Origin of the sequence: Enterococcus sp. BWR-S5, from assembly GCF_016745255.1 — a bacterium.
Classification (GTDB): Bacteria; Bacillota; Bacilli; order Lactobacillales; family Enterococcaceae; genus Enterococcus_L.
Genome location: NZ_JADOEQ010000011.1, coordinates 1 through 57,671 on the forward strand (window position 1 = coordinate 1; position 57,671 = coordinate 57,671).

The following is a 57,671-nucleotide window of genomic DNA, read 5'->3' on the forward strand; positions in this document are numbered from 1 at the left end:
CTCCGGTTCAGAGCTGGGTTCCGGCTCGCTGGAGCTTGGAACGGTCTCCTCATAAAACTCAATGATACCGTTGGTCTGAACACCTTTCCCATTTTCAGCACCGTGAGCAGGCATGGCAAAGCCCAGCAGAAGTCCTGCCACCAAAGAGAGGCGAAGAACGGTTGTAACAAATTGCTTCATGTGTGTGTGTCCTCTCTTTCGTTAAGGTGTCGGCGTATCGCCTAGAATCCAGGTGATTTCTGCCTTGTATTTCCCAAGCTTTGGTACACCACCTGCAGGAACTTCCAGCTTCAGCCCCGCACCACCAACACTCCAGTCATCACTAACGACATAATCTACTGGAGCTGTATGTGTATGGGTTTTAATTGTAAGTTCTGTATTAAGTGATAGCGATTCTTCCGTCGTTCCATTGTTAAACTTGATGGCATCCGCCAGAATCTTCGTGCTGTCATCGGTGTTCGCCATCACATCGGTCAGCTTCGCTGTCAGTGTCCAGCTCGTACGATTGCCGCGATTATCGGAAACCGTCAGAGGTGCACTTAAATCAGGCTCTTCCACACGCGTATCATTCACAGTCAACGCATGTTTCTCAAAGTTGATGACATCTGGAGCAGAACTTAGTTCCAGAATCCCAAGAAGTTCTCCACCCGGTAAACCAGCAGGTTTACTCACAGATACGTTGATCGGCTTGAATGGTCCATCTGGATCGATTGGTCCTGGTACAAACGGATTTTTATCCTCTTGTGGAGAAAATCCTTTTGCCTCAGCTGTGTTAAGAATATCTTGACCAATTTTTTCTCGATTCACTGTAGCCTCGAAAGTCACGATAAAGCCATTTAGTGCGGGTACATTTCCAACTTTAATCTTCAATAGACGTGTTGTTGGGTTGTACTCAAAAGAATCTGCTTCAAGCGGAACATCTGTTTCATTTCCTAAAGCATCGACTGTTTTGATCGTAATGCCATGGTTAGCTGTGTCAAAATCAAGACCTTCAGGTAATGTATCTTCCAATACAACATTGGCCCAATCTTCTGAATCTGCTTTGCCATTTTTACCTGTCAATGTATACGTTAACGTATCACCAACAGAGGTTGTCGCACCACCGCTGGAAGCAGCGACTTTTTCTAAACTTGGATTGTCTGGAATCACATCTTTAGCAGTGTATTTATTTACGCCTTTGAAAACAGCATCATGATAAGCATAATCATTGTATGGATTAATATTTCCTGTACTGATATTCGTAGCAGGAGGTTTAATCAAACCAACTTGATCGTACAATTCAGTCGTTGCCCCAGTCCCAGAAACTACTTGAGCAGCGGTGTGCTGTCCGGCATCATCAGATAAATAGATGCTAAGCTCTTTTGTTTTCTCAACATAATGTGGAAGATTGAATGTCCAACGACCATCTGACTCTACAATAGCTGTTCCTAATAAGGTACCTGTTGCACTATCACCAGAATCATAATAAACATGAACCAATGCACCAGCTTCAGCATTTTCACCTGACAATACTTTAGTTGCATTGTTTAGTGTTGCTCCAATTAATGATGTTGGATTCGGTGGTGTAACATCTAAAACGACTCTGTCGGGGGCCTGTAAATCAGAAGCAGTACTTGTATGCACTTTCTCGCTTCCTTCATTTTCTTTCAGTCCTCGCCAAGCACCGATTACTTCAATTTTGTCATTTTTAGTTAAGAACTCATCATTCGGTACATCGATTTTGAAAATTCCCGCTCTTGGATCATCGCCATAGACAGAGATTCCATCATCATCGCCATCGTCACCGATAGAAGCTCCTACCGTTTCATAATAATCAGCAGAATTACCATTTCGATAAACTCTGACTCTGACAAAAACTTCATCGGTGTATGCGTCCCTTGGCTCTTCACCTTTTCCTTCCGGTACACTTGCATGTCCCCAGATATATTTATCTGCATTTGTCGGTACACGTAATTCATCAATCACCGCAGTTTGGTTATTCGCAGTCATTCTTGAATAAGCAGGTGCCCCTTTGAAGGTACTATTGAAATCGATGTTATCACTTGTTCCTTTAGAGTAGTTATCACCAGTCCAAGTACTGTTTAGTATAGTCCATGATTTGCTGGGGTTACCGTCCAAATCAACGCCATCTTCCCAAACGGATAAATCTGAACCTGTCATATCAAATGTTGAATAGGTTGTTAAGCTTGCATTCACTCGGTAGGATTCTAAATTCTCAAAAATCAATCCGCCACCAGAACTATCATTACGGAAGTCAAAATATTTAGGTTTCGTCATGGTAAATTTTGTTGTATTTCTTCTTGAACTAAATACCCCAGTATTCGATGAGGCTGTTCTTCCACGTACAACAAAGTAAGCTCCTTCACCAACTTCAACATCTAGCAACTGGTCATCGCAATCAATAGTTGTTCCATATCCAGCTTCAAGAGAAACATTTGAGTTTTCACCAGTTACCTTAAAGTAACTCGTTTCGCTTGTACTCCCATTACGGAACTGAATCCCTTGATTCCTTCCATTACTACCAGGATCTCTTGGTGTTCCATCTCCAGCACTTTTCAATATGAAATCTGAGCCACCGGAAACAATTACACCATTATTATTAGAGTACATTCTTAACGCTGATTGATTTCCAGCATCTCTAATGATTGAGATTTTAGACCCTGTCTTTGCTTCAAAAACATTTCCGCCTTGTGCATAGAAACGAACCGTTGCTGCTAATGATCCACCGTCAGTATTTTTTCCGTATGCATTAAACTCACTCTTATCACTAACAGTAAATTTACCACCTTCACTCTCCATCAAAACTGCCGGAGAACCATTAGGCTCAGATAATGAGTTTACATTAACCTTAGCCCCTTGAGTGACGTCAATCGTACTAACTACAGCTCCAGATCTCAATAACATGATTGCATCCGAGGCACCACCACCACTTGAATTACCATTTAAAGTAACTTCTGTTCCATCACCGTCAAATTTGAAATTAGCAGTGTTAGTTACATGAATAATGTTAGTGTTTCCAGAACTGTTGACTTTTAACTTTGAGCCCTCATTTACAGTTAGAGTAGTATCCACTCTAGCACTTAGGTAGAAAATCCCTCCTAATTCTGCATCAACTTTTGCTTTATCTGTTATTTTCAAATCTTTTGCCGTAATCAAGGCTCCAGTTCCTGTAATATTCAGTTTAGATTCACCACTTATTACTACACTGGATTGAACGCCGCTAAACAGTGCTGAAACATTGCCTGAAACAACATTTACGTTATTCATTCTAAGTTCCCAATTGGCACTAGGAGTCGTACCACTGGTAAACATTGCAGCAGTATTCGTCCCACTAATATCGACATCTTGTAACGCAACAAAGCTTCCTGCTGAAGCGGTACCTAGAGTCACTGCTCTTCCTAAAAAATTCAGTGAACGCTTAGTTGCTCCATCCAACCCATTAATAACTTTTGAAGTTGTTACTGTAACAGCAGCGCCAAAGCTAATGTCTGCTTTCAAATTAATCCAGTCAATTGTTGTGCTGGTTAAAGCGGTTTGAAGCTCTGACCATGTGCTAACATCCACAGGATTGGTAGGTGTCGGCAAATCAATTGCTAGTGGACTAATCCCACTCATAGAGGATAGTTGCAGCTCTGAATCAAGTATTTTCTCTTCAGCTACTTCAACTTGCCCTTCCATTTCTGTCATATCGTCATTACTGACAATATCACTATTTGTGTCGAAAGTAATAGATGAAAGAATATCACCATTCGAATTTTTAATAGCAACAGATCCAGTTTCTAAAGCTGACTCGTTATCTGGTAGTACAACAAAAGTAACAGAAAATACTTCTCCATTACCTGAAAAATCCAGTTCTACTCCCTTCAAATAATCAGATTCATCTACTTTTACAGATACTTTCTTCTGATTGGCTTCATTAAGACCATCAGCAAATAATTCAACATCATAGTCACTTACTTCATCAAATTCTAATCTTAATTGTTCTTTCTTTGCATTTGGCACAGTTAATTTCAGTTGCAGATAATCAGTACTTTTGTAATTTGAATCAACAATTTCCAAACCGTAATTTGACTCATTTGCTTGAATCTTGTCAACAGTTACAAATCTTGAAATCCCTGCAATTAGAAATACAGCTATTGTAAGACATAACACAAAGTAGAATTTTTTTGCTATTCTCATTTTTTTCCTCCTTCCCTCAAAATTTGTGTATTCTATCACTTAGATAGAGATACGATTTATTTCAATCTCCTTCAAAGGAACAAGATCATTAGATTTCATATTGTGTTTTGACCCTGACCGTTTCTGGAAATGAAATACATACATTTGATAAAAAACTGCTATTTTTCTGAAGAGTCCCATAAGTCAAGCATGTAGCCTTTTGACCGAACTGTTCTGACATACTTCGGATATAACGGATCGATTTCCATTTTTTGTCTCAGATGGAACATCAGATTTGCAATTCTGGCTCTGGAAAATTTTTGTTTTTCTCCCCATACTTCGTCATGAATCTCTTCATAGGTTACTGCTTTCCCATTACTTCTAAACAGCATGTCTACCAATTGATATTCGAGATTAGTGAGTGATATTTCACTATTTCCTGCAATTTTTACACTTCTGTTCTTCTCTATCAGTTGAAAATCAGCATGATGTTCTATTACATCAGACTTTCTGGCATCAGAAGGTTCTTGTACCTTCCGACTCATCAATGTGTTTCGAATAATCAGGCGCAGCTCCTCCGGTTCGCATTCCTCATGAAAATTTCCTGTAACCCCTAGTTGTAAATAGACTAAGCGGTTAATTTCCGGTATTTCCTTTGAAAGCGTCCAAACATATGGAATGGCTGCACCTTTTATTTGCAGAATCAAATTACAGGTTTCACCTACATTCTTCTGTTCTTCGTCAAAAATAATGACCCCATCAACCTGATTAAGCGAGGTGTTCAAATTGGTTTTCGACTCTATCGGAACAATGCGGTAATCATCCTGTCGCAACGTCTCTATGTATTTTTCATTCAGCGTTCCTGTTATGTTTACAATCCCTAAAGTTTCCACTAGCAAACGCCCCTTTCTAATTTTTTTCATTTCCAACGCATCATTTCTCGTTAATTTAAAAATGATAGCTTCAAAATTACTTTGCGTATGTTTTCAATGGCTTTTTTTAATGCTGTTGCTTTATAAAAACGGTTCTATACGGTAAGCATGTAGCCCTTCGAACGAACCGTTCTTATATACTTTGGCTCAAGTGCATCTTCTTCTACTTTTTTCCTTAAATAGAAAATCACGTTCGCTACTCGGTATTTTCTATATTTCTCTTCTGTTCCCCAAACGCCCTTATAGATTTCTTGATAAGAAAGAGCCTTATTCACATTGTCCAGAAAAAGCTCCATAGTTTTATACTCTATCCTGGGTAAAGGAATTTCTTTTCCTTCTTTACTAATACTCAAATTTCTAGGATTCAATGCAAAATCTTTTTTGTTTGAAGCAGTATGCGGTTGTTCTAATACATTTTCCGCATCTTTATATCTTTTCAAACCATTCATTATTGTTAAAATTGTTTCATTTACATCTGAGTCATAAGAGAAAACGACATCTGCACCCATTTGAAGATAAAATAGTTTAGATGAGCTCATTTCTTTTGTGACAAACACCCAAAGTAAAGCATTGCTTCTTCTTTTTAACTCAATAATGAATTTGCATACTTCACCAGCACTGTTCAAATCTTTTTCAAAAATGATGATTCCATCTGCTTCATCAGAAATCTCATATTCATGAAAAGGATTACTATTCATCACCTTTACGTTCAAAGAAGTCAATTGCTCAATATACTTTTTTTCCTTCTCATCATTCGTAAGTGATATACAATCAAGACTAAACATATCTTCTTTTCCCTCTCTTTTTCCTCACTAATCCAATCGTTTGTAAAAAGAAATGTATTCATTTAAAATAAGAAATAATTTAATTCTGTAGATAATCTGCTGATTATTATCGTAAATGTATCAGTTTTGAGAAAAAACGATAAAGAAACCAGAAATTATACATAAAAAAAGAGTGTGACGGTTCAAGTGACGGCTAGCAGCAAAAGATAAGGACTGTTGAAAACAATTTTTTCTCAAAAAAAAGGCTTCGTAATTAGATTACGAAACCTTCTTTTCATAGCTGTTAAATTTTAGACTGGTATCTATCAGTGAGATTGCAGATTGTCTGTTTTTCCACATCGAGTCAGTATATGTGTCCAATGTCATCTTGATTGAGGCGTGTCCCAACAGCTTACTCAGGGAAGCAATATCAACTCCTTTTTCGACACATCGAGTAGCAAAGGTGTGTCTCAATACATGGAAATGGATATTAAGTTCCGCTTTTTCGAGAATTTTCTTGAAGCGATAATTTATAACCCTAGGCTCTGCAAAGCTGTGCTTACAGCTGATAACAAACTCTGAGGTACTATATGCCCTTTTTTCTAACAGGTATTCCTTGAGATTTACAGCCAAAGGGATGCTACGTCTGGAGCTTTCTGTTTTAGGTGAACTAAGAATCAGCTCAGTCTTGTTTTTCGAGTCGTCATAATGGATGCGAAGTAGTGTTCTCTGAATATGAATAACATTTTTTTCAAAATCAATGTCCGACCATTTCAGACCACTTATTTCACCGATTCGCATTCCTGTATATAAAGAAAGGATAACCGGCGAACATCCTTTCTCCTGTAAAGCCAATCGCTCCAGGTTTTGCTGCTGCTCAATGGTCAATGCGCCTATGTGCGTTTGCTGTGCCTTAGGCAATTGGATATTTTCACAGGGATTTACCATCAGATACTGTTCCTTGCACGCTTGATTTAGTGAGTATTTTAGTACTGTTATGACTCCTTTGATAGTTGTCGCTGAAAGTTTTTTCATTTGAAGACAGCGGATAAACGCATTGATTTCTCGTGTATCAAGAGTCGTCATTTTTTTTTCACCTAGAAATGGAATAATATGATTCTTTACTCGTCCTGAATAAACGGTGTATGTTGTAATCTTGACATTATTTTTCACAACATATTCCAGCCAGTAATTCAGCCAATCTGAGAGTTTTCCCTGAAAATCTCGTTGTGTTCTGTTCAGGTAGCTATGTTGCGACTTCAAAAAATTTAATTTCTTTTTTACCACACTATATTTTCGATCATAGACATAGCCGAAAATGATTTTTCCGTTTTCATTTCTATTTTTGATGTATCGTCCTTCATAACGACCATCTTTCCTTTTATAAATGTTCTCACCTTTTTTTGCCAAAGTGTCCACTTCCTTACTTAAAATTTGACGGCTTGATTGACGGCTGACTAAATGTATAAAACATAAGTACAAAATATCTTATTTTTAGTATATTACTTCACGAAAATTTTCATTTTTCTCATTTTTTGAAATAATTACGTAAAAAAATGAAAATAAACACACGATTTTTATATAGACTATTTTCATTTTTTGAGTTAATATTTTATTTGAGTTAGATATCTTGCGGAAAATAACGGTATAAAAATCGTTTTTTCTCAAAACTGATACATTTACGAAAAAAATTACATCTCTTCATCTCTTCATCTCTTTTACATCATCAATTATATTTCATTTCATTCTTAAAATGATTGATTGTTGTAATGTAGATTCAATTTTTTGTAATTTTGATTATTAGCAGACATAAAAAGAGGCCCGAGTGTTTTTTTACATAAACATTCAGGTCTTTTTTAATTATTCAACTTGCTATTATATATAATAGAAGCTTTCTTTATATCGATAAGGAAAGCTTCTATTTTAGTATAAGTGAAACCAGTCTATCCATTATATTAATCCTTCGTCTCCAATTCATGAATCGTTGCAGAAACATGTTTCTGATAATATTGTTTTAACTCATCCATATTTTCCGACTCCAAATAATAATCAAGGCTAAGTAAAATATTATGATAATCATGCTTGAAATCCAAAATCCCCTGATTGATTCCATCAATCCGTTGACTATATTCTTCCATATTCTTATAGTATCTCTGCTTCTCTTCTTCATATTTCCTTGATAACAGAACATTTCTACAAAATAGATATACACCTAAAAATCCTCCTACCGCTGCGCTTACACCGTAAAAAATATTTTCTTCTACTGTAAATAATTGTGCAACAGCAATGGAAAGAACGACAACAAATAGATCAAAAAGAAGCTCCACACTAGAACGCTCATTTTTCATGAAAAATTTGTAGAGTTCCTCCTTCTTTAACCTTCTCTTAACGTACATGCCTATTCCTAAAAGAAGAACTTGGAGAACTATAGCCAGAAGTATGTATGGGAAGGCCTCTCTTGCTTGCTCCAACTCAGCTGCCCCATCTAATACCAGATGTTGAAAAAGATAAGCTGCTATTTGGTAAATAGAGTAATACAAACAAGAGGAAATTGTAGCCACCGTTATACCCGTCAGCCAAGAAATTGAAAGAAGCAGTTTTGACAGCATAGTATTAAAAGTTAACATAAATAGAAAGGAGTAGAGCTTCAAATTAATGAACTGTTCCGCTTCACCAAAATTACGCCCTATCATCACACCAATAAATAGAAAAGGCAGCAAAGATACCGTCCACAGCAAAATTTTCTTTTTATTCAGTCGCTCAACAGATAGAAGCCCCAGCAATAATGAACTGCCTAACATCATGCTATACGTATAAACGTTTATTCCAAATTCCATTTTTCTACCTCCAATCATCGACTCAGCTAAGGGTTATTGTTGATACAAATTGATTATCTAATAGCTTGAATTCCACCTGAGTGTGAAAATCGCATAGCTTCGCTATATTAGAAAGACCGATACCGGAATGCTCTTCCTTCATTGTTTTCCCCCGCTGCTTCAATTCACTAATATTCATAGCCTCACGCTGACGACTATTAGAAATAATGATTTTTCTTTGTCCATGCTCGTCTATGAAAAAGACTATATCAAGTTTTTTTTCCATTGTCATTTCAGCCGCATCAATTGCATTATCCAATAAGTTTCCCAATATCCGAATAATTTTTACGGGGTCCTTAGTATCTGCTTGAAATTTTTCTAATACTTTCACGTTAAATGAAACCTGTCGCTGCTGTGCTTCCTGTTGTTTTGAAAAAAGAATTCCTTTGATAAAGTCTTCTTTTATATTACTGATTGTTCCCAGTTTCTTCGTGTATTCATTCAGTTCGTAATCCGATTCCGAAATGGTATCTCTATAAAAATCTTTTAGTCCTGAAAGATTTTCAGCAACCAAATAGGAATCAATCGTTGATAAGATATCATAATACCTTTTCTTAAACATGAACACTTCGTCATGAGCCGTTTCAACGGAATGTCTGTATTGCTCTAAATTTTGAAAATATGCTTGCTGCTCGATAACTTTCTTTTGAGTCAACATAACGTTCTTGCAAAAAAAGTACACTGCACCTGACACTCCGGAAGTTACAGCAATAGAAATATAAAACGTATTATCCATAACAAACAATCGACCAACAGTGATGATAAAAACCAATAAACAGACACATAGTATAACATCTGTTATCGAAGATGGGTAATTGGTTAAGACGTCCAACAAGTTTGCCTTCTCACTTTTTCTTCTTATATCCACAGAAATTAGGAGAATGACACTATAAATCAATAGCGCAATCAGCAGATATCTCGTTGCAAAAAGCTGTGGCTCCTTAAAAAAGATAGCCCAATCTAGCTGACTAGGAAATAAATCGTCAAGCACATTCCCAATAATCGCATATACAGCTCTATAGAGGGCAGTGGATAAGCTGGCCAATACAAATGACAGCTTCCATGATATGCCTAAAAATCTTTTTGCCACAATCACATTTAAAGTTAAAGTTGATAGCATCGCAATCGGTAGAAAATTAACCCAGTCTTCTAGCTCCATACCCAAATATTGTACCCGTATACTAATGATGGAGACGATGAATAAGATAAGGTTCCACTTAATAAGTTGTTTGCGAGCCAATTGTTTGCCGTACAAGACTTCAATCATAATAGGACTTGCGAATAATGTTGCATTCTGCGCTAAGTTATACCAAAATTCCATCCTTATACACCTCCTGCAAGGACAGCCATTCTCTTCTTCATTCTTTTCATAAAGCTTTTTGTTACAAAAATCAGATGGCCTGATTTAAATTTTATATACAGATCCTGTGGATTCAGTTCCTCCACATTTATCGGATTGATAATCATCGATTGTGCCTCCGTATAAAATGAAGCAGAATCAAACAACTCTTTCATATTTCCTAAATAATTATTTACAAAAAAAGTTTCGTCTGTTAACTGTACCTTTACCTTCCTCTCTCTTGAGTAATTTTCCAAATAGAGGAACTTATTTCTGGGAATCAATCGCACCTGTTTCTGATCGCTAATACGAATAACCTCCTCCTCTTCCAATTCTTTACACCACCGAATATAACTATCAGTGATTTTAAGGAACATCTCCAATAACTTGTGTTTCAATGCCCCGGCATCGGAGACGTCTCCTTTGTAGATAAAGGAAAAGGGCTCGATATTGGCAGTCAAGGTGTCCATGGCCAATTCTTTATGGGCTGTTAAAAAAATAATCTTTGCGTAATAATCCTTTTCACGAATTTTCTTGCCTAAATCAATCCCTGTAACCTCTAACCCATAATCAATATCCAATAAATAGATATTAAACTCCCCTTCTATTTCCTTCAGTAAATCATCCGGATGATCGTACACCTTGATATCATTAATATGATTTTCTTTCAGCTCGTATTTTGCCGAACGAGCAGCCTCTTCAATCCTTGTTCTTTCCAAATGAATATCTTCACATATATATAGTTTCATCATACATCCCCTCATCTTTGTAATTACCGCCTTTCAATTATACTCTCCTTAATACGCTAATAGCTTTAAACCCGAGTTGCGATTTAAACAAAATCAAATTAATTTGTGTTTATTTTCAAAAATATTTAAAACTTAATCTTCTCTTTACAACTTGAAAAACACTTGAAGTCAATGAACGATATCTATAGAATAAAAGAAACCACTTAAAGAAAGAGCTGTTATTCTTTCGTATCATAATTTCTTGAGGGGCTATCTATTAATGTAAAAATAAATCACCTAATTGTTTACTTTGAATATATAAGTCACATAGCATAAAAGGAGGAGAAAAGTATATGCATTCATCAGCCCATGAAAAGCTCAATCAGCTGATTAACGAAATGGAAAAGGTTATTCTTGGCAAACGGGAAGTACTTCAGCTAACCGTCACCGCCTTTTTGGCAGGCGGCCATGTACTTTTCGAGGATATTCCCGGAGTCGGTAAAACGATGATGGTTAAAACCTTGGCAAAAGCCATTCACGGTTCATTCAGCCGTATACAGTTTACACCGGATTTATTACCAAGCGATATTCTTGGTATCTCGGTTTATAATGCAGCAGCACAAACATTTGAATTTCATCAAGGACCGATTTTTACTACTATACTGCTTGCAGACGAAATTAATCGAACAACCCCACGAACACAAGCAGCTCTATTGGAAGCAATGTCTGAAAATCACGTAACAATTGATAACCATACCTACCCATTAGATGAACATTTTTTTGTTCTGGCAACTCAAAACCCGATTGAATATGAAGGTACCTATCCTTTACCTGAGGCACAGCTGGACCGTTTTCTCTTTCGATTGCATATTGGCTATCCTGAATTCTCAGACGAATTGGATTTATTATTGAACAATCAACAGGATAAGCTGAATCAGATTCGCCAAATCGTGACAGCAGCAGAGCTTTCCCAGATGAAGAAGCTTGTAGCCGACGTCTACGTTGATCCTCAAATTGCACGCTATGCATTGCAGCTGGTTCATGCGACTCGCAATCATGATGGTGTTGCACTTGGTGTAAGTCCTCGAGGAGCCGTTGCCTTTTTGCAAGCTGCTAAAGCCTATGCCTTCGTTAATGGACGGACATTTGTCACTCCTGATGATTTACAGCACGTTTTACCTGCGACCTTTGGGCATCGTCTATTACTGAAAAGCAGGAGTACTTCTACTGAGGTAGTGCTGGGAATACTGGAACAGATTGTTAAACGAGTCCCTGTACCAGTTAGGAGATGACAATGAAAAGCCATTCTCTGAAAAATATATTGCGAGCGACATTGGTTTTATTTTTTTATCTTGCTTTATTTCTCTACGCAGTCGTTTTTAATAATTCAAGTGGCTGGATGCTGCTCTTCTTTCTTTCCTTTTTACTGATTGGCAACCTGATAAGCTTGATACCGGCACATAAGAAAATTCATCTGGAGATGCTCGAGAATAGTACTTACCGTGTTGGAGACAGCAGCAGATTAATGGCTGAAGTATACGCAATGCGCCCTTTTCTTTTGCCGCTGAATTGTCTGACTCTTGCTTTTCCGAGTACTGACAAAAAAGAAGTCCCATTCTTTTTGGCTTATACAGGAAAAAGAAAGGAACTAACCTTTCACTGGACACCTAAAACAAGAGGCTATTTTTCGGTATTACCTGTCACTTTTTCCAGTACAGACTTTCTGAAGCTAATTACAAAAGAGTCTGTTCAACAGCTAACTGGTCAATTTCCAGTACTTCCGAAACAAGAGGATGAACTGGCACGTAAGCTATTACAAGGCATCCTGCTTGTTGAGCCGAATTTCTATGTACCCCTGGGAAATCGAACTTTTATGATTCGTAATTTCCGTGGACACCAATCAGGTGATCCTTTACGGATGATTGATTGGAAGCAATCAAGCAAAAGGAATGAATTAATCGTTAAAGAATATGAACAGGAGCAAGAGCAGAAGACCTGTATCGTATTTTATGGTCAGCAGCACACACAATTTGAAAAGCTGCTTTCTATTTTTTTCTCTGTTAGTCAACAGCTAAGTGAAAAAATGCCCTATACAACCCAGCTGCTGGCAGAGTATCCTTCTGAAATACCGGAAGAATATATACTGGCTGCGCTTCAACCGCTTTCAGAAGAAGTAACCATACCCTTGCACTCAAATAAAAAGCTGATTATTTTTGCTCCTGAGCTGACACAACACTTGGAAAATCAGCTGCAGATACTATCTAAAACCAATGAACTATTGCTTATCACATTTAAAGCGGAGCGACTTTATCTCCAATATAACGAGCAGGTCATCGACATTGAAACAATGGAGGTGCAGCAATGAAGACGCGTGTAACACAAAACTGGCTGTTCGCTTTATTGGCTTTCTTGATTCTGATGATTGCTAGTCCTCCCTTCCTTGAGGTCTATCAGCTTGAGAACAACCTGTTTTTCACCGGCATGCTGGCAGCTATCTGTTTGATTACCTTGCTGTCCAAATATTTTCTAATCACCTTTCCACTTTACCTGATTAGTTATGCTGTGTTGCTATATAGTTACTTTCCGTTAGGACTTCCCTTCAATTTTGAATGGGTTGGTACGTTCTTTAGCACAATCGTACTTTCTTACAACCAGATTGTGTCAGGAGAACTGAATTATATGCCTCAAATGATTGCTTTGGTTATTATTCTTTTTTTCCTGATTGCCTTAGCAGTACTAATGATTCACTATGAGCGTCTATGGCTGAGCTATCTATTGATTGTCGGATACCATTTACTTTTAGCTGTCTTTAACCAGTTGCAGCTTGGCAGCTCGCTAATCTTAATCACCTGCTTAGCATTACTCTTTCATCAATTGAAAAAGCTGCCTGATGGCATAAAATTGTTCAAAAAGGGACAACTGCTCCTTCTTAGTATAGTTGTGTTGGCATTTCTTATAGGAAGCGCCTATTCCTTTCAGCAATTAGTCCCACAGGTTAGAAGCTTCTTGTTTATAAAAACAGGGGCTGTTCGTGAGTATTTTAATGGTCAAGGGCTTTACCAGCATATCGCTCAATATGGGCAGTCAGGTCTTTCTAAAAGCGGCTTTAGTGAGAATGATCAACAGCTGGGCGGTCCTTTACTTGATGACACAACGGTTGTCTTTACCGCCTTGCAGCAGGCGCCTCATTATTGGCGTATTGAGACAAAAGATTCTTATACCGGAAAAGGATGGGAAAATTTTTCAAGCTCACTTCACTTTATTGGAAACCAAGAGACATTACTCCTTGAAGACAGCAGTTATGTCGGTGCATTAGGACCCGAAACAACTATTGATTTATCCTTCACAGGTGCCGTTTCCTATCTGCCGCAGCCTTATGGCAGAATACAGCTGCCTCTTGGCGGAATCGGCGGTGTTGAGGAAATCGCGGAAAAAGATCGAATCAACTTAAAGGAAGCACCAAAAGACTTGCAGCTTTTCTGGCAGGAGCCCATTTATGAGGAAGCAGAGCTGCAGCAAGTTGTCTTCCCCGACTACAGTCTAAATGATTGGCAAGCTCTCGCTGAACGTGGGTTAACCATCCATGACCTTACCTACCCTGATAGCGTATCAGCTCGTACCATCGCATTAGCGAACGAGTTGACTCATAGCGAGACAAGCCTCTATGGAAAAGTAAAGGCTATTGAGCAATATTTAAAAACCAGTCCGGAGTTTCGTTACTCTAAAACAGATACTTCGTATCCTGCAAACAATCAGGATTATGTCGATCATTTTCTGTTTGATTCAAAGGTTGGGTATTGCGATAACTTTTCCACAGCGATGGTTATTTTACTTCGTACACAAGGAATTCCCAGCAGATGGGCGAAGGGGTTTGCTCCCGGCGAAGTTACCAATGCTGAAAACGGACTTCAAGAATATACAATTAGAAACAGTCACGCTCACTCTTGGCCGGAGGTCTATTTTGACGGCTATGGCTGGCTTCCCTTTGAGCCAACACCGAGTTTTAATAACCCGGCTGTACCTGACGAACAGTCTCAAGAAAGTTCAACAGCTTCTGAAAGTCAGGAAGCAAGTACATCTGTCGATACCAATGAAACTGGAGAATCCAGTCAGCCATCTGCTTCAAGTGACAGCAGTACCAAAAATGAACCGACAACACCGGCTATTGACTGGTTATCCATACTCAAATGGATTGGCGGCGGCATCAGTTTGCTTCTTGTTTTGATTGGCACGTATCTTTTGAAGAATTATCAATTTTCAATTCGTTTCTATCTCTATCGACGATTCAAACCAACTGATTATTCAAAAGCTTATTTACTGCTTTTAAAGGAAGCTGAAAAACGCTGCTTTAGAGAAACAAACGAGCCTCTTGAACATTTCGCCAAGCAGTTTGAACAGGAGAACCCTCAGTTCGAAGGAAGTTTTCTCGCACTTACAAAGCTGTACGAGCAACTGATTTACAGCAATCAACCAGTGAACACTCATGAATGGAACACATTACTGGATCGAACAGCCAGTCTTTTGGTGGTCTCTTCTAAGTAGCATTATTAAGGCTGAAGCCTCGGAAGAAAATCTTTTTTGATTTTCTTCCGGGGCTTCTTTGACATTTATTTCAATGAATGTTCTTCACATTCACGTCGAATATACGTATCAAAATCGGTCGGCTTTCTTTCAAGAAGCCAACTCAGTACATTACTGTTTTCTCCCTTAAAAAAAAATACACATTCATAGAAACAATTTTCCGTGAATGTGTATCCTATTTTGTCTTCATCCCTCAACGTTTTCTTTCCCAAAGGTGTAAAGACGATCCAAATCAAATGTCAGCTTTTGAAACTGTACAAAACGACCTTCTCGTATATATTCTTTGCCATTTATAAACAACAGTAATGTCGGTGCTGAAAACACTTGGTAAGCCGCCGTAACCTGCGGAACCTCTGCTCCATCTACTTCTCCCAATGCAATATCAGGATAGCTTTTTAGCAGCTCTTTAAGCTTCGGTAAGACAGAATGGCAAACAGAGCAATCCGGCTGAGACACATAGATAAACGCAAACTCATGCGCTTCAATAAAATGACCAATTGCTTCTATTTGATGTAATTTGACCATTGAATCAGCTCCTTTTCTTAATGCCCCATTACTATAGCACAATCTGATGGGAAAAGGCGATCTAGTTGCCTGAGGGAGTCAATCCAGAGCTAACAATACTGGTGAGCTATATGCGTTTGTTTTGTTTCCATTTTCTATCTATGTTACGGTTTTTATAAGAAGACAAGGAGGAATCGAAATGGCAAGAACAGACTTACCAAACGTTGAAACTCGTCTCTATATCGATGGACAGTGGCTGAATGGCAGTGAAGGAACAAAATCAGTGATTAATCCAGCTACTGGCAAATCACTAATCGATGTGCAACAAGGTGGAAAAGAGGAGGCCTTGAAAGCTGTAAAAGCCGCTAATAAAGCTTTTCCTGATTGGGCAAAAAAAGCACCTCTAGAACGTGCATCACTTATGAATAAAGTCGCTTCGTTGATTGACGAGGATAAAGAACGACTGGCAACCATCATGACGATGGAGCAAGGTAAACCATTAAAACAAGCATTAGCTGAAATTCAGACAAATGTTGAAAATCTGCGTTGGAATGCCAGTGAAGGACAACGCATTTATGGTGACATCATTCCGGCACCAGTTGGCAGTCAATGGCTTGTAGAAAAGCAACCCATCGGTGTCGTTGGCGCAATCACACCATGGAATTTCCCATCAAATATGATTGTTAGAAAAATAGCTCCGGCTATCGCAGCCGGCTGTACTGTCGTCCTTAAGCCTTCTTCTGAAACCCCACTTTCCGCTTTAGCGTTAATGGAACTATTTGATAAAGCTGGATTTCCTGCTGGTGTTGTTAATGTTGTATTGGGCAAATCAAAACCAATCGGTGAAGTGCTCTCTACCTCAGATGATGTTCAAAAGCTGACCTTTACTGGTTCAACTGAAATTGGTAAACTGCTGAATGAGCAAGCCGCAGCAACACTGAAAAAGGTTTCTATGGAGTTGGGCGGTCATGCACCGTTCATTATTTTCCCTGATGCTGATTTAGATTTAGCTGTGAAAAGCTTGATTGCTGCTAAATTTAGAAATAATGGCCAAGTGTGTACTTCGCCTAACCGCATCTTTATTCATGAAACAATCAAGAAGGAAGTAACCAAAATGATTGTGGAGCAAATGAAGGAAGTGACCGTTGACAACGGTTTAAATGATCCGACTACAGGACCATTAATTAATCAGGATGGCCTTGAAAAAGTAGTGAAACAGCTGAAAGACGCTACTGAAAAGGGTGCAACAGTGCTATTTGGCGGAAACAAAATGACTGAACAGCCGTATGCAGATGGCTTCTTCTTTGAACCAACTGTAATAGATGACATTACTACTAATATGGATATTTATTACGAAGAAACATTCGGTCCTGTTATTCCACTGATTTCTTTTACTGAAGAAGAAGAGGTAATCGAAGCAGCCAATGATACTCCTTTTGGGTTAGCATCTTATTTCTTTTCTAATAATATACACACTATCTCAAATGTAAGTAAACGTTTGGCCTATGGTATGGTGGGTGTCAATGATGTAGAAATCTCTCACTCTGCAACACCATTTGGCGGCGTCAAGCACTCTGGCTTCGGAAGAGAAAATGGGGCTTACGGAGTGGAAGAATATGTCGCTGTAAAATTTGTTACTATAAAATCATAATCATTATTATAGACAATTATCTATTACTGGTGGAAAAGTAATTTTCAATAACTTTTCCACCAGTTTTTCTATATTTATATAATCTTTTAAGAAAAATAAAACCGCGTTTGTAAAAAAATCAGGCAATGCTCCAGCAAGTACATAAAAATCTGAGCTTTGAAGAGCGAATTGCTATTCTTGAAAAGGATATGCAATAGCAGCCTGAACAGCAAAAACACCAGTGAAATGAACGACGAACCATTCATTTCACTGGTGTTTATTTGTATTTCAATACATACCCTTATTTCGCACGCTTCAAGTACGTACCTTCTTGTGTGTTGATTTCCAATTTTTCGCCGCTTTCGATGAAGTCAGGAACGTTTACCACTAGTCCTGTTTCCATTGTTGCAGGCTTACCTGAACCTGTTACTGTTGCACCCTTGATAGAAGGCTGTGTTTCAGCGACAGTCAAGATAACTGTTGTTGGCAACGTAATACCAATCACTTCAGAACCGTAAAATTGAATTTTTATCTCCATGTTTTCCAAAAGATATTTCAATTCTTCTTCAATGGTTTCTGTTGGAATTTCATATTGCTCATATGTTTCCATATCCATGAAAATTGCTACATCATCTTGGCTGTATAGGTATTGCGCCGGTTTTGTGTCGATATGCGCTTTTTTCACTTTATCATCCGGACGCATTGTTGTTTCAGTTGTTGAACCGGAACGAACATCCTTCAGCTTCATACGCATAACTGTATTTCCTTTACCAGGTTTGTGGTGGCTGGCTTCCAATACTTTGATTAGCTTGCCGTCTTGTTCAAATGTCATACCTGATTTAAGATCACTGATTGCAATCATTGTCTAAATTCCTCTTTTCTAAAAAAATAATCTCCACTCATTGTAGCAAATTACAGACTGATACGCTAGAGAATATATAAAAGGATCATAAATTTCTCATGACCAGCTACGCTAAGCTCGTGCTTTTCGTCCGGCTTTGACCTTTTCCAATAAAGTATCTCCCGACGCTTCCTCAACCCACAAAAATTTTCCATTGTAATAATAAATACATGTAACTGCCGGTATTTCCGCTGTAGAAAGCCGATTCCTCAAAGAACCATCTGCTCCTTCAACCTCTATCTCCGCCTTGCCTGCTGAATCAAAAATGAGATAACCGATTGTCTCCTTTTCGCCCCGTACCAGCCACACAGAATTTTTCATATTTGGCACATAATCAGTCAGCTTCTCTATGAAATCAGAAGCTTTGATATCTAAAGGAAAGTCCCTTATTCCCTTATGACTCATGGCATCATCGCCCATGCAGACACTTTCTCTATCAAGCTGTACAGAAAAGCTCTGGTGTTTCGGAGCAGGTTCTATCTTTTCCCTTTTGAACCATTTCTGAAACATGACATCCCCTCTTTCCGCTGTTCGGAAAATATACTATTCTCCATTATTTTCCAATGCTCTTAAGGCCAAAGCAAAATTACCAACCGTTGCACTGCCATTTTCAGGAATCAGCGGATTGACAATGTATTCCTCTAGTGAAGGCATGTCAACATACCTATTATTCAACTCTTCAACAATTGAACGAACTCGGCTCATCAAATGCTCCTGCTGCATGACACCACCGCCAAAAATAATTTTTTCCGGCGCAAAATTAAGCCTCGTATTAAATGCCAGCTGTGCGATATAGTAAGCTTCAATAGCCCAGACGTCGTGCTCTTCAGTCACTGATTCTCCTCGTAATCCTGTTCGTGCCTGTAAGCTAGGACCAGATGCAGCCCCCTCAATGCAGTCGGCACCATGGTATGGACAAACCCCTTCGAAATCAGTATCGTCAGGATGTCTTTTTACGAAGGTATGGCCCATTTCCAAATGCGTCAGACCTCCGATAAATTCACCATTTTGAATCACGCCGCCGCCAATCCCTGTTCCAACTGTAAAATAGACACAGGAATCAACGTTTGCTGCCGCGCCCATCGTATATTCGCCAAATGCACTGGCATTTACATCTGTCGTTAAAAAAATGGGAAGCTTGAACCGCTGCTTCAGCGCAGATAAAATATCATAGCCTCGCCATTCCAGTTTAGGGGTAGCAAGGATTTTTCCATAGTTTTCAGAGTTTGGATCAATATCTACCGGACCAAAAGAGCCTATACCGATTGCTGAAATATCATATGCGGAGAAAAAGTCGATAACCTTCGCCATTGTTTCTTCCGGATTTCCTGTAGGAAAAGAAGTTTGCGCCTGAACCTTGAAATTCAAATCGCCAACCGCACAGACAAACTTCGTTCCTCCGGCTTCAATACTACCTAGTAATTTACTGCTCATTTCATTATCCTCCGATTCTATCATTGCTAAAAGTCTATACATTTATTTTAAGTCAAAACACCATTATTGTCTTGCCTTTTTTGCTTGAAATTTGGAAAAGTGCAGAAATCAGCATTTCGTACTATACTTATAGTATAAGACAGTAAAAGAATGGAGTGAACAACATGTCTGTTTATGATTTTGAAGCAACACTTGAAAACGGTGAAACCTATTCTTTAGATAAATACAAAGGACAGGTCATGGTGATTGTCAATACAGCGACAAAATGTGGACTTGCCCCGCAATTTGAGGATTTAGAAGAGCTGTACAAGGAATACAAGGAACAAGGCTTGGTTGTTTTGGGTTTTCCATCAAATCAATTTAAGCAGGAGCTGGACAGCAGTGAAGCGGCGGCAGAATCTTGTCGACTGACCTATGGAGTCTCTTTTCCTATGCACCAGTTATGCCATGTCAACGGCTCAGAAACCTTACCACTATTCAAATATTTGAAGGAACAGACAAAAGGAGCTCTAGGCAGCTCTATCAAATGGAATTTCACCAAGTTTCTTATCGACAAAGAGGGTGAGGTTGCGAATCGGTATGCACCACAGACGAGCCCTTTGAAAATGAAAGAAGATATCGAAACATTGCTTAACGAATAAATGCTATTGGTTTAGGAATCAACAACCAAAAAAAGCTGCTGCCAAATCCTGACAAAGGATATCGGCAGCAGCTTTTTTCGTCTGTTCAAGGCATGTCTCTTCTGCTATACTCTTTCGTAATAGAAATAGCAGGAGGTGCTTTACTGATGATACGCCAAGCTTTAGCAGCAGACACACAAGCGATACGGGAATTAACACACCGAACCATCCGGAGCATTTATCCCCATTATTACCCTCAAGGTGCGGTGTCGTTCTTTCTTACACATCACAGCAGTGAACGGATTGCTGAAGACATCCGGCAGCAACAGGTATTTGTACTTGAGAAAGAAGGTCTACTTGGAACTGTTACACTGAAAAATAATGAAATTTGCCGTTTGTTTGTCCAGCCTGAGCATCAAGGCTTAGGCTATGGACGAGCCTTGATTGAGTTTGCTGAAGCTACTATTTCCACACACAGCGAACTAATCCGCCTGGATGCCTCGCTTCCATCGAAAATTATCTATTTGAATCGAGGATATCAGGAAGTGAACTCTAACTGTATCCTTGCTGACAATGGCGATTATCTCTGCTACGATACCTTGGAAAAGAGGATATAGTGGTAGGACAGACAAAAAAGGGGTTGCATGCCGAACGATTCAGCACGCAACCTCTTTTTTCAATTAATCAAAGTACTTAGTCATTTAAAATGCTATCAATCGCCAATACTTCTTCTTCAGAAAAATGAAGATTATCCAAGGCTTCCAAATTGTCTTCAAAGTGATGCAGCTGGGTCGCGCCAACAACAACCGAAGTAATTTCCTTCTGAGCCAACAGCCAAGCTAAAGCCATTTGCGAAAGTGACTGTCTACGTTGCTCAGCTACTTTTCGAAGCTGTTCTAAGCGCCTTTGTGTTACTTCTCTTGCCGATCCTGCCAACAACTGTTTGTTCGTACGATGAATTGGAAAATCCTCCGGAATATGTTGACTGAATTTATCCGTCAACAAGCCTTCTGCTAATGGACCATAGGCAATGCCTCCAATACCCGACTCGTCCAAAAGCTCCAGCAAACCGCTGTCTCTAGGCTCTCTGTTCAGCATATTATAGGACATTTGATGGATAACGAAAGGTGTACGGCGTTCCTTGAACAAACGAATCATCTCCATCGTTTCCGCCGTGTTATAATTGGAAATCCCAATGTAATAAGCCTTTCCTTGCCTAACAATCAAATCCAAAGCTTCAGCAGTTTCTTCAAACGGCGTGTTTGGGTCAGGACGATGGGTATAGAATATATCAACATAATCTAGGTTCATTCGTTTCAAGCTGTTATCTAAGCTGGAAGTGATATATTTTTTCGATCCCCATTCCCCATAAGGTCCCGGCCCCATAAGAAATCCGGCTTTCGTAGAGATAATCAACTCATCTCTGTACGCAGCCAACTCTTCTGTCATGATTTTTCCAAATACCTTTTCTGAATCGCCAGGCGTAAGACCGTAGTTGTTGGCCAAATCAAAATGGATCACGCCCTTATCAAAGGCGGCCAGCACCAATTCTCTGGTTTTTTCATGCGTCGAAAGCGCATGGCCTCGCCATAATCCCAAAGAGACTGGCGGAAGCAAGACACCCGACTTACCGCTTCTTCGATAATCCACCGTATCATATCGCTGTTCATTTGCTGTAAACATTTCTACACCCTTTCCAACTATCTTTTGATAAATCAATTATCTCTTTTTCCTATGCCATGTGCAACTAACAAGAAAGAGTCAGGAACAAAAGTGAGCAGCTTCGAAATGTCATTTCTGCTCCACCCTTTGCTGGAATCCTCAAAGCAAGGTGGAGCTCTATAGCACCGTTCAACCGAGTTTAGATATGAAGAAGAGTTTGGAACGTTATTTCTGTTCCAAACTCCCCTAAACTCAAAGAAATGTTCTTCCAAAAATACTGTTAAGCTGATACTGTTATCCTGTTCTTGCAGGCAACTGGTTTAGAGCTGTTCACATAATTTTCTACTAAAAACTCTTATTGAGTCTCCTTCAATAGCAGCTCTGCCTGCTGTACCATTTTCTCAGGAAAATAAGCATATAGCAGATACCACTCAATCACGCCGGGATAAAAATCTAATGACAGCAATGATTTTGCAAATGCCATTCCAGCCAGCTCTCCTAAAAGAGAAAAGCTGCTTTGATGATGATAAGGTCCCAGCTTCCAAAGCTCTACCCGATATTGATTCACAAAAAGTTCCGGTGTTTGCTCTTGAATATAGTGAAACAGCTCGTGAGCAATGACAATTTCTTTCCAGTTTTCAAACTGCATTTTCGGCAAGCCCTGCTCCTTGAAATAGCTATCTTTCTCCTTCAGCTTTTGATTTACAACAATTTGGTTGGGTATTTCAAAATAGCCGATAGAAGTGAAGCTTTCATGGATGGTATATTCTTTGTACAGCACATCGACACCAAACAGCTCTGCTATCTCACTAGGCAGCAGCTCAGGAAAATCCTGCTTTAGCTGTGTACCAAGTCTGTTCCCCTCAGCCTGAGCCAATTGACAAAGATTCTCTTGCTGTACCTCTGATAATTTCCGGCCAATTCTATCTCTATCAAATGCGATAGTAATAAATCGCTGCTCAGATGTTTGTTGGAGTTGTTCTTTGTAGGCTTTCATCACAGGTTGTTCTTTGCGCCGACAACAATTACTTCTTCTCTACCTCCATGCTGCATCAGTTCAGTATCCATCACCATATGAAGCTGTGAAAGCTCAAGCATCCCGGTATAATCGACGACTTTTGCACCGATACAAAGATAGATATCCGGAGCCAGCTTGATATCACTTTTATAAACAGCTAAATCTTCCCAGTATTTATCAACGACATTACGGATACCGCCGACCGTCGCTTTCACTGCCTCGCCATCGCCGCGCTGAACCTTGATGAAGCCTTTTTTATCGATAATCCGCAGTTCTTGCTGGTCATTCTTCATAGTACCAAAGCAATAGAAAAACTCATTTTCTTCAATTAGATATACCTGTTCTTCTGAAACCTGCATGGATTTTGCAACCAGCGCTTTCGCTTCTGTTTCATCAACTTTTGCAACTAAGTCGGTTGTTTTCACTTCTGTCGACCCTGTTGCAATTGCTCGTACCTTGTTGGTTTGTGCATCAATCTCCATTTGTACCTCAATCGTTTCGGGAGAAGCACCGGACTTTGTTGCTGATTGAATGGCTTCATTACGGATATCCTCTAAATCCTGTGCATTCGGATTTGGTATTACCCGCTCTACAACATCTCGAACCATTGCCAGCGCAACACCAATAGAAGAAATAACCTCTGCATGCTTGGCAATATCGTAGCCAAGCCCCATTCGCTTCGCTGTATACGGTAGTAAAGAGGTTGCACCGCCACCTCCGCCGACAAGAGATATTTGGCTTCGTTCCACTTTATGCTTATCTGCTAGAAAATTGATGACTTTAATTACAACATCAGAGGCTTTATCCATAATCTGAGTAGCAGTTTCTTCCACGGAAAGGTTCAACGCATCTGCTAATGCTTTCACTGCTTTGTAACTAGCCTCATAGCTTCCGAATGAATAGTCACCTTCTTTTACCAATTTCAGCGCATTGGCTGCACAGGTTACTGTAATGGCAAAACGTTTGCCGTCAGCGCCTTCAATCGCAATATAATCAGACGGATCGTTTTCCAACGGCTGAATACGAATGACTTTTGGTTCAATGATTTCTTCCGGCTTAGAGAATGCTGCATATGGCAGCTTCGCAATATGCGCCGAACGTGGTCCAACGGCAACGACGCTATGTCCATCTGCTCGCACCATACTGCCGCCTGCAACGCCGGAGACGTGAACATCCAGTGAACTAATCAAGGTTTTATGTCCGCCAACAACAGAGTAGTCAATCATCGGACGTCCATTTTTAATGACTCCGATATCAGTGCTGGTACCACCAACCTCGAAGAAAATCGCATTGGATGCTTTTAGATACATCAGCGCGCCCACTGTAGAAGCAGCCGGACCGGACAACATCGTCAGTACCGGACGTTTACGCATTTCATTGATATCCATTACCCCGCCATCTCCACGCATAATCATCAAAGGTACCTTGATGCCTGCTTGCCGAACACTATTTTCCGTACTATCAGCGGTCTCAAACATTTTCGGTAGAATTGAGGCATTAATTACTGCAGTTCTCGTTCGCTTGGATAAGCCGTACATTTTACTAATATCACTGGCTTGAGAAACTTCTATATTCATACTTTTACCAATGTCGGCTACTGCTTCCTCTTCTCTTTTGTTATCCACACCAAAAGCTTTGGAGGCAACAATCACTTCTGCTCCCTCGCCTACCAGCTCTTCGATTGTCCGTTTGGCTGTATTCTGATCGAATTTTTTCAAAGGAATATATTTATTATGCGTGACGATTTTTCTTTTACCGGTTTCATCCAAAATAATATCTTTAATCACTGCTTGTCTCTTTGCCAAAAAGCTGTTTCCCATACCAATTACACCAGTCACTGCGACATCACCTTCTAACAGGGCATTGGTTGCCTGTGTCGTACTGTGGGCAATAAACATTACTTCCTCCGGTGCGATATGATTTTCATTTAAGCACTTTTCAAATGCCTGAACAACGCCTGCCGAAACACCAAGTGCATCATCATGGGTCGTTTTCACTGAGCCGATTCCTAAAATCTCAAATGTATCATTATCAATAGCAACAGCCTTTGTGTGGGTGCCGCCAACATCTATTCCTACTCGAACTGCTCTGTTCATTCTTCTTCCTCCTTGTTCTGCTGGTCTGTATTCACTCCGTCAAAAGAACATCTTTACTGTCTGGAAAATCAATTGAACGGTCATTCAACATTAGCCAAACATGAAATAACAAATAATTACATTAATGGCACCTGCCAGCCAGCCCCAAGGGACACCGGTCAGCATGAACTCTTTTGCGCCTACCTTAGAATAGTTCAATGCCCAAAGGTTCCAAGATTGTGTCGGACAAGTAGACAGATTCATTGAGATAGTTGGAATATACATTAATGGGAAAAGTAATGCTACAGGGAAAACACCCATTCCTTGCAGGATTCCTACTGTTGCACTCCCCGCTCCAAAAATCGTCAACGGTCCACGGAATAAGCCAAACGGAATCAAAATGGCAAAAGCGATTGCCAGCACTAGCGTACTAGTTGGAATAAAATCACCAATTACTGCTTGGAAAAATGGTGCAGCGATACCAGATGCCTTATTGAACATTGGTAAGATAAACAGAAAGCCCAGCAGAGAAGCAACATCGACGACACCTTCATAGAAGGTACGAGTAATCAACCGTGTGCCATCTTTGTAATTCGGCAGCTTACCGCAGACCGCTAAGGCATAAAGAGAGGCGACGATAAATGCCGGGATTGGCTGCCAGCCAAAGAAAATCGCCAATACTACTGGAATTACCGGAGTAATCAATGCAAAAATCGGCACATCCTTTGGTTCCTCAATATCCGCAGCAACAGCTGCCCAGTTGTAGGTACGTTTTTTTCTTAAGCCAAAAATCAACATCAAGATAACCATTAACAGCTGAACACCTAACGCTGTGAAACCAAAACGCAGATAGTTCCAGTCGTATTGATAGTCGGTAAAGATTCCCTGCATTTGTTTAAACAATACAATGTTTACATACATCCCGCTGCCGACACTCATCAGATAGGAGGTCACTGCTAAAGGCTTTGGTACACCCAGAGACATCAGAATTGGCAGGACAATGATACCAATCGCAACAACAGCCCCTGCCCCAAAGGTGGAAGTAAAAATCAAAGTAGTAACAACACACAGAAGAATTGTCGTAAATAGAGGATTCTCACCACTAAGCTCAACAGTCTTTTTAATTAAGCTGGAGGCAATTTCTGTTTCGATTAAAATCCGTCCGAACCAGCTCCCGAAAATGACGATAACTGCGGTAGCTCCCCAGCTTTCCGGTCCTCCCTGAAAAACATCGACCATGGCTTGATCCCAGGTCAGTTGTCCGCCAATAATACTGAAAAATACCCAAATAATTGCCATAACGAAAAATCCAACCATCAAGTTTCCACCCTTAGCAGCAAAACGAATCAATAGAAAGTAGGTAATCAATAAGATAACGCCAATAATAAAGTCCATTTTTTTCGCTCCTTTATTCCATATTTGAATGTTGCTTTTTCGCATCCTCGTTACTTACATTGTCTCTTTTACTAATCATTAAACAGACATAATCAAGGGTAATGTGCAGTGTTTGATCGAATAGACTGCTCAACAACTGAATCGAATGGATACCACTGCCTGTCTTAGTCGCACCCGGTATAATCAGCAACTGCTCTGCCGACTGAGCCAACGGGGATGCCGGTTCGCTGGTAATACCGATAATCTCTATCCCTTTCTTCTTTGCTCCCTCTACCAGCTGGACGATATTTCCTGTTGTTCCTGAACCGGAGATTGCTATTAGTAAATCGCCGGATTGGATGGACGGGGTGATTGTCTCACCGATAACGTATACTTGATAGCCAAGATGCATTAACCGCATAGCAAAGCCTTTTCCCTGTAAGCCGCTACGTCCTTCTCCTAGAATGAAGATTCGTTTTTCCTTTTGAATGCGTTTGTTGACAGCTACTACCTGTTCTTCTTTCACCAGACTGATAACTTCCTGTATTTCAGCCAAAATTTGTGTCATTTCTTTCATCCTTTTATCACCTCAATGATTCGATTTAATGCTTCTTTTGGTTCGTCAGCTTTGGTCACTGCTCCGCCAATAATGCCAATTTCCAATGGTGTATGCTTCAACTCTTCTAAAGATTTTGCAGTCAGCCCGCCTGCCAAGGCCAATCGTCGGATAGTCGGGAACTTTTGAGTAAATTCTTGCAATGCCTTCACAACATCATGTTCACCGCCGGCATCACTGGAAAAGTGCAGTGAGTAGATCGCATCTGGATAATGACTGATTTTCGCAATTTTTTCATCTGAACATTCCAGTAAATCAATCAGCATCTCTTTCCCAAAATCCTGCGTCACTTCGTAGCAGCTGTCTAACGTAGCAACTGCACTTGCACCCATTACTGTCAGGATATCCGCTCCGGCTTCAAAATACTGCCGAAATTCATAAGCACCCTCATCAATCGTCTTGATATCAGCCAACAGCTTTGCTTCGCCTTTATACGGAAGCAGCTCATGAACACATGCCAATCCATAATCTTTCGTCAGCGATGTTCCGATTTCGATGATATCGGCTGTGTTCAGCTGTTCTGTCAGCACCTTTGCCTGTTCCAATGTTACTCGGTCAATTGCCACTTGAATATTCATTCGATCCCTCCATTTATCGTGTAACTGTCAATAAACGCCGCTAGCTTTTCCTGTGTCGGAAGATTCTCGTTATCACTGATGTGGCTCACCTGAATTGCCCCGATTGCGTTAGCACGTGTCAGGATTTCCTCCATCGGCAGTTTTTCCAATAAACCGGTAATGACACCAACCGCAAAACCATCACCTGCGCCAACCGTGTCCACAACTTGCTGCAGCTTGAAGCCATACCTATTCTCTTCAAAAATACTGCCATCTGCCAAAAGACATTTCGCATAGGCACCATTTGAACCAGCCTTGACAATTACCCCTTTTGCTCCCTGTTCCAAATAGAAATCAGCAATTTCTTCTTTCTCCGCATAACCCGTCAGTATAAATCCTTCACCAATACCGGGAAGTACATAATCCGCAAAGGAAGCGATTTCATTTATTCGTTCAACCATCAACTTTTGACTTTCCCATAACGTTGGGCGCAAATTCGGATCAAAAGTAATCAACACACCCTGTTCTTTCGCCTTAATGACTAAGGCCTTAATCAATTCATAAGTGGTCTCATTTAATGCCATAAATATACCCGTGACATGGAAAATATCTACATCTGAAAAATCAATTTTTTCTACAAGTTCCTTTCCTAAATGCGAAGCAGCAGAGCCTTTTCGAAAATAGACAACCTCCGGATCATTTTTTTCCACCTTATTTTTCAACTGAAAACCAGTAGGAAAATCTGCCGTTGTTTGAATAAATTTTGTGCCTATCCCTTCCTGCTCAAGGTATTCCTGAATGTATTCACCGAAAGGGTCTTTCCCCAATTGCGTGATATACTCCACCTCATGCTCCAAGCGAACAGCTCCCACAGAGACATTTACCTCTGCCCCAGCTGTAAACATTTGAAAATCCCTAACATCCTTTAACTTACCGGCTGTTTTGGCGACGAACATTGCCATTGGTTCTCCAATCATTACGATCTTTCCCATTCAATTTCCCTCCTCTATGACACGGTTAATTTGCTTTGGCAGTTCAGATGATTTCATCGGGTATTCAAGAACGATAATTTCCTGATTTTTAATAAACTGTGTCCATTCCACTGTTCCTTCATCCAAAAGAACTGGTTGTTGCTTTTCATTCATATTCTTTAGATGAATCACATCAATTGCTTGCTGCAGCTCCTGATATGCTTTTTCCGGCGACTCCTTCATCACCAGCCAATTTCCTACATCAAAGGTATAACCGATTGGCAGTCCTGACTTATTGATATTTTCCAGTGCTTGTTTTGTCGCTGCAAACGTCCCATTTTCAATTGTCTGATCGTTCTCAATGGTCACTTTAATTCCTGTCTTCTCTATCAATTCCCTCAGCTGCCTGCTATCACTTGATAGGATACTGGCAACATCTCCTGTGTTCACCTTCATAGATACACCATGAAGCAAATGCAATTCCTCCAACCAAGTAGCGAACGCTGGATTAATCTGTTCTTTCAAAAACAACGATTCCGGTACTGAATACATCATTGTCCAATTGTTTCTCTTTGCCAGCTCGGCGATCGCCAACAGCTCCTTTTCCCGTTCTTCCACTGTATCTGAAAGCAGCTCTCTTCTAATCTCTACTCCTGCTATCGGAAGCTGTAATTCACTTAATTGTTGAATAAATTCTCTTTGAGAAAGATGCTCTTCTTTTACAATGGTGTTGATGAAAATCTTCGTCATTGCTTCTCCTCCTTTTCTAGTTTCGGTTGTTTTTTTGGAAACCGGTTTCCAAAAAGTGTAAAAAGAAGTTCTTATAAAGAACCTCTAATATGTAGTTGTGATGGGATCTCAATTTGCTCTTCAATTAGTTCCCCGGCAATAATCTCATAGAGAATTTCAGCTGAACGCTTTCCTATTTTAAACGGATCTTGATGAATCGTTGTGATTCCCGGTGTAATCAACTCTGCCCAGAACCAATCATCATATCCGCAGACACCGCACTCTTTCGGAAATTGAATACCTGCGTTCTGTAAGGTCGCAATCACCTCGTATAGCGCATTCCCGTTTGCCGCGAAAAATGCGGTCTTTTTATCCAACGAATGACTTTCCAAGTAGCTCGCTACCTGTTGCTCATTCTTGCGTATCTCAATCAGCTCGATTTCCATGTTATGCTCCATTGATTTGTGTTTCATCGCCTCATACCTTTCAAGGCGGACACTCAGATTATCAAGCGGTTCAGTCACATGGACAATTTTTTCATAACCTTTTTCAGCTATCAGCTCACCTAGTTGCTTCGTAATGCCATAGTTATTTGAACGAACCGTCGTCCATTTAAAGGTATTCAGTGATCGATCCAACAGCACAACAGGGATTCCTGCTTCTGATAAAATGGAGAAGCTTTCCAGTTGAGTTGCCACCGGCTGCAGCAAAATTCCTTCCACATTCTGATCCAACAGCTGAACCAAGGCGCGCTGTTCTTCCTCCGGCGAGTTATCGGTACTCATGATAATCATCTGATAACCCTTTTCTAAGCAAACCTCCTGTACAGCCTTGATAAGGTAAGAGGAATATAAGTTTTCTATATCGGCAACAATGATACCGATTAATGAGCTTCGTTTTGATTTCAGCTGTTGTGCCTGCTTGCTTGGACGATACTCAAGCTCTGCAATCACCTGTTCGATTTTCTTTTTTGTCTTCTCAGACATATGATTGTATTTTCCATTCAAATATCTGGAAATCGTTGCCTTTGAAACACCTGCTTTTGCGGCAACATCTGAAATCGTAATGTTTTCTTTCAATGTTTATTCACTCCTTGGGTACCGGTTTCCTTAATTCAATAGTAAGCGTTTTCTTTTATAAAAGCAACTGATTTTTTGGGAAAAGTGATTAAATAACTGATACTTTTGGAAATCGGTTTCTCTCTCGTTCTTTGCTCATTTTACTATAGAATAGAGGAAAATCGTTTAAGCTCTTAGCTTTTCATTGATACACTTTTCTGCCTGTTTATTTACTATGAAGAAAATAAAAAAACAGCCTCCCATCATTGGAAGAACTGTTTCAACGATAGGAAAACTGACAATATATCACAGAAAATTATCTCTATACTCGCCGATAATTGGGGTCATACTTATCTGTTTCAATATAGATATAAAGCTTTTTATCTGGAAGTGTCTGCCGAATCTCCCGCTCAATCGTGTTTACAACATCATAGGCGACATCTTCATAGACATCCTCCACATCGATCTTTGCAGCAACAAGAATTTCAGAGGGGCTAAGGTGAACGGTTTTAACATCTATTAGACGATCGACTTCATCACGAATAAATGCTTGCTTGATTTTGGTTAAATCACCGGCGGTTACACTTTCTCCAATAATCAAACTGTAGAATTCCTTTGCTAGAAAAACTGCTGCAAACATCAACAATAAACCAATCAGCAAACCACTAATCGCATCAAACATCGCAATCCCTGTAACCATCGTTGCAACTGTTCCTAAAAGTGCAATCAGCAAACCAATCACGGCACAGAAATCCTCTGTAAAAATAATCAAAATCTCACTATGGCGACTTTCACGTAGAAATCTCATCACAGATAGCTTTTCCGTATTCAATACCCGGATTTCCTTCATTGCAATGCGCAACGAGCTGCCCTCAACAATCATACCAAAGATTAATATACCAATAACCAGCCAGGGATTCTCAACATCATGGGATGGATGAAGCAGCTTTTCAATAGCTTCCATGACGCCTAGCGCACCACCACCAAAGAACAGCATAGTAGCCACGATTGTACTAAAGAAATACTTTGCTCGTCCTTCACCAAATTGATGAAGCTCACTTTGCCCGCGTCCGGCACGCTTGTTGCCAAATAATAGTAAAATTTGATTGCTGCAATCCACCACACTATGGATACTTTCATTGAGCATTGCCGCACTTCCGCTCAGTGCATACCCAACAAATTTACTGATTGCTACCAAAATATTTGCACCTAACGCAGCAAGTACCGCAAACATGCCATTCGATTGTTGTTCTGTCATGACCTGACCCCTCCGTTCTTTTCAATCGAATTATAGCACCACAAAAAAGTTTTGGAAAAGTATACACACTTTCAAATTTGCCGATTAGTATGGACTGTACCAACTAGTGTTGATTTGTTATTAGTAACGAAGATTATATCAGCGAGACATTTCTTAATGTCCAAAAAATATAGTCATAAGAATAAGGCTATGATAAACTTATTGCTATAGGAGTTTCAACATCAAGTAAATGAAATGGAAGGTGGAACATTATGGGACAATTAAAAAGTACATTATCTGTTGCTTCTCAGCAAGCGGACAGAATGTCTCAAGCATCAAACAAATTAGCTTCGGTTCAACACTCTAATTCTGAAGCAAGCCGAACAACGATTACAGGAAATACAAATGCCAGTCAAACCATCCAAAAAGCACAACAAGCAATTCAAAGTCTCGTTACTTCCTTTAATGGAGACATTGGTAATATTACTTCGGTTGCTTCTGAGTTTGCAAGAATCGATCAAGAACAGTCTAATACCTTCAATCCAATAGAGGACCTACGGTTGCCATGAGGAATGAAGAATTCGAGAAAGAGTCTCAGATACTGAAAGATTTGAGGATAACAGAAGAACAATTAGATGATATAGATAAGAAATTACGAGACTATACAGAACTGGAAGATTCGGTAAATGAAGCCTATTTTAAGGAAGAACAGTTCCTATCTCTTATTTTTGATTCATGGCACCATTCTGACTTAGCACCTATGTTGAATGAAATGGACGAAGATCAGCGTGAATCTAAGCGATACAGTAATGAGCGATTAGAAGAATACTCTCAGCAATTGCGACAAGAATATGAACAGTTAGTAGAGAAAGAAGAAGTGTTACAAAAAGAAAAAACAAAATTATCAACTAGTGAAAGGAATAATACGGATGTCACTTAACATGTATCTAGGGGAAGTAAGGAGTCAATCAAATAGTGCGATTCAACTGGCAAATGCTTATAATGGTGCTCTTGGCTCTATAACAGACAGTTGCCATTCATTTCTCAACGCCCCGTTATCAGGAAAAACATATGAATCTGCAAAAAGCTATTTTAATGCGGTTTATCCCCCATTAGTTAATGGACTAAAGATGATGTGTGAAGCATTGGCAGAGGCCCATCGTAGTTTCCCAGAAAAATTTGAATCTATGGTGGATAGCTGTGATGTTGAAGAAGAAAAACTCATCCAACAAATTGCTGATGGTGGTAACGTATTGAAAGCCCAATATGCAGCTATTGATGCCTTAGCAAAAGCAGAAGAAGCAGACCCACATATGGAAAAAAGTATTATGAGAACCCAAGCACTTATTGCAAAGCTTGAAGAAAAGCTAAAAAATCTAAGAGAATTTAACGCTAAATCTGCTTCAATCTTTTCAAACGTTGAATCGCTACAGGACATGGTAAATCAAGGACTAGCATCTGTTGGGAACAGCCAAGCATGGAATGCCAGCACTGGGACATTCGATATGAGTAGAGTCAATTTATCATGGACTAAACCGCTGAATGAGAAGTGGAAAGAGCATACAGAGAACAAAGAAAAAGAACTTGAAAAATATATGGACAAGCTTTCTGAACAGGAAAAAGCAGAATTGCAGGCTCAATTAGCAAATGCCAGTGAGAAAGAAAAAGCGAATGTTATTCAATCATTTTTTACAGAAAACGGAATGGGTATAGTTCAAGATGTGTCACTATCTGGAATTGAAGAATATTTCAATAACCACGGAGAGGCTATTGCCTCAAGGTTTTATAGTGCTAGCGCAAGAAATGTAGGTACAGAAATTGGATCAGCACTGCATATTGGTGGGTCTGTCTCTAAAAATCTAGGAAAAGCAATGCCGTTTATTGGGGCTGCTCTGGACTTTGGCAGCCAAGTAAATGACGGAGAAAATTTAGTTGATGCAACGAATAAAACTATTCTCCATGCCGTTTCGGGGGTTATTGTGGGGACTGTAATTGCAGGGACTTCAATCTCATTAGCTCCTGTATGGGTAGGTGTGGTTGCAACAGTTGCTGTAGGTTTTATTGCGAATACAGTAATTGACACAATTTATGATAACGCTCCAAGTATAATTGGAAAGGGTTTGGAATCAGCTGGTAATTTTTTTGGCAGTCTATTTAAATAGGAGGAAGAAGCATGACGGAGAAACAATACGTGCTTATCGGTCATAGAAACAATAAGACAGAAGTTATATTTTTTGACTTAATCAAGCAAAAATTTGTGATCAGACAAGATAAAAAGAATATAAATTTTGTAGGAGTAACTATCTTGGGTACTGCTATAATAAGCTTTCTATTTCGTCCCTTAAAACAAGTCTATATCTCAGAAAATTATATACTATGGTTAAGTATCGGTGCAGGAATAGGAGCAATATTGAGCGTTTTAGGAAGTAAAGCTATAACAAAATCAATTGAAAAACAAACATTTAAAAGCGTGAGTATTTCAATTGATGAAGTAGAGAGAATTGTGAATGAATCTGAAAAGATGATGAAATCTGATGTTGCAATAAAAATATTTTTATTGTTATTAATGTGTGTTTGTCCCATGGTGTTTTATTTTAGCAAAAATGCAGAATCTTTCTTGTTAATCCCTATAAGTATCGTACTATTTTTTGTATTGTCAGATTTTATGGATCATAAAAGAAGAAAGCAGTGTTTTAGAATGTTGAAAAATAGAAGTGAGATAGAGAGGAAAAAATGAAAATTTTACCAATAGGATCAATTATCCAACTAAGTAAAGAAAAAGAGCAGCTTCTAATGGTTACGTCTCGTTTCCCCTTATATAATAAACAAGGAGAAATCGGCTACTTTGATTATGCAGGCTGCCTATATCCACAGGGACAAACTTCACAAGAGAATTTCTTTTTCAACACTGAGGATATAGAGAAAGTATTATTTGAGGGTTTCATTAATGAAACCGAGAACGCGTTACAGCTACGCATTCATGAGGAGATTAAAAATATTACGTATCCGAAATTTGATTTTCCAGATTAACAAGTAGAAAAACAGCAGAGAATGATAACACTCATCTCTACTGTAATTTTTAAAAGAAAATGGCATGGGGCTAGTTCAAGATTTTTCTTTGTCAGCTATTGAGGAGTATTTCAACAAACACGGACAATCAATAGCTATGAGTTTCTATAATGCCAGTGCAAGAAATGTAGGAACAGAAATCGGTTCAGCACTGCATATAGGTGGAACAGTTTATAAGAACTTGGGGAAAGCAATGCCTGTAATTGGTTGTGCTATTGATTTTGTAAGACAGATTGCAGACGGAGAAAATGCTGTGGATGCAGTTAATAAAACCGCTATTCATGCAATGTCTGGTATCATAATTGGTATTGGGTTAAGTCTCTTTTTATCTGTAACTACTCCAACATTAATTGGTGTTGGCATTGGAATTATCATAGGAAGTGCTATAAATGAAAAATTGGATGCTTTGTACGATAATAAAGGAAAATTGTTTAGTTAGGAGAAGGAACATGTTCAAAAAAAGAGATATATTTTTGTTGGCAATAACAATGATAGAACAATAGCTCTATATTTTGATAGCAAAAATAAAAATTATGTCGAAAAATCTGGAAAATCATTTGGAAGTCTTGGAGGAGCAATCCTTATTGGTACGGTTATCATGCGGGAGCTACTTCAATCATTAGAAACAATTTTTCTTTCTGAAAATTATTTTTTTCTAATTAGTATCGGAATAGCAATATGTGCTATATTTAGCTTCTTAATGAAGCAAATAGGAATCCGTGCTGAAAAAGCAGATTCGTTTAAACAAACAGATATTTCTTCTATTGAGTTAAATGAATTTCTTGTCCAAGGAAGACGCTCAATTAAAGCTGGTATATGTTTATTAATATTACTTTTCATATTAATAATTGTTTATCTAATATATTTTTACTATGAAAAAAACGCTCGAAATTTTATTCAATTACTTTTGCTTATCCCTATTCTGTCATATATATGGGACATAATAAATTATCGACAACGAAAAAAGGTATTTAAAACACTGGAGGAAAGAAAATGACTATTTTACCAATAGGATCAATTATTCAATTAAGTAGAGAAAAAGAACAACTGCTAATGATTACGTCTCGTTTCCCTTTATATAATAAACAAGGAGCGATTGGCTATTTTGATTATGCAGGTTGTTTATACCCACAAGGTCAAACATCTCAGGAAAATTTCTTTTTTAATACTGAGGACATAGAAAAAGTATTGTTTGAAGGGTTCATCAACGACACAGAGAAGGATTTACAAATACGTATTCATGAGGAAATCAAGAATATTACTTATCCCAAATTTGATTTTCCAGATTAGCAAAGAAAAACCAGTAGAGAAAAGCAACCTCATCTCTACTGGTTTTTTGTTTTTTCTATTAATTTATTTTCCAGAACAGTTCTTTTGACTAATCCAACTCCACTTTTCCTGTATACAGCTGATAGTAAACACCTTTCTCAGCTAACAGGGCATCATGGGTCCCTCGTTCAATAATGCGGCCATGATCCATTACCATGATAACATCTGAGTTTTGGATGGTTGATAACCGATGGGCAATAACAAATACTGTTCTGCCATTCATCAAACGATCCATCCCCGCCTGAACGTGCTTCTCTGTTCGAGTATCAATACTTGAGGTTGCTTCATCCATAATCATCACGGGCGGATCAGCAATCGCTGCTCTGGCAATTGCCAATAGCTGCCGCTGTCCTTGAGACAAGCCTTCACCATCTCCGGTAATGACCGTATCATACTTATCAGGCAGATTATTAATGAACACCTCTGCATTTGCCAGCTGTGCCGCTTGGATGACATCGTCATCACTTGCATCCAGCTTACCATAACGGATATTTTCACGAATGGTTCCGGTAAACAAGTGCGTATCCTGTAAAACAATTCCTAATGAACGTCTTAAAGAATGCTTCTTGATTTTCTTCACATTAATGCCATCATAGCGGATTTTTCCTTCCTGAATATCGTAAAAACGATTAATCAGATTGGTAATCGTCGTTTTACCGGCACCTGTTGCACCAACAAAAGCGACCTTCTGTCCCGGTTCGGCATACAGCTGGATATCCTTCAGCACACGTTTATTTTCAACATAGCCAAAAGACACATCCTCAAAGCGGACATCTCCGGTCAGCTCTGTATAGGTTACTGTTCCATCCTCATGGGGGTGCTTCCACGCCCAAATCCCGGTCCGTGCTTCACTCTCTACCAGTTGGCCGTTTTCTCTCTTAACATTGACCAGTGTAACATAGCCATCATCCACTTCTGATTTTTCATCAAGAAGCTTGAAGATTCGGTCAGCTCCCGCAAGTGCCATAATAACAAAGTTAATTTGTTGCGACACTTGGCTGATTGGCATATTCAATGAACGACTCAGTTGAAGGAAAGAAGCAATCATCCCAATCGTCAGTCCGGAAATACCATAAACAGAGAACAATCCGCCGATAATTGCCAATAGAACATATTGAATATTCAATAGATTCATCATAATCGGCATTAAGCTATTGGCGTACTTATTCGCCTGCGTTGCACTTTCACGTAACGATTCATTGATTTCATTAAACTCATTGATAACTGTAGGCTCATGATTGAAAATCTTCACGACCTTTTGACCGTGCATCATTTCTTCAATGTACCCATTCACTCGACCTAAGTCTTTCTGCTGTTTTCCAAAGTATTTACCGCTTCGACCTGCAATTGTACGAATGGTCAGAATCATGATTCCAACAGAAACAATCACAATCAAAGTCAACGGCACACTGATAGAAAACATTGCGATAAAGACACTGATAAAGCTGACAATGGCAGCCAGCAGGTTCGGGATACTTTGAGAAATCATCTGACGCAAGGTATCGGTATCATTAGTAAAATGACTCATGATATCCCCATCAGAGTTTGAATCAAAATAGCCGATTGGCAAAGTTTCCATATGAGTAAACATCTGGTCTCGAATTTCTTTTTGCGTACCTTCACTGATACGCACCATAATCAAGTTATAAAGCAGGTTGGAGATAACCCCCATCGCATAGATAAAGGCCATCGTTGTAATTGCCTTCAAAAGACTTGAAAAATTAGGATTCGATTGCCCCAGCAACGGTGTGATATGGTCATCAATTACGACCTGAAGAAACAGTGAGCCACGTACATTGGCATAGGTACTGAGTAAAATGAAAATCATGACTAGAGCCAGTTGAACCTTATATTTTTTTACCATATAAGAAAACAAACGTCTTAAGGTTTTTAAAGGATTTTGAGGGCCGCGAGCGCCTTTTTTCGGATCATTACGCATCATCTTCACCAAACCCTTTCTGTTGAGATTCATAGACTTCCTGATAAATTTCATTCGTTGCCAGCAATTCATCATGTGTGCCGATTGCATTAATCATCCCTTTGTCCATCACAATGATTCGATCAGAGTCTTGAACAGAGGAAACACGCTGCCCAATGATAAAGGTCGTTGTTCCGGGAATTTCCTTACGCATTCCTTCACGAATCAGGCGGTCTGTTTTCGTATCAACCGCACTGGTTGAATCATCCATAATCAATATCTTCGGTTGTTTCAAAAGTGCTCTGGCAATACACAAACGCTGTTTCTGACCACCGGAAACGTTATTCCCGCCTTGAGAAATCATCGTATCGTATTTATCCGGAAACTCCTGAATGAAACTATCCGCCTGAGCAATTTTACACACGCGAATCAAGTCCTCATCCGTTGCATCTTCATTTCCCCAGCGCAGATTTTCTTTGATTGTTCCAGTAAACAGAACGTTGTTTTGCAGCACCATACTTACCTGGTCACGAAGTGTTTTCAAGTCGTACTCTCTTACATCGTGTCCACCAACCTCAATGACCCCTTCCGTCACATCATATAGTCGCGGAATCAACTGAACCATTGTCGATTTAGAGCTTCCTGTACCACCGACAATTCCGATTACTTCACCAGCCTTAATTGTCATATTGGCATGCATTAACGCCAGCTTCTCCGGATCATTGGCATAGCTGAAGCAAACATCTTTAAAGGTCACTGTGCCATTGGGTACATCAAACAATGGGTGATCATTATTTTTCAAATCACTTTCTTCTGACAATACTTCTGTTACACGTTCTGCTGAAGTACGTGCAATAATCACCATCACAAATACCATAGAAAGCATATTCAAGCTCATTAGAATCTGCATCGTATAAGTGAACATACTGATTAGCTCACCGGTTGTCAATGTACTGCCAACAACGAACTTGGCACCTAACCAAGAAATCAGCAGCATACAAGTATACACTGCAAACTGTAAAATCGGATTATTGAAGGCAACGATACTTTGGGCACGAGAGAAATTTTTGTAGATGTCTTTAGAAACATCTTTAAATTTATCGTCTTCAAAATCTTCTCTCACATAGGATTTCACTACTCGAATTCCCTGCAGATTCTCCTGTACAACATTATTCAGCTTATCGTAAATACGAAAAACTTTTTCAAAAATTGGGTGAGCAAAATAAATAACCAAAGCTAAACCTATCAATAAAAATGGCACAACTGCTAAATAGATAATAGACAAATCTTGATTAATTTTGAATGCCATCGCCAATGAGAAGATGAAAATTAGCGGGCTTCGGACAAGTAAACGAATAATCATTTGGTAGGCATTTTGTATATTTGTCACATCCGTCGTCATCCGTGTGATTAAACTGGATGTAGAGAAACGATCAATATTTGAAAATGAAAAGCCTTGTATTTTTTCAAACAGGTTTCCCCGAAGATTCTTGGCGAAACCAGCCGATGCCACAGCTGCGTAACGACCGGACATTGCTCCAAAAAATAACGCAATAACGGCACAAACAAACAGGAGCGCCCCATACATCAAAATGGCATTTGTATCGCCCTTTTCTATTCCTTTATCAATCATCATTGCCATAATCAGAGGAATAATAATATCTAATGCTACTTCTCCTGTTACATAAAGGGGAGTAATCAGACTTTCTTTTTTATACTCACCAACATTAGCAAGTAATTTTTTTATCATGCATCTCGCCTGCCTTCCTTATCAATATCTATGCTTTTACTATTCTCAGACAGTGTATCAAGCAGTCTGAAAAATACATCAAGCTCATCTTCCGAAATTCCCTCTATCAATAAACGATCAAACCGCTGCAGTTTACTGATATTTTCGTTGACCTTTTGCTGCCCCTGCTCCGTTAAAAAAATCGCCTTCAAGCGATTGTCATCCTTACAGCATTGCCGTTCAATCAGCTGCCGCTTCTCCAAACGTTGTAAAATTCCCGTGGCTGTCGAGCGGCGAATATCGAATTCCTGCTCAATATCCTTCTGATACACAGGCACCTCTTCACGATTTTTGCGATGAATAAAATTCAACACACGCATTTGGGTGGCAGAAGAAGGATCTCCCTCTTCCTTCAGAAGCTCTCCAACCTTCCGATTCAATTCATTGGCCAGTATTCTGACACGTAGCGATACTTTTCTATTCATCCTGCTTCCCCTCACAAATAGTTCGTTGCCTAACTATTCTACGATAAATAACTGGAAAAGGTCAAGGAAAATTTCTGAAAAACATTCGTTATTTCATTTTCACCCCTCTATTCACTTCCTTCATTTTATCAAAGGAACCGGCTTTCTTAAACGATACTGCTCTAGCTGATTTTTCTCTATTAATAGTGTCCATTTTTTTCAAGACTAATTCTTTGACAAAAAATCAAACAAGGCTATACTATGACTTATCAATTGTTGACAAGTCATATATCGAGAGGAGGAGACACAATGACTGCTGATGCAACCTTCAGTGATATTTTTTTCTTGTTAAAACAAGCAGACCTGCATATTACCCAGCTTTTTGAAGCGCAGATGAACATTAGTCTGACTAGGTATGAGCTATTGCTTCAGCTGAAAAAACAAGATTATGTCACACAACGAACCCTTCAGGAAAAACTAAAGATTGATCAGGCAGCTATCACCAGACACCTGAAAATTCTGGAGGATAAGGGCTACATCATTCGTGAAAGAAATACAGAAAACAAACGGGAGGTCATCGTTCATTTAAGCGATCAGGGAAATCACATCCTCCACTCCTGTGACAGCAGTAAAGCTGAATTGATACAAACACTGTTTAAAGGCTACTCTAAGGAACAACTGCAACTGCTTCAACAATTCTTGAGCGACTTCAACCAACGCGCAGAAGCCGTTTCGAACACAATTGAAAAGAGAAAGGAAATGATTGAATGACTTCATTCACAAATAATGATTTTTCAGATTTATTCACAAATCGCCGCTCTGTACGTGCGTACGATCCATCCGTAAAAATTTCAAAAGAGGAAATGGAACAGATGCTAGTTGAGGCAGCTACAGCGCCTTCTTCTGTTAATATGCAGCCATGGCGCTTCGTCATCGTCGAATCAGATGAAGGAAAAGAAAAGCTGAAACCGTTAATCCGTTTCAATACAACTCAAAACGAAACTTCCTCTGCTATGATTCTGATTTTTGGCGATCTGAACTGCTATGAATATGGAGAAGAAATCTACAATACAGCCGTTGAAGTGGGTAAAATGCCAGCTGAAGTAAGAGACCATCAGTTAGCAGCGATTCTGCCTTACTATCAAAGCTTTTCAAAAGAGAAAATGAATGATGTAGTCAAAATCGACAGCAGCCTTTTCGCCATGCAGCTGATGCTGGTGGCACGCGCACATGGTTATGATACCAACGCTATCGGTGGATTTGAAGCCGATCAGCTGGCAGCAGCCTTTGATCTTGATCCGGAACGTTATGTCCCTGTATTGATTCTTTCGATTGGTAAAGCTGCAGAAACCGGCTACGAATCCTTCCGTCTGAATCCTGAGAAATTTACAACTTGGAAATAAGCTAGGAGGAAAAGGTCATGCCACTATCATTGATACCCACACTATTGATTAGCATTGTTGCTTTGGAGCATCTTTATATCATGTATTTAGAAACCTTCGCCACAGCTTCTAAAAAAACATCAGAAACATTTGGTGTGTCAACTCAAGAACTACGTACGCCAACGATTTCTGTACTATTGAAAAATCAGGGAATCTATAATGGCATGCTGGCATTGGGCCTTATCTACAGCCTATTTTTTGCCTCTGCTCCCTTGGAAATGGTCACCGTTTTTCTGCTCATTATTGTTGCAGTTGCTTTATATGGCGGCTTCACCAGCTCCAAATCGATTATTTTCAAACAAGGCGGACCAGCAATACTGGCACTGCTAAGCCTTTTATTATTCAATTAGAAAAAAACGAGCGCCTCCTCTTAAAAGGAAATACGCTCGTTTTTTATTGCTTTATTCAACAACCGTCCACTCGTTGATTGTCTTTCCATCTTTATCAAACATTTCCAGCCAGCTATTGGTACCACCGAAGTAAAGGAATAAACCGACCTCATTGACACTCTTCAATATAATGTCCTCTGTTGTTTTAAAGTCCTTTACCTGACTCGCATGATCGGCTCTGATTTTCTCCCCCATTTTCGCTGAAAAACCCAGAGAGCCATCTTTATTCAAAGGAGCGTTTTTCATCATCTGAGCACCGGCTTTTAACAGCATCTCATTTCTTTTTTGCCAAATCACTGTCGCCTTACTTTCTCTCGTATCAATGAAGAATTCAACCTCACTGACTGCTTTGCTCCAACGATGTCTTGCCTTTGCCGGCTTCGGCTTGCTTTCTTTTACTTCCAGCTGCTTAGCCGGTTGCAGTTCATAACCAAAGGTCTGCAGTACTGTTATAAGCTCAGCGCCATAAGCAGCCACAGCTTTTTTTCTATTAGCTGGAACTTTTGCTTTATCCCTCGTTGTTTCTAACACCAAGCCATTCTTCTCCGCTTCAGCTGTCAAAAACTGCGCCAGATAATGAGGCTCAATTTCCCAAGAAGGTGTGATAGCAATGATGCCGTTCACCTTTTCCTTTGTTGTTGGCAGCTGTCCATCTATCTGTTCAACACCAACAATTGTCCGTCCATTTAAAAGAAGAGAAACTGCGGATTGCTTCGGCAAGCTTTCCTTCTGCTCCATTTTTATAATTTCAATTGTACCATTGTCATTATCTAGCTGAATTGTTGTTCTATTTTCTTCGATTTGCACATTTAGTTTGATTCCCATCATTCTCCCACTCCTTATTTCTCTTTACAATCATTATAAGAGACGCCGATGAATAACACGAACAATTTGATTATCTATCGAAATAAGTGCAACAGATAGAAGAATTTTCTTTATTGGCATAACAAAAATCTATTTATTTTCTTTGCCTTTCTGGCTCTGTTGATTTTTCAAAAACAGAGAATCGACTAAGCCATTTTCTTTGGTCATACATAGACAAAACCAAGCCTACAGCAATAAAGTTAGCCAGATAAGCTGTACCACCTTGACTTAGAAACGGAAGCGGAATGCCCGTCAATGGAAGAAGTCCTACTGCTGCACCTATATTTTCAATGATATGAAACAAGAAATACATGACCACACCTGTTGTAACGTAGGCATAGAATTCTTTATTCGCCTGCATGGTACAAATAAGCATTTGGTAAATGAGATAAAAAAACAATAGCAAAAGCAATGTAGCTCCAAAGAAACCAAATGCCTCTCCGATAACCGTAAATATCATATCTGATTCACGAACAGGAACATAGACCTCAAGCTCTGTCAGCCCCTTTCCGAACAGTCCACCTGAACCAATGGCAGTCAGACCCCTTGCCTGTTGATACCCGATGCCATCCGCATATTCAAAGGGATGGAGCCACACCTCTACCCGTTGAAATTGATAGGGTTGAAAATGAAGCAGCTTGAGCAGCTTTTGCCCTTGTTCCGTAAGAATCATCAAAATCGCACTGGCGCCCAGTACACTGAGCACACCAAATCCCGTGCCTAAAATTTTCCACGAGCACCCTGAAACCACCAACATACCTGCAAAAATGGACAGAAAAACCAAGCTTGTGCCAAAGTCCTTTTGATAAAACATTAACAGCCAAACCGGCAAACTAACAGCCAGCATCTTGGAGAGTAGTTTTAAATCTGCTTTCATGACTGTTTCAGTATCGTCAATTTTTCTTCGATCAGTAGTAATGATTAGGGCAAGCATTAGAATATAGCCTATCTTCATAAATTCCGAAGGTTGGAAGGTTAGCGGTCCTAATCGCAACCATCTTCGGGTGTTGGTGACTGAAGCCATGACAGGATCATAAAATCGAAGCAAAAGCATCATCAATACCAGACTGCCTCCGTAAATAAAAGGAGTAGCTTTCCATAAAAATCGAAGCGGAATACATAGCATGACCAACATACTTACTACGCCAAGGACTGTCCATAAAATCTGTTTCCAGAGTAAGGGTCCACTATCAATAATAGCTGGATCTGCTTCAAAAGCCCCATACTGTGCAACAAATCCTACGAGCACCAATAAAAATACCGGCAGTAATAAGGCATAATTCATCCACTCATTTTTTTCTCTTTCCATGTCCTATTCCTCCTCCGATAGCTAACGACTGCTCTCTCAGTTCTGTTGCTCGTGCATTCAAGGCGATTCCTAAAACGATACTCAATATCAATAAGCTAGAACCACCATAGCTTAAAAAGGGAAAAGTCACGCCTGTCAGCGGTATATACCCCAGCAAACTACTAACATTAACCGCGACCTGAAGCAATAGGATTGTCCCGCAGCCAAGAAATAATTGTGAATGGTAGAGATTTTTTGAACGAATAGACAGCTGATAAAGTCGAATGACCATAAAAAATACAAGAAGCAGAAGAAAAAGTCCACCAAATAATCCCAATTCCTCAATTGCTGTCGCAAAAATATAATCGGTATCTGAAGCAGGTAGGAAGCCCTTCTTTTGAATACTATTGCCTAATCCGCGACCAAACAAACCGCCATTGTAAATGGCATAATAAGCGCTGGCCGATTGATGACCAATCCCCGTCGGATCAATAAACGGATTTTCCATTACTTTGAAACGAGTAATCAAATACGAAAATTTATCCGGCAGCCAGTCAACTGAACCGCTCAAGAGTAAACGACTTAAGCCCTCTCTAACACCAACAAATCCAACAATAGGAACAAGAGTGAAGTAAGGCGACAGACCACTTGCCAGCAGCATGGTTAACACAAGCAGGAAAATCATTGCTCCTGCTGCGAGATTCGGCTGCAAGCTCACCAAAATAATAAATAGCAGGCACAAAACGAGCGCCTTTTTGTAATAGTCAAATGAGAATGATTCCTCAGCAGGACGATTCGAAGTAATCCTGCTAAAGTACAAAAGTAAGGTCAGCGGAACCAACTCAGAGGGTTGAAAAATCATAAATCCTAAGTTAATCCACCGCACTGCACCACCGGCTCGGACACCTTTACTCAGCGTAAACAACAAAAGAAAAAACGTCAGGCTCATCAATAAAAAGAGAAAACCTTTACTCCTGAAAATCGATAATTTTATCTGATAGACGGCAAATAAGCAGACGAGGCTTACGGCAAAGGAAGATAATTGTTTCCACCCCTTACTGCCTATACTTAACTCGTTAAGCATCAGTTGATACGAGCTGGCACTATAAACTAACAGAATCCCGGCTATACATAAAATGAGATAGGGCAGTAACAAACTCCATTCTATATAGAATCGCTTTGCAGGCCATTTCATTGCCCTTCTCCATTAGCTAAAAATGCCTCGATTGCCAAACGATTTTCCCATGCATCGATTTCCAGCACACTCCCTGAAGGTGTATAGTCATTAAATGACCAACTGCCCTCAACCGGTACAGACAGCGTCTGCAGTTCCTTAATTTGTCCGAATAGAAAGTTTTTACCAACGTCCAATAAAATATCATAAGGAACATCCGTATCAACATACCCAATTGCTTCTCCCAGTAAACGCGGCAGCTGAGTAATTGGCAATCCGCTTTTTGCCTGTTTAATTAGGCAATCGGCAACCTGCTGTTGACGCCGTACCCTCCCAAAATCGCCTTCTTCATCCATTCTAAACCTTGCATATTGCAGCAACGTATTGCCGTCCATGATTTGTTCTCCCGGTTCAATTTCCACACCGTCCAATTCGAGTGCTGTCTCAGCATTAACCTGAACCCCATCAGGGAAAAAGTCATCAATCAGCTTAGTGAATATATTGAAATCTATCGCTGCATAATAATTGATTGGCAAGCCAAAGGTTTCATTCAATACATCTTTTGTTAGCCCAGCTCCTCCATAAGCATAGGCCGCATTGATTTTATCCATACCAACTCCCGGAACATCTACGTATGCATCCCTCATAATGGAGAGTACCTTCGGCTCTTTGGTAGCTGTATTATAATTTGCGACCATCAAGGTATCGGCTCTTCCACCGTCTTCATCCTCATCCCGCCCATCATCACCAATAAGCAATATGGTAATCTCTCCTGTCTCAGTACGTTCGTCTCCTGAAAAGGATTCATTTTTCTTTGTATTTACTTGTGTTTGTGATTGCCGTTTTCCCTTATGAAAACTGATAACCGAATAACAAAAAATCATCATCCCTACTAAAACAAACGAAAGTATACCCGTTACCAGCCATTTCCACAGTTTGTTCATTTCCAATCCCTCACTTTTCAACTATTGATACATCTTTCACTGAATCAAAAACCTGCACTAACGATACACACTCTTCTGCCATCGATAGAAATATCATGCTGCGCCATCCTCTTCTCCATATCAAAAAGCTTTTATAAAAGCAAAAAACACTTTCATATGAGAAGGATCAACGAAAGTGTTCATGGAAAATACACGCATGACTGAACAGACAATTGTCTGCCATTCAACGACACTTGATTTTCTCTTCGTTGAGTTTTAGCACTATACAACGTAAAAAGCGGATGCTTTTAGCTGCTTTTTGAAAAGCCTTAATTCGACAATCCCTGTTCTACCCATTACTGTCTTTCGACAAATTTGAGCAGCAGCCTGTGTTTGTATAGGAGCCTCACCTAACAAGTCATTCAATTCATCACAAAATATAGAATGTCTGGCGTCAGAAGTCAACAGAGCAAATGATAAATAGATACAACCTATCACCCTAAAACAACAATTGTTATTTTTAAGGATCATTGCAACCACAACTTTAAGGTGTGCCTAACTTTTAAAAAAAGAAGAAATAATTGCCAATAAACCTTTACGATTACTTAATCATTTCTTTAGCTCTTCTTAATAAAACAATCGCTGTTCCTCTGATTTTACCTATACTCATATCTATCATAATCTTAATCCGTATGGTTATTTTATAGGCAAATATTTGTTCTTCTTCCTCCAAAAAAATTATGTCCATTACGCATTTTCACGACAACCTCTCATTTAGGCTATAAACAATTTCTCATTTGCAAAAAGACAAGAACAATTGTTATATAATTATCCGTAACATATCCAACACTCTCGACACAACCCTTTATTTATCAACTATTCCATTCTACATAGAAAAATTTGAGTTGAACAACCTGTTTCTTTTTGTTATTCTAAAATCTGCAAATTTTTTATAGGAGATAATAATAATGCTAAAATCAAAAAAGATAAAGATAACCTTGGGAGACACCTTTATTCAACGCAAATGCGCCCATTGCAAAAATCCGGTTACGTTTAAAGCCCATCGTATCGAAAGAAAGATTGTTCTATTCGAAAAGCCTTTGTATACAATCCATGCAGTCAGCTATATCTCTTGTCCAATCTGCGACCTAAAAAGAGAAATTTCAGGAACAAAGCTGAAAAAATATCTATCAGGCAAGACCCATGTCCTCATGCTTTGAGGAAACTATTATCCGTACATATAAGAACATTATTGACACGTCCCTGCCTTCACTGCTTCGACTCTTCAGCCTTCTTCCTCCTATTTAAAAGCACTCTGTACCAAGGATTAGAACACTTCACCATATTTTCTCATTGAATAAATAAATTGTTTTTCATCTGCTGTAAAAAGCCGTATACTAGGATTGTGAATTCAAACACAATCTATTCAAGGAAAGGGTTTTTTTATGAAAAAGAGAACGATGGTATTATTGACTTGGGTATTGGCATTTGGGGCCATTGCATCCGGTTGCGGATCAGACAGTAAAACAGCTGATTCCAGCGCTTCTTCAAACTCAACTGGTGAAAGCAGTTCAGCAGATGTTGCTTCCGGTGCATCAGAGAAGGTATACACAGATATTTCTGAGCTGAAAGATGACTATGACATCATCATTGTTGGTGCGGGCGGTGCCGGAATGACAGCCGCAATCGAAGCCAAAGAAAAGGGCATGAACCCTGTCATTTTTGAGAAAATGCCTGTAGCAGGCGGAAATACGTTAAAATCTTCAAGTGGTATGAACGCTTCTGAAACAACGTTCCAAAAAGAAGAAGGTATTGAAGATAGTAACGATAAGTTCTATGAAGAAACACTTGAAGGTGGACATGGGACAAATGATAAAGAGCTTTTACGTTATTTTGTAGATAACTCCGCTTCAGCAATTGACTGGCTGGATTCCATTGGTATCAAGCTGAACAACCTGACTATTACAGGCGGAATGAGTGAAAAACGTACGCACAGACCGGAGGATGGTTCTGCCATTGGAGAATACTTAGTCGATGGCTTGTTCCAAAATGTGAAAGAAAATGATATCCCATTATTCGTTAATGCAGACGTAACAAAAATCAATGAAACAGATGGAACCGTAACAGGCGTTTCAGTGACTTTTAAAGACGAAACGACAAAAGACATCACAGGGAAAGCAGTGATTGTGACAACTGGCGGTTACGGTGCCAACAGTGATATTATTGAAAAATATCGTCCAGACTTAAAGGGCTATGTAACGACAAACCAATCTGGAAGTACAGGCGACGGCATCAAGATGATTGAAGAAGTCGGCGGCACAACAGTTGATATGGATCAAATTCAAATTCACCCGACAGTACAACAGGACAAAGGTGTATTGATTGGTGAAGTGGTACGTGGTGAAGGTGGTATTTTAGTTTCTCAAGAAGGTACGCGCTTTGTTAACGAGCTGGACACAAGAGATAAAGTATCAGCAGCAATCACAGCATTGCCGGAAAAATCAGCCTACCTGATTTTTGATGCCGGTGTCAAAGAACGGGCAAAAGCTATCGAATTCTATGAACAGCAAGGCTATGTGGTCGAAGGCGAAAGTATCGAAGCATTAGCGAATGAGCTGGATATGCCTGCGGACAAGCTGGAGGAAACACTGAAAACTTGGAATGCGGATGTAAAAGCACAGGATGATACTGCGTTTGGTCGAACAACAGGAATGGATAACGACCTTTCAAAAGCACCTTATTATGCAATCAAAATCGCACCGGGAATCCACTACACAATGGGCGGTGTGAAAATCAATAAGGAAACACAAGTGTTAAATAAAGACGGAAAAGCTATTACAGGTCTTTATGCAGCAGGCGAAGTAACAGGCGGTCTTCATGGAGAAAACCGTATTGGTGGAAACTCTGTAGGTGAAATTATTGTCTTCGGCAGACAAGCGGGTGTCCAAGCCGCTGCCTTTGCTGAAAAGGAATAACAGGCAACCTCATATCTGCTGCTTTAGCAGCTAACATTTACAAAAGCTCTCAGAAAAAAGGTATCAGTTCGGCAAGAAAGCCGCTGATACCTTTTTATTTATTCATTTTCCTTTTTATCTTTCCCTTTTTATTTTTCCTTTTTAGCCAATTGCCTTTTTAATCAGTTCGGCATTTCTTGACCGTTGCAGATTACTAATCTTGCTGCTGGTTATTTGCTGTTGCATCATTTGAAGATATTCTTTTAAAGAAGCTTTGTCATCGCCACTCTCTGCTTCTTCGTAGGCTTTGACAGCCGTTGGTACACCCTCGACACCGACCATATAGAAAATAGAAATGTCCAGGTCTCTCAGCTCACCCCGCTGATAGTTTTCATAATTATAAGAAACAATATCGTTTCCTGTATTACGATAGCTCATGAAAAGGACACTCATGCTTACGATGAGAATGATGGCTCTCAAATACTTGAAGGATTGCCATAGGGAAGCAATAAATACACAGATACACAGTGCCAAAACAACCATAAACCAAGAGGTATTGAAGCGTAAAGGTGTTAAGCCAAATGCTTGGATATAGACCTGCATTTTGGCAAATCCCAGAATGACTAGCGCCAGTGTTTCAATGCCGATAATACTTAGACTGACTTTGATTCCCTTTGAACTATGACTGAACAGTTTGATTAAAGAGAAGATACCGACATTGATTAGTGACACTGCCAACAGTTGGAAAAAGCCTTCACGCGCATAAGCAGATAAAGTATAGGCTGTATCACCATTGCGAAATTCAATATACCCCATAATTGCTGCCACGAAAAACAACAGATAGATTGAGATAAAGATGAATAGTATAGTTAGAAAAAGTACATCAGGACCTTTGACTGATGGAATAACATGTTGGCTGACTGGCGCTTTCTCCAAATTCCTATAGACACACAAGAATAAGTACATCCCTAGCGGAATCGCAATCAAGAATATCATGAACTGTTCCGCTAAACCAACAGAAATGAAGTTTGCGGCTGAACGAATAAAACGTTCAAACATGCTGTCAGCACTACTCAAAAGAGAAATCACAATCGCGGCAACAGGGAACGAAATAACGATCCCAAGAATTACCAATTTCATGGATTTGTGTTCTTTTCCTACTAAACGGTAAATGGATAAACCTGCAGCCACATTTTTAAAAGGTCGAACTAGAAACCCATCAATAAAATCAAAAAAGACATAGCTGCTTAGTTGATTTCCCTTTCTGGTACCCGCAACTACCAGCACCCAATACATACAGCTGAAAAAGAGCAGCAGCGAATTCGTCCCCATCAGGATTTTGTTTTCAAAAAGGCTGAAGGAAAGACTCAGCGCAAAGATATACCCAAGATAGCCATAATGAATCCAGCTCAGCTTCACCTCTCGAACTCTAGCATAGCCATAGATAGAGCTGACAAAAATCAGTGACAGCATCGTTGTCCAGAATCCCCCACGATCCTGTGCAATTTCCTGAACTGCAATATAGGCAATAATAATACTAAGTAAACTAAATACTACGTCTTTTCCATCAAATAAGGGCCGCTTTTCTTCCCAGTGCTTTTGCAGGTCCTCCTCCTGATTTACTTCCATCATCTACTCTTCCTCCCGATACTCCAAAATATCTGCCGGCTGACAATCCAATGCTTTACATAGCGCCTCTAAGGTACTGAAGCGGATTGCCTTTGCCTTATTATTCTTCAAAATCGAAAGGTTCGCCGGAGTTAAATTAATCTTTTCTGCCAGTTCTCCTGCACTCATCTTTCGTTTTGCCATCATCACATCAATATTTACAACAATTGCCATTAGATGGTAAAGTCGTTCTCTTCCTTAATCAAAAGTGCCTGGCAAAACACATTTTTGATTATTCTTACAATAACACCGACGAAGGCCGCAACCCCTGCAACAAACAGCCAAGGATAGTAGTAGCTTCCTGATATCAGCAGAATAACCGCCTCCAGAAAACACAGCCAGCTAATCAGCCGTAAATTTTTGATGTTTCTTTCTGTAAATGTTTCATCGTTATCAATTTGTTGAATTAGTCGATGCAGCAAAAATAAAATAATCAGCCCCACACCAAGACAGCACTCCAATGTAAAAACAAATAGATGCTTGTTTGTCGGTGACACTGCATGGAGCGGTACAATGACTTCGATAAAGCTCGACATAAAAATCATTGCCGCAAGCATCATCGCTGCCAGAATATAAATGCACCAAGCAGAGAGGCGGGTTGACTGTTTATCCGTCCAGTTCATTTTGTTCCCTCCTTCAAGTACCTTCATCATACGGCAGGTCTTTTTGACAGTCAATATAAATTTATCGATAATCGATAAATTTATATTGATTTACGATTAATAAAAAGGGGGAAAGCTGATACTTTCAGCCTTTTTCATAAAAGTTAAAAATTAGTAAAGCAAACAAGAAAACTGAAAGACTTCTTTTCAAATGATAAGTCTGAGTTTTCTACATATTCCCAGCTTGCTATCAAAGGCTCCGATTTAAAAACAAAAAGAGATTGGACTTACTAGCAGTCCAATCTCTCTTCATTATTTCGTTCAATTCAATAGTTATCGTAAAAATAGCTACTTGCTTGAATCAAGCATGAAACAAAGCGTTTAAACTTTTCCCGTATTCTCTTTACCCTGCAATGTCTCTCCGTCTATACCCGATAAAGCCGCCAGCCAGAAGTAAAATTGCCAGGCATGTGATTATAAGCAGTGGCTGCCAATCAAAGGAATCGACAGGAATACGTGGAATGTAGCTGAATACCGATAGATTTTTGATACCTTTAGGCACCTTAAGCAGGCTGCCTAGATAATCTACAAAGAAAGAAAAGACCAGATAAAACCAGACGGTGCCACTCCATTTTGGAAGCCAGCCTACGAATAAGATACCCACACCCATGACAAACCAGACAGCGGGTAAATAAACCAGACCGGATTTCATCATGACCGCCAATGCAATCGGCTCAGCCATCACACTGCTTGAAGCGCCATATAGGCTAAACACCGCTGCAGCCAGCATAACGATTGATGCACAAAAAGCGATGAAGACATACGTGCCGAGAAGCTTCGTTCGTGTAAGTGATTTTGAAAGAAGCTGTTCAAGTCGACTTTTCTTTTCTTCTGCGTAAGGCTTCAAAGCAACAGTTAAAACAGGAATCGTTCCTAAAATCGCTAAAATCACCATCAAAACCGTCATAAACTGCTCCGTCAATGAGTAGTTACTTTTCTCCGGCAGCAGCATAGCCAAGAGGTCGCTGGATTTAAAAAAGTTTTCCAAATCACCAAAAATGGATCCATAGCTGATACCCGCAACAATCATCACGACAAACCAGCTGATTAGCGTCGTTTTCACGAGGCGGAAACTAAACCCCAGCGGTTGTCGTAAAAAAGAACCTGCGTGACTTCTGCCGCTTCGCTGTGGAATAAAGCCTGCTTCCAAGTCTCTAATACTGTTCAGGTAGAAGCTGACGCAAAACAAGACAAGTGAAAAGATAATACTTAAAAGGATTGGAAACCAAGAGTTATTCACAAATACTTCGGTCTTATACACCCAGGCTAAAGGGGACAGCCATGAAAAATTCTCATTGCTCAAATCAGTAAAGCCCCGAAATAGATAGGCCAGTCCTAAAAAGCTAAGAGAAAAGCCAACTGTTCCTCGTTTGGATTCTGCCAGCTGTGCAAAAACAGCTGTTACACCAGTGAAAACCAAGCCGGCACTCCCCAAAGCAGCTCCATATAATAAAGAACCACCCATCGGCATCGTCTTAACCCCCAGCAATCCCACGCCAACGCCATTCGTAAGCATAATTAAAAGACTGATTAGCACCATCTCAACGATAACCGCAATAAGCGGCGCCAAACGACCGACCGACAATGCTCGAATCATTTCCAGTCGTCCATCCTCTTCATCGCCTCTCGTATGACGTGCGGTCATAAGAATGGTCATGACTGCTGCTGTGATAGCCATGAATAGAGTCATTTCATGACCAAACATCGCACCTATTGTATAGTTATCCAAGCTGCTGCTGGGACCAATCATCGCAATCATTGCCGGATTTCTGACTGTTTCTGCCATTACCTGACGCTCCGCAGTTGTCTGAAACAGCTCTGGAAAGGCTCCCGCAACAGCTATTGATAGCCCAGCTATGCCAATCAGCCAGAATAGAATCTGCCAGCGATCCCTACGCAGATTCAAGCGCAGTAATTTCTGCCATCCTGAAAAATAGACACTCATCTTACTCGTCCCCTTCCAGCTTACCCGCTTGATCCTCATAATGCTGCATGAACAAATCCTCTAATGTTGGCGGAGTACTTTCCAGCTTCACTACCTCATAAGGAGCAAGAAACTTGATAATGTCGCCCATTTTTTCAGAGTCTACTTGGAATTTAAACTCAGTTGCTGTTCCTGATAAGTCATAGATACCACGCTGCTCAGATAGTCCCTCTACTGGCATTTTAGTTGAAACCGACAACAATGTGCGAGTAAGATGCCGCAGTTCACTTAGTGTCCCTGTTTCAATAATCTTTCCCTTACGAATAATCGTAATTCGGTCACATAATCGTTCTACCTCGGATAAAATATGACTGGAAAGCAAGACCGTCTTTCCCTGTGATTTTACTTCCTCTACGCATTCTTGAAAAACTCTTTCCATTAATGGGTCAAGTCCGGATGTCGGTTCATCTAATACAAACAAGTCAGCATTACTGGAAAAAGCAGCAATCAACGCTACCTTCTGACGATTTCCTTTCGAATAGCTGCTACATTTTTTTGTTGGATCAAGGTCAAAACGATGAATCAATTCTTCTCGCTTCTCAGCATTCGGATTTCCTTGTAAGGACATGAATAAATCGATTACTTCCCCACCTGTCAAGTTCGGCCATAGATTCACATCTCCCGGAACATACGCAATTCTTTTATGGCTCTCAACGATTTCTTTCCATGCATCCATACCAAAAACAGTCGCTGTTCCAGAAGTCGCTTTGAGAATTCCCAAAAGCACCTTAATTGTTGTTGACTTCCCGGCACCATTCGGACCGATAAAACCAAAGACTTCCCCCTGCTTCACAGTCAAATCCACTGATTTCAAGGCTTCGACATGCCCAAAATTCTTATCTATCCCTTTCAACTCAATGACATTCATTTTCATTTCCTCCTGCCCATATATCTAGATAATGAGTAACTATCCTCCAATAAAATATGAATTATTCCTATTTTTATAATTCATAATATACGCTCTTTCCTGTCTTTTAGCAACAATTTATGTACTCTGTCAATTGAAAAAATTCATGAAATACCCTATATTATATATGTAGAAAAAACAAAAAAATTATTTAAAAAAAGGAGCAGCTGACTAAGATGAATGGTTTTGACCGCAGAAGAAAAGCAAAAGAACAAACAATCCTTCAGACCGCGCTGGCGCTATTTATGCACCAAGGAGTCAAAAATACGTCGGTTCAGGCTATTGCCAAACAGGCGAGTGTTTCTCCTGTCACAATATTCAACTACTTCGGCTCCAAAGAGAACCTTCTGGATCAGACCTGCCTACTCTATTTCAACAGCACCTATGACGATTTCAAGCGGATGATTGATTCAAAGAAAAGCTTTGAAGAAAAGATGCAGTACCTAATTTTCATAAAAGGACAGGTATCAAAGGACATTCATAACGAATTTTATGAAGCCCTCATGTTGAAATACAGCCATCCAGATGATTCCATGACTGAATTTCTCCAAAAAGGGATTGTCCTTTATCAGGCATTGTTTGAGCAAGGAAAGGAAGAAGGTATGATTAATCAGGAATTGTCCATGCCGGCGTTGATGCTCTATTTACAGCTTTTAACAACTTCAATGCAGGATGAAGCCATCTATAAAGATATCCTTCCTTTCAGCGAGGAAATCATGGAAATGTTTTTATACGGGATATATGGGAAACGAGAGTAACACAAACAGCAGAAAACTCAAAGTTACGATGATGGCTATTCTCTTTTATTTATCATTTGTCCCCTTTTTGAGTCGGAAAAAAATGGAACTACAAGAGTATTTATTTCAATTGTTCATCTAATCCCTACTTCCATCTGACGATTATCAGATGGTTTTTTTGTTGCTTCACCGTTTATATATCATCTTCAAATATCTGCTAAATCCCTTGATATACCAGCATGTCAAACAGCTTTTACGCTGATTTCTCTGTTATTTTCACGACAAAATAAAAAGGGTTTAGTATACTGAGTGCAAGGAGGGAAAAGAAAATGAGTATTGGGAATCAATTAAAAGAGCAACGCTTAAAACACGAATTAACACAAGAGCAGCTGGCAGAAAAAATCTATGTCAGTCGGCAGACTATTTCCGGCTGGGAAAATGGGAAAAATCAGCCAGATTTAGAAAACATGATTATGTTGAGTGAATTGTATAAAATTTCTTTAGATGAATTATTGAAGGGAGAAGCGGTTAATATGGATGTCCAGCCAATTACTCCTCAAACACCTTTAAAACCGGCACCAACTCGAAGATACACATTTCTATTATTTTACTGGTCGTTGTTATCGGTTGTTCTGCAAATCATTCTTAGGAAAGAAAATATTAGCTTCTTACTTGTCTATGCTTTCGTAGGCTTTCTGATTACTGCAGCTTCTCTCAAAAAAACCAATCGGCTATCTAACCTTTACAGTCAGGGAGAAAATATGTTTGATCCCGGTGTTTACCTATGCTTCGGCTTTATCGTATTGATTATTGTGGGATTCATCATTCAGAACTCAATCATTGGAAGTCGCTGATGGACCATAGAACGGAGGAAAAATCTATCATGAAAAACGGGCTCATTTTAACGATGTCTATTCAAGAGAATAATTCAATTCAATATGCGCGACAGGATCAGCACTATCTCCCGCGTTTAAAAAACTACCTGCTGCTGGAATATGGCGACATCCATTGGGAACAAAAAGCAGCCTTTGAAATCACAGAGGAAAATATTCAGAACTATCAAGTTATGGTCGTCACAGCCTTAACTCGGCGACACACAGAACAATTCAAGCAATGGAACCCTGAGCTTCAAGTGATTGAACTATCTACCGACCAATTCATGAAATCGATGGCTTCCCGTGCCTTTGTTTTCAACATGAGTACCGGATACGTATTGGCCGAAGCCCCTTCAGTAAATGTCAAAGGCGTTCCTGTAAAAGCAGACTATCCACGATACACCGATCAGGATTTACGCCAGCTGATGAAGAAATATCCAAACATCTACTGGGAGGTTGAAACGCTCGAGGAGCTGAAAAAGAAATTAGACAAAAACACAAGGAATGTCACTGTAGCCTTGACTCCGGCTGCCACTGCATACAGAAAGCTGCTCTCAAGCAGCTATCCTACCGTTTCGATTATAGATGCACGGGTGGAGAAAAAGCTGCAGCAAGGGACCCTGAAGGATGAACAAATGATGATTGCCATCACCTGCGTTACTTCTTTGCTGCTGATTTTGTTGGCATTGTTTTAAGCTTAGTCAGACTTAAATAAAAAAATAGCTAAAAAAAGAGTATCTATACCGTAAAGCAGTAGTAGAGACTCTTTTTTAGTTAACAGATTTCAATTCCGGCATTTATCATAGGCCGCAGCACCGACTTAGGACATAGCGACAGGTAATGTACTTTCTTAAGATTGACTAACTGTTCAAATCCTTGAACCGATGTGACGTCAAAGCTGCCATCTTCACCATCCCAATCTGGAATAAGCCATGAATAGATTGTTGACCCGCCATCGAAAACCAGCTCTTCAACCTTTACCAAATCAGCTTTAGAAAGCACGATGCCCTTTAAAAAATCTAAAACCTCAGGAATTGGTTTAGGATTTACCTCCGTATACCATTCGTAATTATCTACAAACTTACTTTTTATTACATGCAATTCCGCTAGAAAGCTAGGCTTTTTTTCTAAAAGGGCCTCCACCACCACTAACTTAAAATTCAAATCATCAAACATACTACACTCCTTTTTAACCGTTCAACTTCCTATTTGTTCGACATCATTCATCCTTTAGCTTATGCTCCAAGTATATCTTACTTTTTCATTTTAGGCATATCGTTTTTCATCATTTAACTCTTCTCAACCACTAGACAATAAAGATTATTCAACTATTTTCCCCTTAACTGCTCTACTTAGACACATAATTCTTACTTTTCTCTCGTCACGTTTCAAAAAAACATTTTATATAAATCAAAATCATAATATTTATTTTTTAGTTATTTATTATTTAAAAAAAGAAATACATAACCGTCTTTTTGTGCTATTATTAAGTTAACTAATAATAGAAGGGGTGTTTTTATGCGTTTGAAAA

Annotated in this window: 57 protein-coding genes, 1 pseudogene and 1 riboswitch (1 of these 59 running past the window's edge); of the genes and pseudogenes, 22 read left to right on the forward strand and 36 right to left on the reverse strand. The window is 39.6% G+C overall.

The features are described from left to right. From IW510_RS12855 to IW510_RS12890, 8 genes and pseudogenes are all read right to left on the reverse strand, one after another. Positions 1-180 (reverse strand): annotated as a pseudogene (locus IW510_RS12855) (LPXTG cell wall anchor domain-containing protein); the annotation flags it as partial. A 21-nt stretch (positions 181-201) separates the two neighbouring features. Then, on the reverse strand, positions 202-4,179 hold the full coding sequence (locus IW510_RS12860) for an isopeptide-forming domain-containing fimbrial protein (protein ID WP_202060283.1): 3,978 nt from the start codon (positions 4,177-4,179) through the stop codon (positions 202-204). A gap of 158 nt (positions 4,180-4,337) precedes the next feature. After that, entirely contained in the window at positions 4,338-5,081 is a 744-nt protein-coding gene (locus tag IW510_RS12865) for a winged helix-turn-helix domain-containing protein (protein ID WP_202060285.1), read from the reverse strand. Between the two features lie 104 nt (positions 5,082-5,185). Then, positions 5,186-5,875: a winged helix-turn-helix domain-containing protein gene (locus IW510_RS12870; RefSeq protein ID WP_202060287.1), complete on the reverse strand. Its 690-nt coding sequence runs from the start codon at positions 5,873-5,875 to the stop codon at positions 5,186-5,188. Between the two features lie 258 nt (positions 5,876-6,133). Continuing rightward, positions 6,134-7,273 (reverse strand): tyrosine-type recombinase/integrase, encoded by a 1,140-nt coding sequence (locus IW510_RS12875; RefSeq protein WP_330932655.1) that lies wholly within the window; start codon positions 7,271-7,273, stop codon positions 6,134-6,136. A gap of 536 nt (positions 7,274-7,809) precedes the next feature. After that, positions 7,810-8,691, reverse strand: a complete 882-nt coding sequence (locus IW510_RS12880) for a hypothetical protein (RefSeq protein ID WP_202060291.1) — start codon at positions 8,689-8,691, stop codon at positions 7,810-7,812. A 22-nt stretch (positions 8,692-8,713) separates the two neighbouring features. Further along, positions 8,714-10,051: a GHKL domain-containing protein gene (locus IW510_RS12885; RefSeq protein ID WP_202060293.1), complete on the reverse strand. Its 1,338-nt coding sequence runs from the start codon at positions 10,049-10,051 to the stop codon at positions 8,714-8,716. Positions 10,052-10,053: 2 nt separating this feature from the next. Further along, the gene (locus IW510_RS12890; protein ID WP_202060295.1) at positions 10,054-10,821 is read right to left on the reverse strand and encodes a LytR/AlgR family response regulator transcription factor; all 768 of its coding nucleotides are present in this window, start codon (positions 10,819-10,821) and stop codon (positions 10,054-10,056) included. 329 nt (positions 10,822-11,150) lie between these two features. On the opposite strand from IW510_RS12890, the gene IW510_RS12895 reads away from it, so the two are divergent. From IW510_RS12895 to IW510_RS12905, 3 genes are read left to right on the forward strand one after another with little or no spacing between them, the layout of a single operon-like run. Next, positions 11,151-12,089, forward strand: coding sequence for an AAA family ATPase (locus IW510_RS12895; RefSeq protein ID WP_202060297.1), 939 nt, complete (start codon positions 11,151-11,153; stop codon positions 12,087-12,089). Positions 12,090-12,091: 2 nt separating this feature from the next. Next, on the forward strand, positions 12,092-13,162 hold the full coding sequence (locus IW510_RS12900; protein ID WP_202060299.1) for a DUF58 domain-containing protein: 1,071 nt from the start codon (positions 12,092-12,094) through the stop codon (positions 13,160-13,162). Then, on the forward strand, positions 13,159-15,339 hold the full coding sequence (locus IW510_RS12905; RefSeq protein ID WP_202060301.1) for a transglutaminase family protein: 2,181 nt from the start codon (positions 13,159-13,161) through the stop codon (positions 15,337-15,339). Before IW510_RS12900 ends, IW510_RS12905 begins: the two co-directional genes overlap by 4 nt. Before the next feature lie 225 nt (positions 15,340-15,564). Here IW510_RS12905 and IW510_RS12910 read toward each other — a convergent pair whose 3' ends face one another. Further along, complete coding sequence (locus tag IW510_RS12910) at positions 15,565-15,903, reverse strand: thioredoxin family protein (protein WP_202060303.1); 339 nt, start codon at positions 15,901-15,903, stop codon at positions 15,565-15,567. A 178-nt stretch (positions 15,904-16,081) separates the two neighbouring features. Between IW510_RS12910 and IW510_RS12915 the strand changes: the two genes are divergently transcribed. Further along, on the forward strand, positions 16,082-17,533 hold the full coding sequence (locus IW510_RS12915; protein WP_202060305.1) for an NAD-dependent succinate-semialdehyde dehydrogenase: 1,452 nt from the start codon (positions 16,082-16,084) through the stop codon (positions 17,531-17,533). 280 nt (positions 17,534-17,813) lie between these two features. On the opposite strand, the gene efp is transcribed toward IW510_RS12915, so the two are convergent. The 3 genes from efp to scrK form a co-directional block, all read right to left on the reverse strand. Then, positions 17,814-18,374, reverse strand: a complete 561-nt coding sequence (efp, locus tag IW510_RS12920) for an elongation factor P (protein ID WP_086350768.1) — start codon at positions 18,372-18,374, stop codon at positions 17,814-17,816. A gap of 111 nt (positions 18,375-18,485) precedes the next feature. Continuing rightward, positions 18,486-18,923, reverse strand: coding sequence for a hypothetical protein (locus IW510_RS12925; RefSeq protein ID WP_202060307.1), 438 nt, complete (start codon positions 18,921-18,923; stop codon positions 18,486-18,488). 33 nt (positions 18,924-18,956) lie between these two features. Then, a complete protein-coding gene (gene scrK, locus IW510_RS12930; protein WP_202060310.1) occupies positions 18,957-19,847 on the reverse strand; it encodes a fructokinase ScrK in 891 nt (296 codons plus the stop codon). 164 nt (positions 19,848-20,011) lie between these two features. On the opposite strand from scrK, the gene IW510_RS12935 reads away from it, so the two are divergent. Both IW510_RS12935 and IW510_RS12940 read left to right on the forward strand, forming a co-directional pair. Further along, positions 20,012-20,488: a glutathione peroxidase gene (locus IW510_RS12935; protein ID WP_202060312.1), complete on the forward strand. Its 477-nt coding sequence runs from the start codon at positions 20,012-20,014 to the stop codon at positions 20,486-20,488. Between the two features lie 146 nt (positions 20,489-20,634). After that, positions 20,635-21,084: a GNAT family N-acetyltransferase gene (locus IW510_RS12940; protein WP_202060314.1), complete on the forward strand. Its 450-nt coding sequence runs from the start codon at positions 20,635-20,637 to the stop codon at positions 21,082-21,084. A 76-nt stretch (positions 21,085-21,160) separates the two neighbouring features. On the opposite strand, the gene IW510_RS12945 is transcribed toward IW510_RS12940, so the two are convergent. The 10 genes from IW510_RS12945 to IW510_RS12990 form a co-directional block, all read right to left on the reverse strand. Continuing rightward, positions 21,161-22,150, reverse strand: coding sequence for an aldo/keto reductase (locus IW510_RS12945; protein WP_202060316.1), 990 nt, complete (start codon positions 22,148-22,150; stop codon positions 21,161-21,163). 334 nt (positions 22,151-22,484) lie between these two features. Continuing rightward, positions 22,485-23,129, reverse strand: coding sequence for a hypothetical protein (locus tag IW510_RS12950; RefSeq protein ID WP_202060318.1), 645 nt, complete (start codon positions 23,127-23,129; stop codon positions 22,485-22,487). Beyond that, positions 23,126-25,243 carry a hydantoinase/oxoprolinase family protein gene (locus tag IW510_RS12955; RefSeq protein WP_202060320.1) on the reverse strand — a complete coding sequence of 706 codons (2,118 nt, stop codon included), beginning with the start codon at positions 25,241-25,243 and terminating at the stop codon, positions 23,126-23,128. Before IW510_RS12955 ends, IW510_RS12950 begins: the two co-directional genes overlap by 4 nt. Before the next feature lie 90 nt (positions 25,244-25,333). Continuing rightward, on the reverse strand, positions 25,334-26,617 hold the full coding sequence (locus IW510_RS12960; RefSeq protein WP_202060322.1) for a gluconate:proton symporter: 1,284 nt from the start codon (positions 26,615-26,617) through the stop codon (positions 25,334-25,336). Positions 26,618-26,630: 13 nt separating this feature from the next. After that, the gene (gene hxlB / locus IW510_RS12965) at positions 26,631-27,173 is read right to left on the reverse strand and encodes a 6-phospho-3-hexuloisomerase (RefSeq protein ID WP_202060324.1); all 543 of its coding nucleotides are present in this window, start codon (positions 27,171-27,173) and stop codon (positions 26,631-26,633) included. After that, positions 27,170-27,790, reverse strand: a complete 621-nt coding sequence (locus IW510_RS12970; protein WP_202060326.1) for an orotidine 5'-phosphate decarboxylase / HUMPS family protein — start codon at positions 27,788-27,790, stop codon at positions 27,170-27,172. Before IW510_RS12970 ends, hxlB begins: the two co-directional genes overlap by 4 nt. Then, positions 27,787-28,761: a sugar kinase gene (locus IW510_RS12975; protein WP_202060328.1), complete on the reverse strand. Its 975-nt coding sequence runs from the start codon at positions 28,759-28,761 to the stop codon at positions 27,787-27,789. Before IW510_RS12975 ends, IW510_RS12970 begins: the two co-directional genes overlap by 4 nt. Continuing rightward, positions 28,762-29,490: a sugar phosphate isomerase/epimerase family protein gene (locus tag IW510_RS12980; RefSeq protein ID WP_202060330.1), complete on the reverse strand. Its 729-nt coding sequence runs from the start codon at positions 29,488-29,490 to the stop codon at positions 28,762-28,764. 71 nt (positions 29,491-29,561) lie between these two features. Beyond that, positions 29,562-30,548 (reverse strand): LacI family DNA-binding transcriptional regulator, encoded by a 987-nt coding sequence (locus IW510_RS12985; protein ID WP_202060332.1) that lies wholly within the window; start codon positions 30,546-30,548, stop codon positions 29,562-29,564. Positions 30,549-30,849: 301 nt separating this feature from the next. Continuing rightward, positions 30,850-31,785 (reverse strand): cation diffusion facilitator family transporter, encoded by a 936-nt coding sequence (locus tag IW510_RS12990; RefSeq protein WP_202060334.1) that lies wholly within the window; start codon positions 31,783-31,785, stop codon positions 30,850-30,852. A 251-nt stretch (positions 31,786-32,036) separates the two neighbouring features. Between IW510_RS12990 and IW510_RS12995 the strand changes: the two genes are divergently transcribed. From IW510_RS12995 to IW510_RS13025, 7 genes are all read left to right on the forward strand, one after another. Further along, on the forward strand, positions 32,037-32,333 hold the full coding sequence (locus IW510_RS12995; protein WP_202060336.1) for a TIGR04197 family type VII secretion effector: 297 nt from the start codon (positions 32,037-32,039) through the stop codon (positions 32,331-32,333). Next, a complete protein-coding gene (locus tag IW510_RS13000) occupies positions 32,330-32,704 on the forward strand; it encodes a DUF3958 family protein (protein ID WP_202060338.1) in 375 nt (124 codons plus the stop codon). Before IW510_RS12995 ends, IW510_RS13000 begins: the two co-directional genes overlap by 4 nt. Position 32,705: 1 nt before the next feature. Then, positions 32,706-33,926, forward strand: a complete 1,221-nt coding sequence (locus IW510_RS13005; protein ID WP_202060340.1) for a T7SS effector LXG polymorphic toxin — start codon at positions 32,706-32,708, stop codon at positions 33,924-33,926. An 11-nt stretch (positions 33,927-33,937) separates the two neighbouring features. Then, positions 33,938-34,501, forward strand: coding sequence for a hypothetical protein (locus tag IW510_RS13010; protein ID WP_202060342.1), 564 nt, complete (start codon positions 33,938-33,940; stop codon positions 34,499-34,501). Beyond that, positions 34,498-34,794, forward strand: a complete 297-nt coding sequence (locus tag IW510_RS13015) for a DUF4176 domain-containing protein (RefSeq protein ID WP_202060344.1) — start codon at positions 34,498-34,500, stop codon at positions 34,792-34,794. Before IW510_RS13010 ends, IW510_RS13015 begins: the two co-directional genes overlap by 4 nt. A gap of 64 nt (positions 34,795-34,858) precedes the next feature. Further along, positions 34,859-35,272 (forward strand): hypothetical protein, encoded by a 414-nt coding sequence (locus IW510_RS13020; RefSeq protein WP_202060346.1) that lies wholly within the window; start codon positions 34,859-34,861, stop codon positions 35,270-35,272. Between the two features lie 554 nt (positions 35,273-35,826). Next, positions 35,827-36,123 (forward strand): DUF4176 domain-containing protein, encoded by a 297-nt coding sequence (locus IW510_RS13025; protein WP_202060348.1) that lies wholly within the window; start codon positions 35,827-35,829, stop codon positions 36,121-36,123. An 88-nt stretch (positions 36,124-36,211) separates the two neighbouring features. Here the strand turns inward: IW510_RS13025 and IW510_RS13030 are convergent, their stop codons facing one another. The 3 genes from IW510_RS13030 to IW510_RS13040 are packed head-to-tail and all read right to left on the reverse strand — an operon-like array spanning position 36,212 to position 40,294. Beyond that, entirely contained in the window at positions 36,212-38,104 is a 1,893-nt protein-coding gene (locus IW510_RS13030) for an ABC transporter ATP-binding protein (RefSeq protein WP_202060540.1), read from the reverse strand. Continuing rightward, entirely contained in the window at positions 38,094-39,830 is a 1,737-nt protein-coding gene (locus tag IW510_RS13035; protein ID WP_202060350.1) for an ABC transporter ATP-binding protein, read from the reverse strand. The genes IW510_RS13030 and IW510_RS13035 overlap by 11 nt, the downstream gene beginning before the upstream one ends. After that, complete coding sequence (locus IW510_RS13040; protein WP_202060352.1) at positions 39,827-40,294, reverse strand: MarR family winged helix-turn-helix transcriptional regulator; 468 nt, start codon at positions 40,292-40,294, stop codon at positions 39,827-39,829. Before IW510_RS13040 ends, IW510_RS13035 begins: the two co-directional genes overlap by 4 nt. Positions 40,295-40,582: 288 nt before the next feature. Here IW510_RS13040 and IW510_RS13045 point away from each other — a divergent pair, with 288 nt between their 5' ends. From IW510_RS13045 to IW510_RS13055, 3 genes are read left to right on the forward strand one after another with little or no spacing between them, the layout of a single operon-like run. After that, on the forward strand, positions 40,583-41,044 hold the full coding sequence (locus IW510_RS13045; RefSeq protein ID WP_202060354.1) for a MarR family winged helix-turn-helix transcriptional regulator: 462 nt from the start codon (positions 40,583-40,585) through the stop codon (positions 41,042-41,044). Then, positions 41,041-41,676, forward strand: coding sequence for a nitroreductase family protein (locus IW510_RS13050; protein ID WP_202060356.1), 636 nt, complete (start codon positions 41,041-41,043; stop codon positions 41,674-41,676). Before IW510_RS13045 ends, IW510_RS13050 begins: the two co-directional genes overlap by 4 nt. Positions 41,677-41,693: 17 nt before the next feature. Beyond that, positions 41,694-42,065 (forward strand): DUF1304 domain-containing protein, encoded by a 372-nt coding sequence (locus IW510_RS13055; protein ID WP_202060358.1) that lies wholly within the window; start codon positions 41,694-41,696, stop codon positions 42,063-42,065. 51 nt (positions 42,066-42,116) lie between these two features. Here the strand turns inward: IW510_RS13055 and IW510_RS13060 are convergent, their stop codons facing one another. From IW510_RS13060 to IW510_RS13080, 5 genes are all read right to left on the reverse strand, one after another. Then, complete coding sequence (locus IW510_RS13060) at positions 42,117-42,932, reverse strand: hypothetical protein (protein WP_236674745.1); 816 nt, start codon at positions 42,930-42,932, stop codon at positions 42,117-42,119. A gap of 130 nt (positions 42,933-43,062) precedes the next feature. Continuing rightward, on the reverse strand, positions 43,063-44,277 hold the full coding sequence (locus IW510_RS13065) for an FtsW/RodA/SpoVE family cell cycle protein (protein ID WP_202060360.1): 1,215 nt from the start codon (positions 44,275-44,277) through the stop codon (positions 43,063-43,065). Further along, positions 44,258-45,451 carry an FtsW/RodA/SpoVE family cell cycle protein gene (locus tag IW510_RS13070; RefSeq protein ID WP_202060362.1) on the reverse strand — a complete coding sequence of 398 codons (1,194 nt, stop codon included), beginning with the start codon at positions 45,449-45,451 and terminating at the stop codon, positions 44,258-44,260. Before IW510_RS13070 ends, IW510_RS13065 begins: the two co-directional genes overlap by 20 nt. Next, on the reverse strand, positions 45,448-46,374 hold the full coding sequence (locus tag IW510_RS13075; RefSeq protein ID WP_202060364.1) for an LCP family protein: 927 nt from the start codon (positions 46,372-46,374) through the stop codon (positions 45,448-45,450). The genes IW510_RS13070 and IW510_RS13075 overlap by 4 nt, the downstream gene beginning before the upstream one ends. Before the next feature lie 234 nt (positions 46,375-46,608). Then, positions 46,609-46,778: riboswitch (M-box (ykoK) riboswitch) on the reverse strand. A 176-nt stretch (positions 46,779-46,954) separates the two neighbouring features. Then, entirely contained in the window at positions 46,955-47,101 is a 147-nt protein-coding gene (locus tag IW510_RS13080; protein ID WP_202060366.1) for a hypothetical protein, read from the reverse strand. A gap of 220 nt (positions 47,102-47,321) precedes the next feature. Here IW510_RS13080 and IW510_RS13085 point away from each other — a divergent pair, with 220 nt between their 5' ends. Continuing rightward, positions 47,322-47,573, forward strand: a complete 252-nt coding sequence (locus IW510_RS13085) for a zinc-ribbon domain-containing protein (RefSeq protein ID WP_202060368.1) — start codon at positions 47,322-47,324, stop codon at positions 47,571-47,573. Between the two features lie 225 nt (positions 47,574-47,798). Next, on the forward strand, positions 47,799-49,328 hold the full coding sequence (locus tag IW510_RS13090; protein ID WP_202060370.1) for a flavocytochrome c: 1,530 nt from the start codon (positions 47,799-47,801) through the stop codon (positions 49,326-49,328). A gap of 141 nt (positions 49,329-49,469) precedes the next feature. On the opposite strand, the gene IW510_RS13095 is transcribed toward IW510_RS13090, so the two are convergent. The 5 genes from IW510_RS13095 to IW510_RS13115 form a co-directional block, all read right to left on the reverse strand. After that, positions 49,470-50,939 carry a DUF4153 domain-containing protein gene (locus IW510_RS13095; RefSeq protein WP_202060372.1) on the reverse strand — a complete coding sequence of 490 codons (1,470 nt, stop codon included), beginning with the start codon at positions 50,937-50,939 and terminating at the stop codon, positions 49,470-49,472. Further along, complete coding sequence (locus tag IW510_RS13100; protein ID WP_202060374.1) at positions 50,940-51,149, reverse strand: helix-turn-helix domain-containing protein; 210 nt, start codon at positions 51,147-51,149, stop codon at positions 50,940-50,942. Further along, complete coding sequence (locus IW510_RS13105) at positions 51,149-51,598, reverse strand: DUF2975 domain-containing protein (protein WP_202060376.1); 450 nt, start codon at positions 51,596-51,598, stop codon at positions 51,149-51,151. Before IW510_RS13105 ends, IW510_RS13100 begins: the two co-directional genes overlap by 1 nt. Before the next feature lie 382 nt (positions 51,599-51,980). After that, complete coding sequence (locus IW510_RS13110; protein ID WP_202060378.1) at positions 51,981-53,582, reverse strand: ABC transporter permease; 1,602 nt, start codon at positions 53,580-53,582, stop codon at positions 51,981-51,983. A gap of 1 nt (position 53,583) precedes the next feature. Then, positions 53,584-54,489 (reverse strand): ABC transporter ATP-binding protein, encoded by a 906-nt coding sequence (locus IW510_RS13115; protein WP_202060380.1) that lies wholly within the window; start codon positions 54,487-54,489, stop codon positions 53,584-53,586. Between the two features lie 215 nt (positions 54,490-54,704). On the opposite strand from IW510_RS13115, the gene IW510_RS13120 reads away from it, so the two are divergent. From IW510_RS13120 to IW510_RS13130, 3 genes are all read left to right on the forward strand, one after another. Then, a complete protein-coding gene (locus tag IW510_RS13120; RefSeq protein WP_202060382.1) occupies positions 54,705-55,286 on the forward strand; it encodes a TetR/AcrR family transcriptional regulator in 582 nt (193 codons plus the stop codon). Positions 55,287-55,594: 308 nt separating this feature from the next. After that, the gene (locus IW510_RS13125) at positions 55,595-56,119 is read left to right on the forward strand and encodes a helix-turn-helix transcriptional regulator (protein WP_202060384.1); all 525 of its coding nucleotides are present in this window, start codon (positions 55,595-55,597) and stop codon (positions 56,117-56,119) included. A 29-nt stretch (positions 56,120-56,148) separates the two neighbouring features. Continuing rightward, positions 56,149-56,835, forward strand: a complete 687-nt coding sequence (locus IW510_RS13130; RefSeq protein WP_202060386.1) for a hypothetical protein — start codon at positions 56,149-56,151, stop codon at positions 56,833-56,835. Positions 56,836-56,914: 79 nt separating this feature from the next. Here the strand turns inward: IW510_RS13130 and IW510_RS13135 are convergent, their stop codons facing one another. After that, positions 56,915-57,316, reverse strand: a complete 402-nt coding sequence (locus IW510_RS13135; protein WP_202060388.1) for a DUF6892 domain-containing protein — start codon at positions 57,314-57,316, stop codon at positions 56,915-56,917. A 342-nt stretch (positions 57,317-57,658) separates the two neighbouring features. On the opposite strand from IW510_RS13135, the gene IW510_RS13140 reads away from it, so the two are divergent. After that, on the forward strand, positions 57,659-57,671 hold the 5' portion of the coding sequence (locus IW510_RS13140) for a hypothetical protein (RefSeq protein WP_202060390.1). Its footprint extends 887 nt past the window's final position; only the first 13 of its 900 coding nucleotides appear in the window; the start codon lies at positions 57,659-57,661; the stop codon falls past the right edge of the window.

Excerpts from the sequence above, each read along its gene's own strand:
- IW510_RS13030 (WP_202060540.1), bottom strand. The coding sequence starts at position 38,104 with ATGATGCGTAATGATCCGAAAAAAGGCGCTCGCGGCCCTCAAAATCCT.
- IW510_RS13045 (WP_202060354.1), top strand. The coding sequence starts at position 40,583 with ATGACTGCTGATGCAACCTTCAGTGATATTTTTTTCTTGTTAAAACAA.
- IW510_RS12925 (WP_202060307.1), bottom strand. The coding sequence starts at position 18,923 with ATGTTTCAGAAATGGTTCAAAAGGGAAAAGATAGAACCTGCTCCGAAA.
- IW510_RS12995 (WP_202060336.1), top strand. The coding sequence starts at position 32,037 with ATGGGACAATTAAAAAGTACATTATCTGTTGCTTCTCAGCAAGCGGAC.
- IW510_RS13020 (WP_202060346.1), top strand. The coding sequence starts at position 34,859 with ATGGGGCTAGTTCAAGATTTTTCTTTGTCAGCTATTGAGGAGTATTTC.
- IW510_RS13135 (WP_202060388.1), bottom strand. The coding sequence starts at position 57,316 with ATGTTTGATGATTTGAATTTTAAGTTAGTGGTGGTGGAGGCCCTTTTA.
- IW510_RS13120 (WP_202060382.1), top strand. The coding sequence starts at position 54,705 with ATGAATGGTTTTGACCGCAGAAGAAAAGCAAAAGAACAAACAATCCTT.
- IW510_RS13125 (WP_202060384.1), top strand. The coding sequence starts at position 55,595 with ATGAGTATTGGGAATCAATTAAAAGAGCAACGCTTAAAACACGAATTA.
- IW510_RS12905 (WP_202060301.1), top strand. The coding sequence starts at position 13,159 with ATGAAGACGCGTGTAACACAAAACTGGCTGTTCGCTTTATTGGCTTTC.
- IW510_RS13115 (WP_202060380.1), bottom strand. The coding sequence starts at position 54,489 with ATGAATGTCATTGAGTTGAAAGGGATAGATAAGAATTTTGGGCATGTC.
- IW510_RS13105 (WP_202060376.1), bottom strand. The coding sequence starts at position 51,598 with ATGAACTGGACGGATAAACAGTCAACCCGCCTCTCTGCTTGGTGCATT.
- IW510_RS12870 (WP_202060287.1), bottom strand. The coding sequence starts at position 5,875 with ATGTTTAGTCTTGATTGTATATCACTTACGAATGATGAGAAGGAAAAA.
- IW510_RS12885 (WP_202060293.1), bottom strand. The coding sequence starts at position 10,051 with ATGGAATTTTGGTATAACTTAGCGCAGAATGCAACATTATTCGCAAGT.
- IW510_RS13100 (WP_202060374.1), bottom strand. The coding sequence starts at position 51,149 with ATGGCAATTGTTGTAAATATTGATGTGATGATGGCAAAACGAAAGATG.
- IW510_RS13035 (WP_202060350.1), bottom strand. The coding sequence starts at position 39,830 with ATGATAAAAAAATTACTTGCTAATGTTGGTGAGTATAAAAAAGAAAGT.
- IW510_RS13085 (WP_202060368.1), top strand. The coding sequence starts at position 47,322 with ATGCTAAAATCAAAAAAGATAAAGATAACCTTGGGAGACACCTTTATT.
- IW510_RS12915 (WP_202060305.1), top strand. The coding sequence starts at position 16,082 with ATGGCAAGAACAGACTTACCAAACGTTGAAACTCGTCTCTATATCGAT.
- IW510_RS13070 (WP_202060362.1), bottom strand. The coding sequence starts at position 45,451 with ATGAAATGGCCTGCAAAGCGATTCTATATAGAATGGAGTTTGTTACTG.
- IW510_RS12910 (WP_202060303.1), bottom strand. The coding sequence starts at position 15,903 with ATGGTCAAATTACATCAAATAGAAGCAATTGGTCATTTTATTGAAGCG.
- IW510_RS12895 (WP_202060297.1), top strand. The coding sequence starts at position 11,151 with ATGCATTCATCAGCCCATGAAAAGCTCAATCAGCTGATTAACGAAATG.
- IW510_RS13000 (WP_202060338.1), top strand. The coding sequence starts at position 32,330 with ATGAGGAATGAAGAATTCGAGAAAGAGTCTCAGATACTGAAAGATTTG.
- IW510_RS13065 (WP_202060360.1), bottom strand. The coding sequence starts at position 44,277 with ATGGAAAGAGAAAAAAATGAGTGGATGAATTATGCCTTATTACTGCCG.
- IW510_RS13025 (WP_202060348.1), top strand. The coding sequence starts at position 35,827 with ATGACTATTTTACCAATAGGATCAATTATTCAATTAAGTAGAGAAAAA.
- IW510_RS12890 (WP_202060295.1), bottom strand. The coding sequence starts at position 10,821 with ATGATGAAACTATATATATGTGAAGATATTCATTTGGAAAGAACAAGG.
- IW510_RS13040 (WP_202060352.1), bottom strand. The coding sequence starts at position 40,294 with ATGAATAGAAAAGTATCGCTACGTGTCAGAATACTGGCCAATGAATTG.
- IW510_RS13015 (WP_202060344.1), top strand. The coding sequence starts at position 34,498 with ATGAAAATTTTACCAATAGGATCAATTATCCAACTAAGTAAAGAAAAA.
- IW510_RS12900 (WP_202060299.1), top strand. The coding sequence starts at position 12,092 with ATGAAAAGCCATTCTCTGAAAAATATATTGCGAGCGACATTGGTTTTA.
- IW510_RS13080 (WP_202060366.1), bottom strand. The coding sequence starts at position 47,101 with ATGGACATAATTTTTTTGGAGGAAGAAGAACAAATATTTGCCTATAAA.
- IW510_RS12935 (WP_202060312.1), top strand. The coding sequence starts at position 20,012 with ATGTCTGTTTATGATTTTGAAGCAACACTTGAAAACGGTGAAACCTAT.
- IW510_RS13075 (WP_202060364.1), bottom strand. The coding sequence starts at position 46,374 with ATGAACAAACTGTGGAAATGGCTGGTAACGGGTATACTTTCGTTTGTT.
- IW510_RS12980 (WP_202060330.1), bottom strand. The coding sequence starts at position 29,490 with ATGACGAAGATTTTCATCAACACCATTGTAAAAGAAGAGCATCTTTCT.
- IW510_RS12880 (WP_202060291.1), bottom strand. The coding sequence starts at position 8,691 with ATGGAATTTGGAATAAACGTTTATACGTATAGCATGATGTTAGGCAGT.
- hxlB (WP_202060324.1), bottom strand. The coding sequence starts at position 27,173 with ATGAAAGAAATGACACAAATTTTGGCTGAAATACAGGAAGTTATCAGT.
- IW510_RS12865 (WP_202060285.1), bottom strand. The coding sequence starts at position 5,081 with ATGAAAAAAATTAGAAAGGGGCGTTTGCTAGTGGAAACTTTAGGGATT.
- IW510_RS12990 (WP_202060334.1), bottom strand. The coding sequence starts at position 31,785 with ATGACAGAACAACAATCGAATGGCATGTTTGCGGTACTTGCTGCGTTA.
- IW510_RS13055 (WP_202060358.1), top strand. The coding sequence starts at position 41,694 with ATGCCACTATCATTGATACCCACACTATTGATTAGCATTGTTGCTTTG.
- IW510_RS12960 (WP_202060322.1), bottom strand. The coding sequence starts at position 26,617 with ATGGACTTTATTATTGGCGTTATCTTATTGATTACCTACTTTCTATTG.
- IW510_RS12975 (WP_202060328.1), bottom strand. The coding sequence starts at position 28,761 with ATGGGAAAGATCGTAATGATTGGAGAACCAATGGCAATGTTCGTCGCC.
- IW510_RS13050 (WP_202060356.1), top strand. The coding sequence starts at position 41,041 with ATGACTTCATTCACAAATAATGATTTTTCAGATTTATTCACAAATCGC.
- IW510_RS12940 (WP_202060314.1), top strand. The coding sequence starts at position 20,635 with ATGATACGCCAAGCTTTAGCAGCAGACACACAAGCGATACGGGAATTA.
- IW510_RS13060 (WP_236674745.1), bottom strand. The coding sequence starts at position 42,932 with ATGATGGGAATCAAACTAAATGTGCAAATCGAAGAAAATAGAACAACA.
- IW510_RS13110 (WP_202060378.1), bottom strand. The coding sequence starts at position 53,582 with ATGAGTGTCTATTTTTCAGGATGGCAGAAATTACTGCGCTTGAATCTG.
- IW510_RS13005 (WP_202060340.1), top strand. The coding sequence starts at position 32,706 with ATGTATCTAGGGGAAGTAAGGAGTCAATCAAATAGTGCGATTCAACTG.
- IW510_RS12955 (WP_202060320.1), bottom strand. The coding sequence starts at position 25,243 with ATGAACAGAGCAGTTCGAGTAGGAATAGATGTTGGCGGCACCCACACA.
- IW510_RS13010 (WP_202060342.1), top strand. The coding sequence starts at position 33,938 with ATGACGGAGAAACAATACGTGCTTATCGGTCATAGAAACAATAAGACA.
- scrK (WP_202060310.1), bottom strand. The coding sequence starts at position 19,847 with ATGAGCAGTAAATTACTAGGTAGTATTGAAGCCGGAGGAACGAAGTTT.
- IW510_RS12860 (WP_202060283.1), bottom strand. The coding sequence starts at position 4,179 with ATGAGAATAGCAAAAAAATTCTACTTTGTGTTATGTCTTACAATAGCT.
- IW510_RS12945 (WP_202060316.1), bottom strand. The coding sequence starts at position 22,150 with ATGTTTACAGCAAATGAACAGCGATATGATACGGTGGATTATCGAAGA.
- IW510_RS13130 (WP_202060386.1), top strand. The coding sequence starts at position 56,149 with ATGAAAAACGGGCTCATTTTAACGATGTCTATTCAAGAGAATAATTCA.
- efp (WP_086350768.1), bottom strand. The coding sequence starts at position 18,374 with ATGATTGCAATCAGTGATCTTAAATCAGGTATGACATTTGAACAAGAC.
- IW510_RS13095 (WP_202060372.1), bottom strand. The coding sequence starts at position 50,939 with ATGATGGAAGTAAATCAGGAGGAGGACCTGCAAAAGCACTGGGAAGAA.
- IW510_RS13090 (WP_202060370.1), top strand. The coding sequence starts at position 47,799 with ATGAAAAAGAGAACGATGGTATTATTGACTTGGGTATTGGCATTTGGG.
- IW510_RS12970 (WP_202060326.1), bottom strand. The coding sequence starts at position 27,790 with ATGAATATTCAAGTGGCAATTGACCGAGTAACATTGGAACAGGCAAAG.